51 protein-coding genes and 2 tRNA genes (1 of these 53 running past the window's edge) are annotated in these 57671 nt (G+C 47.0%); 20 read left to right on the top strand and 33 right to left on the bottom strand.

Annotated elements, in window-relative coordinates:
- From AAIH57_RS25670 to AAIH57_RS25660, 3 genes are all read right to left on the bottom strand, one after another.
- Positions 1 to 752, bottom strand: the beginning of a protein-coding gene (locus AAIH57_RS25670; RefSeq protein ID WP_430023517.1) for an extracellular solute-binding protein. 901 nt of this gene lie to the left of the window's left edge; the window shows 752 of its 1653 coding nt (coding positions 1-752); its start codon is at positions 750 to 752; its stop codon lies off the left edge, out of view.
- 138 nt (positions 753 to 890) lie between these two features.
- Positions 891 to 2483 carry a response regulator transcription factor gene (locus AAIH57_RS25665; protein ID WP_430023516.1) on the bottom strand — a complete coding sequence of 531 codons (1593 nt, stop codon included), beginning with the start codon at positions 2481 to 2483 and terminating at the stop codon, positions 891 to 893.
- On the bottom strand, positions 2458 to 4218 hold the full coding sequence (locus AAIH57_RS25660) for a sensor histidine kinase (RefSeq protein ID WP_175395249.1): 1761 nt from the start codon (positions 4216 to 4218) through the stop codon (positions 2458 to 2460). Before AAIH57_RS25660 ends, AAIH57_RS25665 begins: the two co-directional genes overlap by 26 nt.
- Positions 4219 to 4572: 354 nt before the next feature.
- Here AAIH57_RS25660 and AAIH57_RS25655 point away from each other — a divergent pair, with 354 nt between their 5' ends.
- Positions 4573 to 5430, top strand: coding sequence for an ABC transporter permease (locus AAIH57_RS25655; RefSeq protein WP_430023570.1), 858 nt, complete (start codon positions 4573 to 4575; stop codon positions 5428 to 5430).
- A gap of 34 nt (positions 5431 to 5464) precedes the next feature.
- Positions 5465 to 6343, top strand: coding sequence for a carbohydrate ABC transporter permease (locus tag AAIH57_RS25650; protein ID WP_095292286.1), 879 nt, complete (start codon positions 5465 to 5467; stop codon positions 6341 to 6343).
- Between the two features lie 22 nt (positions 6344 to 6365).
- Here AAIH57_RS25650 and AAIH57_RS25645 read toward each other — a convergent pair whose 3' ends face one another.
- The 6 genes from AAIH57_RS25645 to AAIH57_RS25620 all read right to left on the bottom strand — a co-directional run bounded on the left by AAIH57_RS25645 (position 6366) and on the right by AAIH57_RS25620 (position 10532).
- Positions 6366 to 6569 carry an aspartyl-phosphate phosphatase Spo0E family protein gene (locus AAIH57_RS25645; protein WP_175395247.1) on the bottom strand — a complete coding sequence of 68 codons (204 nt, stop codon included), beginning with the start codon at positions 6567 to 6569 and terminating at the stop codon, positions 6366 to 6368.
- A 237-nt stretch (positions 6570 to 6806) separates the two neighbouring features.
- The gene (locus tag AAIH57_RS25640; RefSeq protein ID WP_430023515.1) at positions 6807 to 7823 is read right to left on the bottom strand and encodes a hypothetical protein; all 1017 of its coding nucleotides are present in this window, start codon (positions 7821 to 7823) and stop codon (positions 6807 to 6809) included.
- A gap of 19 nt (positions 7824 to 7842) precedes the next feature.
- A complete protein-coding gene (locus AAIH57_RS25635; protein WP_430023514.1) occupies positions 7843 to 8841 on the bottom strand; it encodes a hypothetical protein in 999 nt (332 codons plus the stop codon).
- 28 nt (positions 8842 to 8869) lie between these two features.
- Positions 8870 to 9790 (bottom strand): helix-turn-helix transcriptional regulator, encoded by a 921-nt coding sequence (locus tag AAIH57_RS25630; protein ID WP_430023513.1) that lies wholly within the window; start codon positions 9788 to 9790, stop codon positions 8870 to 8872.
- Positions 9791 to 9879: 89 nt separating this feature from the next.
- Positions 9880 to 10068 (bottom strand): hypothetical protein, encoded by a 189-nt coding sequence (locus AAIH57_RS25625; protein ID WP_246310822.1) that lies wholly within the window; start codon positions 10066 to 10068, stop codon positions 9880 to 9882.
- A 140-nt stretch (positions 10069 to 10208) separates the two neighbouring features.
- Complete coding sequence (locus tag AAIH57_RS25620) at positions 10209 to 10532, bottom strand: ArsR/SmtB family transcription factor (RefSeq protein WP_175395244.1); 324 nt, start codon at positions 10530 to 10532, stop codon at positions 10209 to 10211.
- 210 nt (positions 10533 to 10742) lie between these two features.
- On the opposite strand from AAIH57_RS25620, the gene AAIH57_RS25615 reads away from it, so the two are divergent.
- Entirely contained in the window at positions 10743 to 12134 is a 1392-nt protein-coding gene (locus AAIH57_RS25615) for an MFS transporter (protein ID WP_413037329.1), read from the top strand.
- A gap of 102 nt (positions 12135 to 12236) precedes the next feature.
- Here AAIH57_RS25615 and AAIH57_RS25610 read toward each other — a convergent pair whose 3' ends face one another.
- From AAIH57_RS25610 to AAIH57_RS25600, 3 genes are all read right to left on the bottom strand, one after another.
- Positions 12237 to 12686: a nuclear transport factor 2 family protein gene (locus AAIH57_RS25610; protein WP_127539728.1), complete on the bottom strand. Its 450-nt coding sequence runs from the start codon at positions 12684 to 12686 to the stop codon at positions 12237 to 12239.
- Positions 12687 to 12978: 292 nt separating this feature from the next.
- Positions 12979 to 13386 carry an RrF2 family transcriptional regulator gene (locus AAIH57_RS25605; protein WP_175395242.1) on the bottom strand — a complete coding sequence of 136 codons (408 nt, stop codon included), beginning with the start codon at positions 13384 to 13386 and terminating at the stop codon, positions 12979 to 12981.
- A gap of 109 nt (positions 13387 to 13495) precedes the next feature.
- Positions 13496 to 14332, bottom strand: coding sequence for an AraC family transcriptional regulator (locus tag AAIH57_RS25600; protein ID WP_175395241.1), 837 nt, complete (start codon positions 14330 to 14332; stop codon positions 13496 to 13498).
- Positions 14333 to 14450: 118 nt separating this feature from the next.
- Here AAIH57_RS25600 and AAIH57_RS25595 point away from each other — a divergent pair, with 118 nt between their 5' ends.
- Positions 14451 to 15455, top strand: a complete 1005-nt coding sequence (locus tag AAIH57_RS25595) for a Gfo/Idh/MocA family protein (RefSeq protein WP_430023512.1) — start codon at positions 14451 to 14453, stop codon at positions 15453 to 15455.
- A gap of 18 nt (positions 15456 to 15473) precedes the next feature.
- Positions 15474 to 16424: an aldo/keto reductase gene (locus AAIH57_RS25590; protein ID WP_175395239.1), complete on the top strand. Its 951-nt coding sequence runs from the start codon at positions 15474 to 15476 to the stop codon at positions 16422 to 16424.
- A 253-nt stretch (positions 16425 to 16677) separates the two neighbouring features.
- Here AAIH57_RS25590 and AAIH57_RS25585 read toward each other — a convergent pair whose 3' ends face one another.
- A complete protein-coding gene (locus AAIH57_RS25585; RefSeq protein ID WP_175395238.1) occupies positions 16678 to 17697 on the bottom strand; it encodes a Gfo/Idh/MocA family protein in 1020 nt (339 codons plus the stop codon).
- A gap of 66 nt (positions 17698 to 17763) precedes the next feature.
- On the bottom strand, positions 17764 to 18540 hold the full coding sequence (locus AAIH57_RS25580) for a sugar phosphate isomerase/epimerase family protein (RefSeq protein WP_095292272.1): 777 nt from the start codon (positions 18538 to 18540) through the stop codon (positions 17764 to 17766).
- A 207-nt stretch (positions 18541 to 18747) separates the two neighbouring features.
- Here AAIH57_RS25580 and AAIH57_RS25575 point away from each other — a divergent pair, with 207 nt between their 5' ends.
- The 5 genes from AAIH57_RS25575 (at position 18748) to AAIH57_RS25555 (ending at position 25202) form a co-directional block, all read left to right on the top strand.
- Positions 18748 to 19566 carry a helix-turn-helix domain-containing protein gene (locus AAIH57_RS25575; protein ID WP_175395366.1) on the top strand — a complete coding sequence of 273 codons (819 nt, stop codon included), beginning with the start codon at positions 18748 to 18750 and terminating at the stop codon, positions 19564 to 19566.
- Positions 19567 to 19752: 186 nt separating this feature from the next.
- Positions 19753 to 20451: a response regulator transcription factor gene (locus AAIH57_RS25570; RefSeq protein ID WP_430023511.1), complete on the top strand. Its 699-nt coding sequence runs from the start codon at positions 19753 to 19755 to the stop codon at positions 20449 to 20451.
- A gap of 24 nt (positions 20452 to 20475) precedes the next feature.
- A complete protein-coding gene (locus tag AAIH57_RS25565; RefSeq protein ID WP_430023510.1) occupies positions 20476 to 21915 on the top strand; it encodes a sensor histidine kinase in 1440 nt (479 codons plus the stop codon).
- Between the two features lie 123 nt (positions 21916 to 22038).
- The gene (locus tag AAIH57_RS25560) at positions 22039 to 22797 is read left to right on the top strand and encodes an ABC transporter ATP-binding protein (protein ID WP_430023509.1); all 759 of its coding nucleotides are present in this window, start codon (positions 22039 to 22041) and stop codon (positions 22795 to 22797) included.
- A 2-nt stretch (positions 22798 to 22799) separates the two neighbouring features.
- Entirely contained in the window at positions 22800 to 25202 is a 2403-nt protein-coding gene (locus AAIH57_RS25555) for an ABC transporter permease (protein ID WP_430023508.1), read from the top strand.
- 75 nt (positions 25203 to 25277) lie between these two features.
- On the opposite strand, the gene AAIH57_RS25550 is transcribed toward AAIH57_RS25555, so the two are convergent.
- From AAIH57_RS25550 to AAIH57_RS25530, 5 genes are all read right to left on the bottom strand, one after another.
- On the bottom strand, positions 25278 to 26480 hold the full coding sequence (locus tag AAIH57_RS25550; RefSeq protein ID WP_430023507.1) for a Ger(x)C family spore germination protein: 1203 nt from the start codon (positions 26478 to 26480) through the stop codon (positions 25278 to 25280).
- Positions 26477 to 27577, bottom strand: a complete 1101-nt coding sequence (locus tag AAIH57_RS25545) for a spore germination protein (RefSeq protein WP_430023506.1) — start codon at positions 27575 to 27577, stop codon at positions 26477 to 26479. Before AAIH57_RS25545 ends, AAIH57_RS25550 begins: the two co-directional genes overlap by 4 nt.
- A gap of 39 nt (positions 27578 to 27616) precedes the next feature.
- The gene (locus AAIH57_RS25540; RefSeq protein WP_430023569.1) at positions 27617 to 29329 is read right to left on the bottom strand and encodes a spore germination protein; all 1713 of its coding nucleotides are present in this window, start codon (positions 29327 to 29329) and stop codon (positions 27617 to 27619) included.
- A gap of 175 nt (positions 29330 to 29504) precedes the next feature.
- Entirely contained in the window at positions 29505 to 30365 is an 861-nt protein-coding gene (locus tag AAIH57_RS25535; protein WP_430023568.1) for a methyl-accepting chemotaxis protein, read from the bottom strand.
- A gap of 523 nt (positions 30366 to 30888) precedes the next feature.
- Complete coding sequence (locus AAIH57_RS25530) at positions 30889 to 31722, bottom strand: MurR/RpiR family transcriptional regulator (protein ID WP_430023505.1); 834 nt, start codon at positions 31720 to 31722, stop codon at positions 30889 to 30891.
- Positions 31723 to 31923: 201 nt separating this feature from the next.
- Here AAIH57_RS25530 and AAIH57_RS25525 point away from each other — a divergent pair, with 201 nt between their 5' ends.
- The 5 genes from AAIH57_RS25525 (at position 31924) to AAIH57_RS25505 (ending at position 38529) form a co-directional block, all read left to right on the top strand.
- A complete protein-coding gene (locus tag AAIH57_RS25525; protein ID WP_430023504.1) occupies positions 31924 to 32811 on the top strand; it encodes a cell division protein FtsQ in 888 nt (295 codons plus the stop codon).
- Entirely contained in the window at positions 32804 to 34654 is a 1851-nt protein-coding gene (locus AAIH57_RS25520; RefSeq protein ID WP_430023503.1) for an ABC transporter ATP-binding protein, read from the top strand. The genes AAIH57_RS25525 and AAIH57_RS25520 overlap by 8 nt, the downstream gene beginning before the upstream one ends.
- A complete protein-coding gene (locus AAIH57_RS25515; protein ID WP_430023502.1) occupies positions 34629 to 35456 on the top strand; it encodes an energy-coupling factor transporter transmembrane component T family protein in 828 nt (275 codons plus the stop codon). The genes AAIH57_RS25520 and AAIH57_RS25515 overlap by 26 nt, the downstream gene beginning before the upstream one ends.
- Positions 35457 to 35498: 42 nt before the next feature.
- A complete protein-coding gene (locus AAIH57_RS25510; RefSeq protein WP_430023501.1) occupies positions 35499 to 36278 on the top strand; it encodes a PHP domain-containing protein in 780 nt (259 codons plus the stop codon).
- A 310-nt stretch (positions 36279 to 36588) separates the two neighbouring features.
- The gene (locus AAIH57_RS25505) at positions 36589 to 38529 is read left to right on the top strand and encodes an NAD(P)/FAD-dependent oxidoreductase (protein ID WP_430023500.1); all 1941 of its coding nucleotides are present in this window, start codon (positions 36589 to 36591) and stop codon (positions 38527 to 38529) included.
- Between the two features lie 130 nt (positions 38530 to 38659).
- Here AAIH57_RS25505 and AAIH57_RS25500 read toward each other — a convergent pair whose 3' ends face one another.
- Complete coding sequence (locus tag AAIH57_RS25500; RefSeq protein WP_175395225.1) at positions 38660 to 39253, bottom strand: TetR/AcrR family transcriptional regulator; 594 nt, start codon at positions 39251 to 39253, stop codon at positions 38660 to 38662.
- Positions 39254 to 39380: 127 nt separating this feature from the next.
- The gene (locus AAIH57_RS25495; protein WP_430023499.1) at positions 39381 to 40220 is read right to left on the bottom strand and encodes an AraC family transcriptional regulator; all 840 of its coding nucleotides are present in this window, start codon (positions 40218 to 40220) and stop codon (positions 39381 to 39383) included.
- 187 nt (positions 40221 to 40407) lie between these two features.
- On the opposite strand from AAIH57_RS25495, the gene AAIH57_RS25490 reads away from it, so the two are divergent.
- Together AAIH57_RS25490 and AAIH57_RS25485 are read left to right on the top strand one after the other, a co-directional pair.
- Entirely contained in the window at positions 40408 to 40842 is a 435-nt protein-coding gene (locus AAIH57_RS25490) for a DMT family transporter (protein WP_376768950.1), read from the top strand.
- 12 nt (positions 40843 to 40854) lie between these two features.
- Complete coding sequence (locus AAIH57_RS25485; RefSeq protein WP_217506369.1) at positions 40855 to 41331, top strand: DMT family transporter; 477 nt, start codon at positions 40855 to 40857, stop codon at positions 41329 to 41331.
- 199 nt (positions 41332 to 41530) lie between these two features.
- Here AAIH57_RS25485 and AAIH57_RS25480 read toward each other — a convergent pair whose 3' ends face one another.
- Positions 41531 to 41974 (bottom strand): VOC family protein, encoded by a 444-nt coding sequence (locus AAIH57_RS25480; RefSeq protein ID WP_175395223.1) that lies wholly within the window; start codon positions 41972 to 41974, stop codon positions 41531 to 41533.
- 88 nt (positions 41975 to 42062) lie between these two features.
- Here AAIH57_RS25480 and AAIH57_RS25475 point away from each other — a divergent pair, with 88 nt between their 5' ends.
- Positions 42063 to 43040: a helix-turn-helix transcriptional regulator gene (locus AAIH57_RS25475; protein WP_430023498.1), complete on the top strand. Its 978-nt coding sequence runs from the start codon at positions 42063 to 42065 to the stop codon at positions 43038 to 43040.
- 10 nt (positions 43041 to 43050) lie between these two features.
- On the opposite strand, the gene AAIH57_RS25470 is transcribed toward AAIH57_RS25475, so the two are convergent.
- Positions 43051 to 43416, bottom strand: a complete 366-nt coding sequence (locus AAIH57_RS25470; protein WP_175395221.1) for a MerR family transcriptional regulator — start codon at positions 43414 to 43416, stop codon at positions 43051 to 43053.
- Between the two features lie 120 nt (positions 43417 to 43536).
- On the opposite strand from AAIH57_RS25470, the gene AAIH57_RS25465 reads away from it, so the two are divergent.
- Complete coding sequence (locus AAIH57_RS25465; RefSeq protein WP_175395220.1) at positions 43537 to 44187, top strand: nitroreductase family protein; 651 nt, start codon at positions 43537 to 43539, stop codon at positions 44185 to 44187.
- 211 nt (positions 44188 to 44398) lie between these two features.
- Here AAIH57_RS25465 and AAIH57_RS25460 read toward each other — a convergent pair whose 3' ends face one another.
- The 8 genes from AAIH57_RS25460 to ppc all read right to left on the bottom strand — a co-directional run bounded on the left by AAIH57_RS25460 (position 44399) and on the right by ppc (position 56208).
- The gene (locus AAIH57_RS25460) at positions 44399 to 44914 is read right to left on the bottom strand and encodes a cysteine hydrolase family protein (RefSeq protein WP_430023567.1); all 516 of its coding nucleotides are present in this window, start codon (positions 44912 to 44914) and stop codon (positions 44399 to 44401) included.
- Positions 44915 to 45130: 216 nt separating this feature from the next.
- Positions 45131 to 46963 carry a glutamine--fructose-6-phosphate transaminase (isomerizing) gene (gene glmS / locus AAIH57_RS25455; protein WP_175396616.1) on the bottom strand — a complete coding sequence of 611 codons (1833 nt, stop codon included), beginning with the start codon at positions 46961 to 46963 and terminating at the stop codon, positions 45131 to 45133.
- 743 nt (positions 46964 to 47706) lie between these two features.
- The gene (glmM, locus tag AAIH57_RS25450; RefSeq protein ID WP_175396615.1) at positions 47707 to 49047 is read right to left on the bottom strand and encodes a phosphoglucosamine mutase; all 1341 of its coding nucleotides are present in this window, start codon (positions 49045 to 49047) and stop codon (positions 47707 to 47709) included.
- Positions 49048 to 49119: 72 nt separating this feature from the next.
- Entirely contained in the window at positions 49120 to 50616 is a 1497-nt protein-coding gene (locus AAIH57_RS25445) for a CdaR family protein (protein WP_430023497.1), read from the bottom strand.
- On the bottom strand, positions 50616 to 51449 hold the full coding sequence (gene cdaA / locus AAIH57_RS25440; RefSeq protein ID WP_175396613.1) for a diadenylate cyclase CdaA: 834 nt from the start codon (positions 51447 to 51449) through the stop codon (positions 50616 to 50618). Before cdaA ends, AAIH57_RS25445 begins: the two co-directional genes overlap by 1 nt.
- A 394-nt stretch (positions 51450 to 51843) precedes the next feature.
- Positions 51844 to 52458: a zf-HC2 domain-containing protein gene (locus AAIH57_RS25435; RefSeq protein WP_175396612.1), complete on the bottom strand. Its 615-nt coding sequence runs from the start codon at positions 52456 to 52458 to the stop codon at positions 51844 to 51846.
- A gap of 134 nt (positions 52459 to 52592) precedes the next feature.
- The gene (gene sigW, locus AAIH57_RS25430; protein WP_017692117.1) at positions 52593 to 53159 is read right to left on the bottom strand and encodes an RNA polymerase sigma factor SigW; all 567 of its coding nucleotides are present in this window, start codon (positions 53157 to 53159) and stop codon (positions 52593 to 52595) included.
- Positions 53160 to 53415: 256 nt separating this feature from the next.
- Positions 53416 to 56208 (bottom strand): phosphoenolpyruvate carboxylase, encoded by a 2793-nt coding sequence (ppc, locus tag AAIH57_RS25425; protein WP_430023496.1) that lies wholly within the window; start codon positions 56206 to 56208, stop codon positions 53416 to 53418.
- 793 nt (positions 56209 to 57001) lie between these two features.
- Between ppc and AAIH57_RS25420 the strand changes: the two genes are divergently transcribed.
- Entirely contained in the window at positions 57002 to 57283 is a 282-nt protein-coding gene (locus AAIH57_RS25420; protein WP_175396610.1) for a WGxxGxxG family protein, read from the top strand.
- Between the two features lie 231 nt (positions 57284 to 57514).
- Here AAIH57_RS25420 and AAIH57_RS25415 read toward each other — a convergent pair.
- Together AAIH57_RS25415 and AAIH57_RS25410 are read right to left on the bottom strand one after the other, a co-directional pair.
- A tRNA-Gly gene (locus AAIH57_RS25415) sits at positions 57515 to 57585 on the bottom strand.
- A 12-nt stretch (positions 57586 to 57597) separates the two neighbouring features.
- A tRNA-Pro gene (locus AAIH57_RS25410) sits at positions 57598 to 57671 on the bottom strand.

Genomic DNA, 57671 nt, shown 5'->3' with positions numbered 1-57671 from the left:
TTATACATGCCGAAGATCCAGCCGGACTCGGTCATCCACGTATTAAGGGCATTTTTCATGCCAACAGTCAGACCATACGTATCCTTCTTCCCATTACCGTCCGGATCCTGATTCGTAAATGCATCCATGACCGCAACAAGCTCCTCGATCGTTTTTGGTTCTTCCAGTCCCAGCTTCTTCAACCAATCTTCCCGGATAAACATCACCGGATCGCCGTTATAGGCATAATCGAAAATCGGAATGCCGTAACGCTTACCCTCATACATGTAGGGGTACCATTCTTCGGGTGCCGATTCGGACGCCTGTTTCCACGTGTCCGAAGCGTATTGATCAAACAGTTCACCTGCATCGGCAAATTTGCCGGATTCGATCAACTCACGCACCAGATTGTAGTCCCCACGGATGGAGACAATATCCGGCAGCTCTTCGTTGGCCGACAGGGACAGGCGCAGCTTCGTATAAAATGCATCATTGGTCACCGATACAGCCCACGGTGTGGTCAGGTCGATGCCAAGCCGTTCCTTGGCCCATTTGGTGTGCACATTGCTCTGTGCTGTTTCGCCGTTTTTGAACTTCGTATCATCGTTCCAGGCCCGCAAATAGCTCATCTGCACGGCTGGTTCGTACTTCCCGTCCTGCATCGCAAGTGGCGCAGCCGCTTCCTTGGCCGGCTCCTCCTTGGCCCCCGAACTGCATGCCGTTACAGCAACCATCGTCAATGCAAGCAACGCCGTCATCATCTTTCTATACATGAACAAACCCCTCCTCAGGTAACTTTGAATACCCTTCTGCATTTTGCATCATTCAATGCTTAATGCACCTTACATGAAAAGGATAGTGCAGCCGGGGAGGCAAACATATATCACAATTTCAATGTTCATATTGATTTGTTAACCGTTCCGAAAATCCTGTGGTGTCAGGCCATAATGTTTGCGGAACACCTGAATGAAGTAGGGGGTGTTGTTATATCCCACTTCCTGGCCGACTTCATAGATCTTCATCCCGGTATGCTTCAGCAAGTGCACGGCGCGTTCCATTCTGGAACGGATAATGTAATCGCTGATTCCTTCACCAGTGGACTGTTTGTACATTTTGGACAAATACACCGGATGCAGATGCACCTCTCCCGCAATCACCTGCAGGGACAGGTCTTCTCCCAGATGATGGTCAATCCAGTGCTGTACCTGCCGAATCAAGGTAGACCCACTCTCTTGACCCGAGTCTTGGGTACGCTCTGTCCACTGATGCATGACGTTTCGGGTCCATGCCTCCAGACTGCGCAGCGATACGCCATAACCGTCCTTCAGCAGCTGCTGATACTGTTCACCAAGCACATCCGTTAGCTGTTTGCCTTCCCGGTGAGCCATGTAGGAGAACGCAGCCGCCAGATAATGAAAGGCAACGTAGACATGCTCCGGAAACACACTGTCCGCTAACTCGGCAAATATCTGATCAATCTTGCGATGGGCATCGTCCATCCTCCCGGCTTCCAACAGCGTAGTCAGGCTTGGTGGTTCATACAGCGCCGCAAGTGATTTCAATGTAGCTCCATGTGAGCTGGCAGCGGCATTAAGATGCAATCCTTTTCCTGCTTCAGCCTGCTTCCGCAGGGCACTTACGGCCTGATGATACAGCTGCGGAATCTGGTGCGGAAAACGACCTGTCCGGCTGACCGACAGCGAGATGGTGGCATTCAAATACTGTTTCACACTGTGAATCAATCGTTCGCCAAGCCGGCTCAGCAGCAATTCGGGATCGGACTGTGCCTGTTTCGGACAGGCCATGAACACCAGATCATCATATGCATCATCGGTATGGCAGAGATGGTAGCTGCTGCTGAAGATTTCTTCCACCACATTGGAAATGGCATATTTCATTAATCGGAATGCCTTGTGGGTTGGCTGCGGGTCATCATAGCGGATGAGCAGCAGCTGCATTTTATCCTGGGGGCGGAAGCCGATCTCCAATTGTTCCAGCTTGCTCACGAGTTCGTCTTCGGCAAATTTGCGGCCGAGCAGCACATCCTTCATTAATTCCGCCCGTTTTTCCGGCAGATGTTCCCTTACCGAATACATTGCGCGCTGGTGCAGCTGCTGTTTCTCTCCTTCCAGTCGGATCTGGACAGAGGCCTGCTGCACGGCTTCGATCAGTTCCTCATCCCGTACCGGCTTAAGCAGGTAACTTACCGTTCCATGCTTCAGTGCCTGCTTCGCATAATCAAAAGAGGCATGACCCGATAAAATAATGCATTTGGTCCGCTCCCACTTTTGCCGAATATGACTCACCAGATCAAGCCCCGACAAACCCGGCATACGGATATCCGTAATGATAATATGGACCTGATGTGAAGCCATCTGCTGCAAAGCTTCCTTGACCGAATACGCCTTGTATACCTGACCAATTCCATATTCTCTCCAAGCAATGGAGGATGCGATAGACTCCACCGCCGAATGTTCATCATCCACGACCATCAGATTCATCATGAGACTGTTCCTCCTCAAACCATCGTATTTCCACACTAAGTCCCCCGTAAGGAATCGCTGCAAAATGAAGCCCCGATGAATGCCCATATCGCGTAACAAGACGCTGATGTACGTTCCAGGTGCCTGTGCCAATCTCCTCGCCCATAGGCTCATTGACCTCTCGTTCCAATTCTGCAATTTCTTCAGGTGTCAACGTAACACCATCGTTATCTACAAACAGACTGTATCGTATAAGCTGTTTGCCATTGATCCGCTCCTTTGCCGACATCCCCGTCACCACGACATGACCGCTGCCCTCACTCGGCTCAATACCGTGAATTACGGCGTTCTCCACAATTGGCTGAATGAGCAGTCTTGGGATCTGCTGCTGCATCATCTCCTGCGGGACGGCAATTTCATAGGATAAACGGTTGGTCCGCATCTGTTGAATGGACAAATAATTGTCGAGCAGCCGAATCTCCCCTTCCACTGACGTCATGTCATTCTCATCCCGGGTGATGTACCGGTAGTAGTCACCAAGACTCAGCGACATCGCAATTACGGCTTTCGAATGGCCGAGCTGGGTCATATTTTTAATATAAAAGAGGCAGTTGTACAGGAAGTGAGGATTAATCTGTGACTGCAAATGCTTAAGCGTTGCTTCCCGTGAACGAATTCGTTCCTCATATACCTTCTCGATCAGTTCCTGAATTTGTTCCGCCATATGGTTGAAGCTCTGGGTCAGATACGCGAATTCATCACGTGAATGATCCACCGGAATCCGGGTCGACAGCTGGCCCTTGCGAATCTGCTGCAGCCCCTGCATCAGGCGATAGATCGGAATCTGGACTTTACGGTAGAGCAGAAGTGCCGCCCCAATGCTTAGAACCAGCAGCAGCAGAATGGACGTAATAAACATGTTCCGGCTCTTGTCCATCGGGGTGAGCAGATCATCCAGCACAACGGGGTTCACATAGACGCCATGAAGCTGTTTGGAGCGAACATAGCTGACCAGATACTGCTTGCCACCCGCCTCCAGCTGATGGTTGCCCTCACTGCCCAGTCCGTCCAAAGGCATCTCCTCCATAATGGCTTTCACCAACTCGGGGTCCGCACTGCGGTTTAATAAGGGTTCATTGCCCGGCACAAACAGAAAAGGATCTCCTCCCTGCGCCTCCTTGAAGTCGTCCAGCATGGCTACAATATTCATCGGATCAAAATTAATCTCCATTACGGTTCGAACACCCGTTGTTACGGGTTTGGCACTCCACTCATAGTTATCCGTGAAGAAAAAGGTAAAACTCCCGTCTTCCAGCTGCCATTGTCCAGGCTGGGGAAACTTCAGCATATTTTCATTAAAGACGGTGCGGCTTGCCTTGGTGGATAACACAAGCTCTGCCTGCGGAAGCAGGATTGTAATATCGTTCTTCCAGCGGCTGGTGGACTGGTACAGCGATAACTTGTCGAGAATATCCAGATAAATGCTGTTCTTTTCATACTGGCTCGTCGTTTCCGTCATGTAACGGTAGTGTAATATGCTGGGGTCCCTGAGGAGGGTAAGCCCGTAGAGCGAGAGCTGCTCAATATTTTTATCTACCTGGGAACTGAAATAATTGAACTGATTCAAGCTCGACTGCTGTTTCTCCTCCACCACCATGTCCACATTTGCCTGGTTGGCGTATGTATAGAGCAGCAAGATTGGCACCAGCAGACAGATGAGCAGAATAACCGTTTTCGCAAATACTGTGAATTTCATCGTTTCACCCTGTCCCGAAATAGTATCGAACGTTACCGAAGTCCTATTTTATATTGAAAACCCTTTCATATCTATATTGATTTTGTAATCATCGTTTGCTTCAACAGGTTAATAAATCAACATTCGCCTTGAAATGTTGGTCTATAGGCCGCCCTTTTCCGTTGCTATAATTCAGTTGCTCCACTTTTTGCAGAGGCTGAGATGCCTCACGATGCAGAGGCTGGACGAGATAAAGGAGGGACCCTGATGGCTATGGAACAACCGTTAACAACCAACACGCCGGTGCGGCAGGCGATACATCATCCACGCAAACGCACCCGCTGGAACTTCAAACGTACATGGCCGCTGCATTTGATGCTGCTGCCTGCTGTACTGCTCACATTGCTGTTCGCCTATGTGCCTATGGGCGGCATTATTATTGCTTTTCAGGATTTTAAACCGTGGCTGGGATTCACTGGCTCCAAATGGGTGGGATGGGATAACTTCCGGTTCATGTTCGAGTATCCGGATAGTGTACAGGTGATCTGGAACACCGTACTCATCGCTTCGATGAAAATTGTGGCCGGCCTGGTGGCCCCGGTCGTGTTCGCCATTTTGCTGAATGAGGTACGGAACTCGACATTTAAACGTTTTTCGCAGACTCTGGTGTACCTGCCCCACTTCCTGTCCTGGGTTGTACTTGGCGGCATTCTGCTCGACATGCTCTCACCCGAGGGCGGACTGGTGAATCAGGTGCTGGCGGCTGCCGGGATTGAACCGATCTTCTTTCTCGGAGATGGCGACTGGTTCCGGGTAACGGTAGTCATCAGTGATGTATGGAAGGAATTTGGATTTGGCACGATCGTATTTCTGGCAGCACTGGCGGGGGTTAATCCGGCTCTGTATGAAGCTTCCGAAGTGGATGGGGCAACACGACTTAAACAGACGCTGCACATTACACTGCCTGCCCTGGTGCCGATGATTATCGTGGTGGGCACACTTTCCCTTGGTAATATTCTGAATGCAGGATTTGACCAGATCTTCAATCTGTACAATCCGCTCGTGTATGAGAAAGGCGATATTATCGATACGTTTGTGTACCGGATGGGTATTCTGAATGGCAAAATGAGCTTTGCAACGGCCGTTGGATTATTCAAGTCTTTTGTCGCGATGTTCCTGGTCATTACTGCCTACCGGATGGCTTACAAAATCGCCAATTACCGCATTTTCTAAGGGGTTTAGCATACTGCATTAAGGGGGAATCAAGGTGTATCACAAAACAACCGGATATCGGATATTTAACGGCTTTAACCTGTTCTTCATTGCAGCCGTTTCGCTGCTCTGTGTGCTGCCGCTTGTTCATATTCTGGCGGTCTCGTTCAGCGGCAAGGCAGCCGCCTCTGCCAATCTCGTCACACTGTGGCCGATTGATTTTACGGTAGATGCCTATACCAAAACGTTTGGTAACAGCAATTTCCTGAGTGCGCTCTGGATCTCGGTCCAGCGTACCGTTCTGGGCACACTGCTCAGCATGGTGCTGGTCATTCTGACTGCCTATCCTTTATCGAAGGAGAGTCTTCATTTTAAGGGACGTTCTATGTATGCCTGGTTTTTCATATTCACGATGCTGTTCAGCGGCGGGCTGATTCCGTCCTACATTTTGATTCAAAAGCTCGGGCTGATCAATACGCTGTGGGCACTGATTCTGCCGGGAGCAGTGGCGGTCTGGAACCTGATTCTTATGATGAACTTCTTCCGTAACGTTCCGAAAGAGCTGGAAGAGGCGGCTTTCATTGATGGTGCTAACCATATCACAACTCTGTTTCGAATCTATCTGCCTGTGTCCATGCCTGCGATTGCAACAATCTCGCTATTCACGATGGTAGGACAATGGAACTCCTGGTTTGACGGGCTGATCTACATGAATGATGCTTCCAAATATCCACTGGCTACGTTGATGCAGACCATTATCGTGCAGCAGGACTTCTCCAATATGAACGTGGATGCTACGCAGCTTCAGAACATGTCACAGCGTACGGTCAATGCCGCACAGATTTTCATCGGCGCTCTGCCGATTCTGCTCGTGTATCCGTTCCTGCAGCGTTTCTTCGTCAAGGGGATTGTGCTTGGGGCGGTAAAAGAATAGAACGAACGCGGAATATTCCGCATCATCTTATCCCGGGGCTTTCGTCTCGGGTTGTTTTGCCGTGTATGCGAATGGCCTTGTTATATTCATTAATTAACTCATCCAGAACCATCGATTGACGAATGACCTCCGGATGCCACAATTCTGCATGTGTATTTGCAATCTGGTAGAGCCTCTGCCGTGCCTTTTCGATACATTCCTGAATGGTTTCCGGATTGTGCACCATACTCCCGCCCCCTGTTGTCCTTCAATATCCATCACCCAAAAAAGACCATCTATTATAATATTCGGAACAAAGGGGGCTGCCGATTACCCCAAATTTAAAATTTGTATATTTTTTCTTGTTGAGGCTGAAATAAGTATGTGTAATTCTATAACAATACAAATAAAACCGGATAGGCTGCATTCAGCCTTCTCCGGTTTTTTTACTTCTGTATGAATTCCCCCTCCACAGTGTTCAGGCTTATCTCAGTCCGATATCCTCAAAGCGATTGCCAATCGTTTCTGGAAATGCATGCTTAATCGCATCAATGGCGCGTTGTTCCGTTTCTTTTGCTTGATGGATAAGCACTATTACCCGCTGTACACACCCAGGTTCCTTCGCATTCCACAAGACTGAATGATTCACCATTTCAATTATCTCTAAATAAAGATCTGACAGGGACACATACTCCCGCATGACATGAACCATCTGATCCGACAGGTGCCCAAGCCCTGTGACATAGGAAGCAATATCCTGTCTTGATTTGGCGTAATATCGAAGAACATTGGCAGCTTGACCGGTGTCATAAACTCCAGATTGCAGGACCGCAGCAATGGTCGAATATGCAGCAGCTCCACAGGTGTAATCCCGGGGCGGCAGCATATAATCATGGGTCTCCCATTTGTACACAGCCTGAATCAACGATTCCTTGCAGACCTCCCACATATCCACGGTTTGATGGGATTCGAGCACCTGATAGTACCAATAGGGCGTACTGTTTTGTCCAAAAGAATCATACGGCAAACGAGAGACTTCACGCCCTTCACTTTCACAGATGTACAGTACCTTCTCCAGATCATCATACCCAACACAAACAACAAATTGATCATGCCACAAGATGGCTCCCACACCACGGTCAATGGATGCCTTAATATCCAGCACAGCCTGCTTCTGATACAACGGAAAGGTCGGTTCGAACGAAAATCCAGCTGCCTGACTCGCCGTCACACCAATAAAATCAGCCGCTACAAAATTCTCTGCCATCCAGTTGTACGCCGAGATCGATTCTGTAGTTAGGTGCTGATCCACCACCAATCGAAATCCACTTGCTGTCATGCCCGCAATCATGTGACGTGGAAAATTCGTCCACTGTTTGTGCACTAAAATGCGATACATCACATCTGTATATGAACCCATACCATGCCAAGATGCGTGTTCACCCGCAGAGTACTGAGCATATGGGGATTGAATCAAATCCAGCAGTTCTCGGTTTGCCATCTTCCGTCCCTCCCTCTTCCTATCTTGCCGAGTGCGCCCCCCAGCGTGGCACAGTAGAACGTTTACGATCAGGAAACTTTAGGGATATTATGCGAAAATAATGGATCGCCTGCTCCTCCAGTTCTTTCGCCTTTAATAGATCCTGTATAAGTTCGTCTGCTGCATCTGGCCGCAGCATCCTTCTGTTATCCTGCTGAACCATGCATCCCTTCATCCGGTGAATTAACGTTCCAAGCTGGTCATAGCAAGCGCAGGCCTGATCTAGTTCGTTCCATATTCCTCGGAAATCCTGCATATACATGTGAATTTCAGTCCGGGACTGACAGTAGGATTCCAATAGATAAGCTGCACCGGACTCATCGTAATCCCCACTCTGAAGGGCATGCACCCACACATCATATGCCATTCTCCCGGAAGCAATATTTCGATCAGGGAGCAGACGATACGGAATATCCCAATCCTCAATCGCGAGTCGTAAGGATTCCAATAACATATCCTTTTCGGAGATACGGACCTGCTCACCAAAAACCTGACAATACCAGAACCCCGTGAAGTTTAGACCGAAGTTGTCATACAGCAAAATTTGCGGTTCCTTATTCCACCCGTCTTGTACATAAAAGATGCGATCAGCGTCATCATATCCATGGATGACACCGAATTCAGGAATCCAGTAGATCACCCCTTTGCCCTCATCAAGACTACGTTTAACCCAATTTACTGCCTCCCGCTGGTAATATTCAAATGTGGCATGGCGTGTACGTCCCCCATCCCAAATCGTGAATATTCCCAAGTTATCGATTCCGGGTCGATGTGCTTCGCCCCATTGTCCGTACGCTGTAACCGACATGGGAAGTAACCTGCGATGCACCGAAAGTTTGAAAGCCATGCCCGTATATCCGGCGAGTACATACTTGGTACCCTGAAACTGACCCGTGTGGGTCAATATAGCATACAGGCTATCCACATACGATTTGGACTCCCGCTTGACCATTAGATTATCCAACCATACTTCAGCCAAAGGAATCTCTCCTTTCTAAGGTGTTGGTCTACTCCACATTTGCTTTACTTGGCATGGCAAGTCTGTCCATCATTCTTTCTGCACTTTGCTGAAGCTTGCGTTTGAGCCACCCAGGAGATAACAGTTCCTCCCACTCGTTAACAAACAAATGCTGCAGGAAAGCATCCGTGTCATAAAACTCAACGGAATGAATCTGATCTTGCCTTGCTCGAATTCGATACCCTTGCCATAGCTCTGTTTGCTGCACTTCCTTTAGTCGGATCTCAGCTACAAACGGTTTACGAACAGGCAGTGGTTCTTCCCACCCACCCAACAATGAATCTGATCTGCACTCAAATGTCTCATTCGTAATCCGCACATGAATGATGCCCTCCAGACGGATGGCTGTTTGCTGAACAGGATCCGTTTCATAGCCAACGACGTAATCAGCGTTGTACTGGGATATCATCTTTAATGGGCACCACGAAAATTGCCGCTCCCCGGCGTGATCCCTATAATGCATATGTACTTTACGTGATTCTGTTATGGCGTGGGACAGCAATTCAAAGTGCTGAAGCTGCTTAGGAGGTGCTGCGAATACAGGAAGCGGACTCTTCCATGTTTCCTGATCTTCCAGCGTAAAACGTTCCAGCAGATGAGACACACGCTTCACCACTTCTGATTGTTCGTGATCATAATGGCGATAACGATGAGCCAGATATTTAAGCACTCGTTGTTCTTCTTCGGTCATATATAAATGGGGTAGTCGATAGGTCTGATCCTCGTAACAATACCCCCGATACTTTGCAATATATACTAAGGGGGCACGTAGGGAGATAGCCATATATTCAATATCACGCTGTGCCTGACGCCGGGATATTTCGAATTCACGGGCAAGCCAGCTGCTGTTCGGAAAATGTCCGTTTCGAATCTGCTCGTCAAACCAGTGAATGCGATGCATGTTGCTCATCTTCTGCGCCCCCTTTAATTCTATAATGAGCAAATCTTAAATCCATTATATCAAAAGACATGGCCCGTTCCGAAGAACAGGCCTGCATGTTATACGATCACCTTATCCACCCTGGATTGCACAGCTTTGGAACATTTCTTGCAAACTTTCAGACTTGTGCCATCCGTTTTCGTTTGCGAGTACAACAGTTTAATCCGGGTACTGCTACATACCGGGCATGTTCCCCGCCCTCTGGAAGGAAGACTCCACAGGACGCGTCCTCTTTTGGTTTTTGCCAATGTGTGTGAACCTCTTTTCGATATGGTTTGTGTGTTCACCGTTATTATAGAGAACATGGTACGACATAGAATGTCGCAGCAGTATGCTTATCTTTTAAAATAAAAAATGCCCCCTCTTCAGCCTGAAGAAAGGACAAATCTTAGGAATGATGGGTGGACGCCTGAGCAGCGGCCTGCAATAAAGGCTGCAGGAGGCCCGGGAATCGTGTTTCCAGATCTTCCGATCTTAGTGTAAGGAAGTGCTGGGTACCCTGCACACGCACCCGGATGACTCCGGCTTCCCGCAGCGTGCGAATATGGTGGGACATCGTGGATTTCACAACAGGTGCATTAAAATGACTGCAGGGCTGCTCTCCACTCCTGGCTGCTTCCGCAACAATGCCAAGACGGGTTGGATCGCTCAAAGCGTACAACACGGAAGAAAGTTCAATATCCTCCACTTGAGGATGATGCAAAATTTTCATGCTGTAGTCTCCTTTTTTCAGACTATCCATTGTATTTTAACACAGTTCCATGATATATTTCTAATGTTCGATACCAATCGAACTTTCCAATGATTTCGTCAATGTAACCCCTGCTGTCTGGCATGGGGCTCACTGTATACCACCTTTTGCAAATGTTACATATCGTTTCTGAAATGTTGCGCAATTACTTATTCTCTCAAGGAGGTTTTCATGAACAACACGGCAACCGCATCATCCGGGGAACGGACGACCGGGCTACAGGAAGGTTTAATTGTAAGTTTGCTTGGCTTCACGGTAGTCCTCGTCGTCATGAATACGATGATGTTCAATCTCGCCCTGCCCAAGATCGCAGCCGAGTTCCAGCTCTCATCCGTTGCTTCTTCCTGGATTGTAACAGGGTATTCCATCGTTTTTGCCATATCGTCGATCACATTCTCACGCCTATCGGACTTTGTCCCGATTCGGACCCTGTTTACAACCGGTCTTACCTTGCTGGGGGCTGCATCCGTTCTGGGATTCTTCAGTAATCATTTTATTATCCTGCTCTGTGCGCGCCTGATTCAGGCAGCGGGTGCCGCATCTGTACCGGGACTCGCGATCGTACTCATTACCCGTTATGTTCCGAGTGACCGCCGGGGCAAGTCCATGGCCGTCATCATGTCCGCCAGTTCCCTTGGACTTGGACTCGGTCCAGTCATCGGCGGTAGTATTACACAGTTCCTCGGATGGCATGATCTCTTTATCGTCACCGGGTTGACGTTATTCCTGATCCCTGTATTTTTCAAACTGCTTCCGAGTGAAATGCCGCAAAAGGGTTCGTTCGATTTGCTGGGTGCACTGCTTCTGGCGATCGGAACAACGGGCGTTCTTCTATTCCTCACCTCACGCGAATGGCTTACCCTCGTCGTTGGTGTCGCAGCGCTTCTTTTGTTCTGGCTCCGGATTCGCCGTGCAGCTGATCCATTTGTTCAGCCTGCCCTTTTCAAAAATAAAAAATATATGATGCTCAGCTCGCTCGGGATCGTATCCTACATCAACAACTTCTCAACCCTGTTCCTGCTGCCGCAGATTCTGGCTCACCTGTATGCCTTGACTCCAGCCCAATCCGGACTGGTCATCTTCCCTGGTGCAGTGGTATCCATGCTGCTATCCAACCGGATTGGCCGAATGATCGACCGCCATGGCAATACATTGCTGCTCAGATTCGCACCATGGCTGCTGCTGGCAGCCGCCGGATTGTTCGCACTGTTTGCAGACAACAGCATTTACGCCATTATGGTTGTCTATATCCTGCTGAGCGTAGGTTTCTCTGCTCTCACAACCAGCGTTTCCAACGAATTGTCGAATAACCTGACCATGGATCAGGTGGGCGCAGGCATGGGTCTGTTCCAGCTTAGCCAGTTCTTCAGCGGTGCCTTCAGTGTTGCCGTAACGGGCGTGGCTCTGACTGCGATGCAGCAATTGCCATTATCGTCAGCCTACACGAATATTTTCTGGGGCATGACCGTGGTTGCTCTGGCCTCCGTTATGTTCTCCTGGGTATATCTGAGCATGCAGTCCCGCAAAAAAGACTCTTCTGCTTCGTCTAATCTAAGCTCGTAAGAGCTGCAGGCAGGTTTCCTATACAAGAAAGCCCCAAGGACATATCCATCATGTTCTTGGGGCTTTTACTATTCTGATTTTATTTTTATAAATCTATTATGACTATTCAAACAGATCCAGACGAAGACGCTTCAAGCTTGTATGCTTGATGTACCATTGACCGTCAATTTGGACAAACGTCTCATGATAATGCCCAAATCCATGGAAGGATTTGTTTTCATTGCCTTCAGGGAACGTTACCCAATCCTCCATTGGAGAGATGACCTTGGCTTCGTTCTCGGATACAAATTCAACCTCGGCGCTGTGCACGTGATGTACGGTGACAGCAACATCTACCAGATCACGGAATACCTGCACGATAGTGTCGCGGCCCGTTAATACCGGGATGGGGTTACCTTCTGTACTGAAATCAGCCACTGCATCCGGAGCAAACACATCACCCAGTGCGTCCCATTGCTTCGTATCAATAAAACGGCAGTAGCGTGCTTTGGTGTTGCGGATGTTTTCCAGCGCAAGCAATTGTTCCAGTCCTGTGATGGTTGATTGGCTCATGTGTTGTCCCTCCAGAGATGTAATTCGTTTAAAATATGTACTATTAATCTTCCTTATTGTACCATTACGTTTGGATTAGGCACAACGGCTTATTATACGCCTGCATATTAACCCATTAACCCTGCCTTGAAATACGGCTATCACCCTATTTCCCGTACATCCTCAACTTCATAGTCCCATTCACTCATAAATTATGCCAACGAAAAAAGTCCGGAAGCCCGGCAATGTACCTTCATGCCCACTCTCAGACTTTTTTACAACCAAAGATTCAGTTATTCGTTAACTCTGCAGGCTACACCTTACGTGCTTCTTTCATCTGGGCAGCCAGCTCGGACATTTTCTTATTGTTCAGATAGTGCTCCATCTGTTCTTCGGCATGAACCATGACCTGCTGAATCAAACAGCCTTCATTATGGTTCTGCGAGCATTCAAACAGGGAAGCCTGTCCTTCAATGGCATGAATGATCTCCAGAAACGAAGGATCCGGATTTTTGCGACTCAGACGATAGCCACCATTGGCTCCGGAAGTCGATTCGATCATGCCGGCCTTGACCAGCTTGGTCAATATTTTGGACAGATAGGTTGGAGATACTTTCTGCAAATCAGCGAGTTGATGTACACTAACCAGCTGCTCCGGTTCAGTAATGACAAGGTGGAGCATGGTATGCAAGGCATAGTTCGTTGCTTTTGAATATTTCATGAGGTCACCTCATTGTATACGGATTTAATTTATCCATAATAGACTTGATCGGGCTCGCTGTCAAACCCCGGGATGAATCGATCTCGCGGTCACAACAGCCCCACCCATTCTAATTGTGGTAGAGTCCTCGGTACTCTGTGGGTGTCATACCTTCATGTGCCATAAACTGTCGGTTAAAATAACTGGCATTAGGGTATCCCGCCTCCTCCGCAATCTGTCCAATGTTGGCCGTTGGACGCTCGAGCAGCCACTGCTTCGCCATCTGCAGCCGGGAACGGGTTACGAATTCCATCGGCGTCATCTCGACTGCACTCTTGAACAATTTGCAGAAGTAGTACGAGCTAACCCCCGCCAGATCAGCCCAGTCCTGCAGCAGAAACGGCTGACATGCCTCCTGCTGCATCTGCGGAAGCAATCCCAGGATCCGATTCTCCGCTTGGCTGGTACGTGTATTTTTCAGGGGCACCGCATGCTGTACGAACTCAGCCAGGACCGCATACGTCAGAGTGGATAACTGGGCCGGGCGCAGCATCCGGTTCTGCTCGGCTTCATCGAGCAAGGCCAGATGTGCTTCTTCCCAAGGGGCCTGCTGCCGCAGCGTCCACAGGAGATTGCGATGCAGCCCCCGTTCAATCATATAGTCATGAAGACGCTCGCCATAAAAATGAACCCAGCGCACATCCCACGGATCATCCTCACTGCTGTAATAGTGCTGCCGCTGCTGGGGGAAATAAAGTACCGCTTGACCTGCACGAAGCTCGTGTATAATCCCGTCCACTTCCACATATCCCTTACCAGAAGCTACATAGTGAATATTAAAATTGTTAAGTGCACCAGCCTCCCGCAATACGGAGTGCTGCGGATGATTCATATAATGCCCGACCGACTCGGGATAACAAAAATATGGAATATCCTGAAGGGTAAGCAATACGGTCTGTCTATTCATGAATAATTCTCCTTGACCAGCAATATTGTGTTAAGAGATCTCAATATATTATCATTTTCATTCATTGATCTATTCCTTATAATCACAATATACATTCATCCACAGGAGGAAACAACTCATGAATTCAGATCAAAAATTGCGCTGGGGCATTCTTGGTAGCGCTAGCATTGCCAAAGGTTCTGTCATTCCTGGTTTGCAGCAATCGGAGTTGAATGAAGTGACGGCGATCGCGAGCCGGGACGAGGAAAAGGCGAAACAGACCGCCGATCAGCTTGGAATTGCCCAGGCTTATGGAAGCTATGAAGCCCTGCTGGCGGATGACACCATTGACGCTGTTTACATCCCCCTCCCCAATCATCTCCACCGGGAGTGGACGATTCGTGCGGCAGAGGCGGGCAAACATATTTTATGCGAGAAACCGCTCGCGTTAACCGAGCAGGAAGCCCGTGAAATGGCGCAAGCCTGTGATGATGCAGGAGTACTGCTTGCTGAGGCCTTTATGTATCGGCATCATCCCCGTTATGACCAGATCAGAGACGTGATCGCCAGCGGCGAAATTGGTGAAATCCGCGGCATTCATAGTACATTTTCTTTTAATAATTCCGGTTCATCGGGCAATGTCAGATTCAAACGTGAATGGGGCGGCGGCGCTCTCTATGATATCGGCTGTTATTCCATTAGTGCAGCGCGTTTGCTGCTCGGCCAGGAACCCTCTGCGGTCACGGTCATTGGCATGTTCTCCCCTGAACATGACCATGTGGACATGATGGCTTCCGGATTGCTCGAATTCAATGACCATGTTGGCGTAACCTTTGACAGCAGCATGTGGGCAGCCTTCCGCAATACGCTGGAGGTGCTTGGATCAGATGGCATTATCGAGGTACCGTCTGCGTTTATCAGCAACCCGGACCGCAGCTCGAACTTCTATGTAACGGCTGGCGGCGAGCGCAGGGAGATTGAAGTACCACAGGTCAATCATTATTCCCTTCAGGGAGATGATATGGCACGGGCAGTACTCCAAGGTAAAGATCTGCGTTTCGCATCTTCCGATGCTGTGGCTAATATGAAGGTACTCGAAGCTTGTCTTCGTTCCGCTGAGGAACGTACACGGATTACACTATAAGCGAGGATGGTGGATAACATGGAATTCATTACGATTGATGGTGCAGGCAAGCAAATCTCCCGATTGATTAAAGGTACCGATTATTTTGTACACGATGCTTACGAAAAAGCGGCTGCAAACATGGATGCCTTTCTGGCGATCGGCGGCAATACCGTGGATACGGCTCACATCTACTGCGGCGGGCAGAGTGAAGAGGTTCTCGGACGCTATATGCAAGAGCGCGGCAATCGTGATCAGGTTGTCATCCTGACCAAAGGTGCCCACCACGATATGAACGGGCCGCGTGTCAATGCCGATGCCATTCGCAGTGATCTTCTTGACAGCCTGGAGCGTCTTCAAACCGACCATGTGGAATTGTACGCACTGCACCGGGATGATCCCAATATCCCTGTTGGTGTAATTCTTGAAGCACTGAATGAGCATATTGAATCTGGCAAAATCGGTGCGATCGGTGCCTCCAACTGGACCTGGCAGCGATTAGAGGAAGCAAACACATATGCGGCTGCCCATGGTCTGAAAGGGTTCACATTCAGCAGCCCGAATCTCAGTCTCGCCAAGGCGAACGAACCGTTCTGGGCAGGCTGTGTGTCGGCAGATGCGGAGACACTTGCCTGGCATGAGCGGACCAAACTTCCATTGTTGTCCTGGTCCTCCCAGGCACGTGGCTTCTTCACTGGTCGGTTCACGCCTGAGGTGCGGGACAACGCCGATCTGGTTCGTGTCTTCTACAGTGACGGCAACTGGGAACGCCTGCATCGCGCCGAGCAGCTCGCCGAATTGAAGAAAACTTCTCCAATTCAGATTGCACTCGCCTATGTTTTAAATCAGCCGTTCCCAACCTGCGCACTGATTGGTGCCCAGAATCAGGCGGAACTGCTATCCTGTGATGAAGGTTCACGGATTACGCTGACTCGTGAGGAGCTGGATTGGCTGGACCTCGGCAGTGATGTGAAACCGGCAGTCGTGTAAAACTATAAGTAGGTGTTCACTAGTCAGCACATGAATAATCACATAAAACAGCTTTTTCAGGGACCACCTCTTCTACATGTAGGGTAAGGTGGTCCTTTTTTTCCCTTTTCACACCAGAAATTTCAATGCAACTACAATATGAACAATTAAAAAAGAGGCAACGACCCAGATGGGATTCTGGATCGTTAGCCCCTTTTTGACCACAAGTTACAAATTCAAAGAGTCTTGTTATCTGAACAGCCTTACCCTGTCATTACAATTTAATGATCTGACCTGTTTTCTCGGATTCGAACGCTGCCAGAATAACTTGCAGGGAACGAAGACCTTCTTCACCGGAAATGGTTGGAGGTGTTTGAGTCACAATGGATTCCACAAATGCATCAATGACACCACTTGGTACTTGTTTCTCGTTGGTAGCCATGGCGCCAACTTTGTACGTTTCAACCGTACCGTTAGTCAGCTCAACGATCACTTCGTCGCCTTCGACTGTTCCGATTTTCATGACGCCATTTTCGCACCATAGAACCGTACTGTTATCCCCAGCTCTGTATTGAGTCCAGCTGGCAACGAGTGTACCGATTGCACCACTCTTCATGCGCAGCAGGCAAGTTGCATTGTCATCGACCTGAGTACCTTCTTTGTGCAGTGTGCTGATGAATCCGGCCACTTCGGACACTTCATCGTTCAGCAAATAACGGATAAAGTCGGACTTGTGCACGCCCAGATCACCCATGGCGCCCATAATGGCTTCTTCCTTACGGAAGAACCAGCTCTCAGCCCCGTCTACGCTCCATGCTTCCGGACCTGGATGACCAAAGGAAGTACGGAAGTTCAGCACTTTACCCAGTTTACCGGAATCCAAAATTTCTTTTGCTTTTACGTGTGGAGGCATCAGACGCTGGTTGTGACCAACCATCAGATACACACCGTTTTTCTTCGCGGCTTCAATCATTTGCTCGCCTTCTTCGGTTGTAACAGCCATCGGCTTTTCAACGAGCACGTGCTTGCCTGCATTCGCAGCAGCAATGGCCATTGGGGCATGCAGATAGTTAGGCGTACACACGCTAACGGCATCCACCGTTTCGTTTGCAAGCAGTTCCTCATAGCTGGAATAAGCTTTACCGCCGTAAGTTTCGGCCATTTTCTCCGCACGCTCCACAATCGGATCGGCAAAAGCGACAAGTTCTACGTTTTCATTAGCAGCGTATTCTGGAATATGTCTGCGTTCAGCAATGGCTCCACAGCCGAAGACAGCAACTTTAATTTTACTCATGGTTTAAAGGTCTCCTTTGACAAATAAATTCAGCATTTTGCATGGATTCAATTCAAATCGCTTCAATTAAAACTGGTTCAGGTAATTCTGTTTCAGCCAGTTATAACTGTTGGCTACGCTTTCAAGTGGAGGATTCTGACATACGTCCTGTTCAACGATCAGCCATTCCACACCTGCACTCGTCGATGCTTCAATTACAGCCGGCAGGTCAACCGAACCTTGTCCCAGTTCCAGTGTTTTCATCTGTCCCTGTTCGTCTTTGCTGAAATCCTTCAGATGCAGAAGAGGCAGACGGCCCGCATATTGATTAATATACTCGATCGGATTTTGTCCCGCAAATTGTACCCAACATACGTCCATCTCAACTTGTACAGCCTCAGGTGTAGTCTCTGCGAACATCGCATCAAACGCGTTTTTGTCGCCCACTTGGCCATGGAATTCGAAGTCATGGTTGTGATAACCAAAGATCAGGCCTTGCTTGGCTGCTTCTGCACCGTATTGTTGCAGTTCAGCGAACAGCTTGGTCCAGCCTTCCGCATTGTCAGGACGATCTTCAGGCATGAGGTAAGGACAAATCATATATTGAGCCCCAATGGTTTTGAGGTAGTCAATTTGTTTTTGCAAATCTTCACGCATCGCGTGCAAGGAAACGTGGCTGCTAAAGCCTTTGAGGCCAAGCTCATCCAGCAATGCTTTCATTTCTTCGGCAGGAATGTCACCATAACCAGCGAATTCCACACCTTCATAACCAAGCTCTGCTACCTTGCGCAATGTTCCACGGAAATCTGCTGCAGTTTCATCACGGAGGGTGAACAATTGCAAACCAATATTAAGTTTTTTCATGAATGATACACCTCTGCTCTCAAATTTGCTTTCATTGCTCTATCTGGTATCATCCTACCTCAAAACAGGCTAGAATGAACATATACAATATCGTCAGAACATGAACTATCTGATCGAATTTTTATTCCAGTATTTTGCATCACTCAAATATCATCCATCAGGGTGCATGCAGGATACGTATATTGGAGGATTGCATCTTTGGAACCAATGGAGACTTCAGTACTGATCTGTGACTACTCTTATCACTACAAGGCATTTAACCACAACATGAAGGGCGAGCTGCAGACTTACCTGTTTCGTTTGCAAACCGAAGGCTCTTGCAAGGTATATGTGCAGGATGAGGAATTTAAGATGACCAGCGGAGATTTGCTTTTATTGAAACCAGGTGATGACTATCATCTCGTGGTCGAAGAACCGCACAAGGAAGGCCGATTATCCAGCGGGGATTATTATTTGTTCTGTGAAGGATCATGGATTGATCAGTGGTGGAAACGAATCCAGCGCCCTACCGTGAACCGCATTGGTCTGGATGATAAGCTGGTCAGCCTCTGGCGTAATCTTTTGCTGGAAAAGCGCCGGGGACCTCTTGAGGAGAACGCGGAGTTAAAAGATGTGCTGCTGCGCGGACTCTGTCTATACATCGACCGGGCTATCAATGAAAATCTTCAGACGGATCGAAGTGTCTCCTCAGCCCTGAAACTGAAGCGTTTCATTGAGGAACACGCAACTGTCACGTTCAAACTCGAAGAGGCCGCTCGTTATGCAGGATTAAGCCTGTCTCGCGCAGTGCGGCTATTCAAGGAGCACTACGGCAAAACCATGATCCAGTACGCCATTGAAATTCGTCTGAATGTGGCTCTGGAACGCATGAAGTACAGTGAGATGACACTGGAGCATATTGCCGAGACATGCGGCTTTGCCAGCTATTCCTATTTCCACCGGGTATTCCGGGCTCACTTCGGGATGTCTCCCTTGGAATATTTGAAGTCCCAGTCTCACCCTTCTTTTGATCTAGAGCGTGTATAATGATCTCAAATCACGAACCCATGACGACCTGTAGACAGGTAACGTTTATGGGTTCTTTACCATTTTTAATGCTCTAAATTTACTCATGACTCCTCTCACATAACCCTGTATAGTTAAAACCATAGCAACTTACAGATTCATACATCATTAGCGGAATTTCCATCAACCTTAATTGGAGCGATACATATGCATGTTCCACGGAAAATACTCATTATTGAAGACGAGCAGGACATTTCACGCATTATAAGAGACTATCTGAACAAAAATCAATACGACGCCGCAGTAGCAGCCACTGGGCAAGATGGATTATACATGATGGACATGCTTCAACCGGACTATATTATTCTGGACATTATGCTTCCGGATATGGACGGTATCGATGTATGTCGTGAAATAAGACGAAGAAATAACATTCCCATTCTCATCCTGAGTGCAAGAGGAAGCGATACGGACAAGGTGCTCGGTTTGGGTTTTGGGGCAGATGATTATATGACCAAACCCTTTTCCCTGAGTGAGCTGCTTGCGCGCATCAATGCCCATTTCAGACGGTATGACAGTCTTGCATCCGAACGTGATGAGGCACATCTCCTTCGTCTGTCCAACCTGGTGATCGACAAAAAAGCGTACAAGGTTACGCTGAGCGGAAATGAAGTTTCACTTTCTGCCAAGGAATTCGAGCTGCTGTACTACCTGGCCAGCCACAAAAATCATGTGTTTTCCAAGTCACAGTTACTGGATGCAGTCTGGGGATATGATGCTTACGGAGATGAAAATACCGTTACGGTATATATTCGAAGACTGAGAGAAAAAATTGAGGCTTCCCCCTCCCATCCAACCGTTTTGAAGACAGTCTGGGGTGTTGGCTACAAATTTAACCATGAATAAGAAAGATGGGAGACGACAACCTGCATGTCATTATTTAATGGGTCCAAACGCTGGCTGACCACTACACTGATTTTGCTTATGCTGCTGCTTGGAAGCAGCCTGACACTTGCGGTGGATCGATTAGTTAACGATACAGGCGAGTCTAATTTATCTATTAATCAGGTCCGACTCAGGGTCAATCCAGTTATGCTTGCTATAGAGCGTAATTATCATCAACTAAACACACCCGAAATTCAGGAAAGCGTTCGTTCCATGGCCAGAGAACAAGGCCTGCGGCTTTCCTTTGCCGGATTGGACGGGACAATCATGCTATCTTCCAACCCATCCTCTGAAGGGCAGCATATTCAACTGGCATCCGCTTTGCATTATGATCTGAACCATGCCGCATATGCCAAGGATGGAGAGGATCTGTTGGATATTGCTTTCCCTGTCATACCTGCTGCTGAGGGAAAGCAGATCGGTAATGCCATTTTTACTATTCCTAAAGCGATGGTTACGGTACAGCCTTCTTCAATGCTTCCCCTTTTGGCTGTAGGCATCTCACTCATTATTGCTCTTATCTTGGGGACTCTCCTGATCTCCATGCATCGCAATCTGCATAAGCGGTTACTGTCTCCTGTAAACATGCTTCAGCATCATGCCGAGTCCATTCTCAAAGGACAATACGATCAACATATTCAATATCAACATGCAGATGAAATAGGCGAACTATATGCCATGTTCGATCTGATGCGTACAGAAATCAAATTTTTGAGTGAACAGCGTATTCAGCAGGAACAGGCACAAAAGGAACTCATCACCAACATTTCTCATGATATCAAAACGCCCATTACAACGATTAAGGCATACATTGAAGCCATAATCGAAGGCATATGTACAGATGAGAAAACACTCATGGAATATATGAGAATCATGCAAACCCACACGGACAAAACAGCCCAGCTGGTTGAGGATCTGTTAATCCATGCGCTTCAAGAGCTAGGTCAGATATCCGTGGAGCCGCGCGAAGTTTATAGTGGTCCCGTCTTCGAAGCCATGCTTGAATCGTTTGGACATGCTGTCAAAATTAAAGGCCTAACGTATGAAACACCAGATTCCGTCCCAAATGTATTAGTCCGTATGGATACGACAAGGATCGAGCAAGTTCTGTCCAATCTCATATCCAATGCACTGAAAAACACCCGTCCCGGAGATGTCATTCGTGTCCTTACAGAGCTGGATGCGGATCAGTTCATTGTAAAGATCGCGGATACCGGCCAGGGAATACAGCTACAGGATATGCCTTTTGTATTCGAACGATATTTCCGGGGACAGGCGTCTCCTGTGTACAGTCGTGTGCAGGATGGCGCAGGCCTCGGCTTATCCATTTGCAAAAATATTGTGGAGGCACACGGTGGACGTATTTCCTTCTCAAGCAAAGAGGGGCAGGGAACCATCTTTCAATTCCGTCTGCCGATCTGCTAAGTTTTCCATAAACCGTTCAAGCTGACATCTGGCCCTGTAATACTTTATTCATAATTTGATAAGACTTCCTCAACATGACCCCGCTAGAATAAATCGTATACTGCACCTGAGGGAGTGATCTGCTTGACCAAAACAACCATTATTCGTGCTCATAACCTATGCAAAACATACAGCACTGGCCCAGAGCAATATCATGCCATACGCAATGTGGATCTCGATATCTATGAAGAAGACTTCACGGTCATTATGGGCAATTCCGGCTCGGGAAAATCAACCCTGCTCTATCTGCTGAGTGGTCTGGATCATGTGACTGCCGGTGAGGTTTATTTTTACGATCAACGGATTGATGCTTACAGCGAACGGGAAATGTCCGATTTCCGCACTCGCCGTATTGGTTATATCTATCAGAGCATCAATCTGGTACCGGATCTCTCCATCAAAGAGAACATTGAATTGCCGGGATACATTGCCGGAACCAAAAAGAAAGAAATTCAAATCCGGGCCGCCCAACTGATGAAAGCCCTGGATATTGACGGACTGAGCAGCCGTCTCCCCTCCCAAACTTCAGGAGGTCAGCAGCAAAGAGCCGCCATTGCACGTGCTTTGATCAATACACCGGATGTTCTCTTCGCCGATGAACCCACGGGCAGCCTGAACTATGAGCACGGTCAGGCTGTTCTCGACATCCTGACGGACATTAACCGAAAAGGGCAGTCCGTTGTCATGGTTACGCATGATATTCAGGCTGCCTGCCGTGCCGATCGCCTTATCTTGATCCGGGACGGCAAGGTTGGAGGCGTTCTCGAATTTGATAAATATAATGAACATCAGATGCATGACCGTGAAGCCATCATATTTGCGTTTGTATCGGGGAAGGAGTAGCGATGGCTGTCATGTTGAAACTTAGCCTCTCCTACCTGAGCAGAAGCAAAATACAAAATGGTTTTATCGCTCTGCTCATTCTTCTATCCACGCTCCTCGTGTCTACGGCGGTCATGATCCTGGCCAACACGGGTAACCAGTTTAGGGATATGCACAACCGCACCAATGGATCGCATCAAATTCTGACCTTTGAAAAAGGTCTGAATGATCCGCAGGCTGTGCACGACTGGTGGGCTTCCCAGGATGGCATTGAAGTGTCCTCATTGCTAACGTATCGCACGTTAGCAGGGATTGTTTTTAATGGCATGGATATCCCTAATATTTACCTCTACATGATAAGTACCCCTTCTCCTCCATGGGTTGTGGATGAACTTATTTTCTCCAAGGGAACACCTGAAGCTGCTCCGAAACAAGGTTCGGTCTGGATTCCAACATCCATGGCCAATGCCTACGATATATCGGTAGGAGACACAGTTGGTTTCAAAACCGGGGCCGCTGCCTTGAAAATGAAAGTGTCCGCCATTGTCGTCGATGTGCCTTATGGAGCACCATTTACCAATACAGCACGGGTCTGGATGAATCCCTTGGATTACCACCATGATGTCCAGTCACTTGCGGGAACCGATCATCACATGATGGGAATCCATTTCGACGATTACAGTTCGAATTCAAGGTATTGGGAACGTTACACACTTGAGGCAGGCGGACCATTTCTGGAAACCAAGATGGAGTTTGAGGGCATTTCCTCTTTTTATCTGATCATTAACCAGATCGTTGGATTCATCATGATTTTCCTAGGGGTTGTCATGCTCGCCATTGCTCTTATTACGATAGGATTCACGATTTCGGATGCCATTCTGGCCAACTACAAAACGATTGGCATACTCAAATCATTGGGATTAACCTCAGCCAAAACGATCGGCACCTATGTGATTCAATATTCATTGCTTTCCTTCACAGCCATTATTCCAGGGCTCGCATTCAGTATATGGGCATCCAAATTCATCATTAACATTTCTGTGTCTTCTCTTCGCGTGGGTAATAGTGACATGTCGGTCGAAGGAATAGGCTCGGCCATGCTGGTGGGCGTATTTCTGTTCGTATTGATCCTACTGTTCGTTGTGCTGTATGCCAGAAAAGCACGACAGATCCAGCCAGTGCAGGCCATCCGTTATGGCATGTCGGAGACGGACCATACCCGGTTGGCACGCAGAATGAATTCCCCGCTGACAAGCTTAATCGGGTTTACACGGCTGCCTGTAGCTGCAGTTCTCGGATTCCGCCATTTGTTGAAAAACACTAAAAGTTCCATTCTCATGCTTCTGCTGACGACCATTGCCTCATCCGTACTGGTTTTGGGATATGTTCTGTTAACCAGTATCACCGGAATTGTTCAGACATCTCCCAAATGGGGCTATGACAATGCCAACATTGCCGCTGTAGTTGTGAACAAGAGCACCTTTCCCAAAGACGAACTAAAGCAAAGGTTACAAGAAGATTCAAGAATTAAAAATGTGGGCTGGCAAGGAAACATCACGGGTGTACTTCATCCAGATTCTTCTGCTGATATGCAGGGGCAATCTACCAGCTTAGCTCTAAGTGTACTGGATGGAAGCTATCAGGAACTTGGATTTGAAACACTGCAGGGGAGAAATCCACAACAGGAAAATGAAATTGCCATCGGGGTAAGTGTAGCGAGAACATTAAACAAAGAGCCGGGTGACTTCTTGGAACTTTATATTGAGGGAGAAAAGCGCACATTCCTCATCACAGGCATCTATCAAGCCATCGCCAACATGTCTATCTCGGGGCGGATTACGACGGCGGCCATGAGCGCCATACATCCGAATTTTGGTGACTTTGATGCTGTATTCATTAATCTGAATGATCCCATGCAAGCCAATCAGGTCGCCGAGGAATTAAATGACCAATTTAAAGATTCCGCTTCGGTCGTAACTCAGAAGACACTGCTTGATTCGGTCTACGCAGAAGCGGCAGCCGTCCTGACCTACCCCATGAGCCTAATCGGGCTGCTATTCCTTCTGGTTACATTTATTATCATCTTCAGTACCTGCCGGATCAGTATCCGCAAAGAAAGCAGAACCTACGGAATTTACCAATCGATTGGTATGACATCCCGGCGTATTCGAGTGTCCGTTGCAATGGGAGTGGCAGCCCTTTCTGCCATTGGTGCTATACTTGGAATCCTGGTAGGAGTGTATTTGCTGCCTATTCTACTTGAAATGGTCCTTGCGGGTTACGGTATTGTTCAGCTTCCCCTTATTCTCCATTGGGGTGGAATTGGTCAATTCGCTTGCATAGGCATGATTGCAGCAGCCCTTGGCTCCTGGTTCTCTTCCCGTGTGATTCATGAAACATCGCCACGTATGCTGGTTATTGAATAACATTGACAATATGCAAAAAAAACAGCCTTTTGGGGTCCTTTAAGGATCCAAAGAGGCTGTCTTTTTGTCCTGATATTACTCTGTCGATGATCCTTGGTTCTTGATTTTGATTTTGATATCATAGGTAATCGGGATTTCACTGAATGTTTTATCCCAATCCGATTTAACCTTCTTCCATACTTTTGGATATTTAATGCGCAATTTCTCGCCAAACCCGCCAACATCCACCTTGTACTTATGCTGAATTTTATCTAGCGCCTGTTTTACCTGCTGTTCAGCGATTTTTTTAAAATCATTCTCCAATTTGTGAATGTATTCTTCGTCTCCCTCTACTTCGGGAACAGCCCAATCTTCCATAAACCAACCTTCCGATTCCACCTTGACATGAAAAGAGATCTCGTCCCCATGGACTGTAGGAATAATTTTGCCTTTGGTATGCTTAATTTCATATACAATCGTACTCCCGGTTCGTTCCTCATATGTTTTTAATACGCCTCCCTTAGGCCTTTCCTGAATCCACGACAATCCTTCGAGATCTACTTGGCTTAACGTTCCAATAAGGCGTTTACTCTTCGAGTCATATATCCCAGCCCCTGAAAATTTATGTTCTCCTTTATATGAGATCACGTTCTGAAGGAGAAAGCTTCGGCCCGACTGCATGGTTGCGTCCAGCTTGGCCAGTGACACGGCAGGCATGATTTTGTTGGACAAGTACGAATTGTCTACAAGACCTGTCAGGTAAAATGCCGGGATTTCACTGGGATCATTGGAGTGTAATGCATCAATGGCTTTTCCATCACTCACGACGACCAGGCAGCTTGGCCGGATATCGTTATCACGTAATACAAAATCAAGTAATTGTTCCAACCTGTATTTCCGCGAAACTTCCTGCGAAACGACGATAACTTTCAAGTGATGCCCGATAAGGGGGCGATCTCTTCGGAGTGCAAACTGACGAAAAATTTCTAATAGAGAATCCCCCGTCAATTGTTCATTGAAATAGGATTTCCCGGATGCCGGAGAACCTTGTTGGCTATTTGGCTTAGAGGAATCCTTAGGTACAATTTGCACAGTGGCGGTTATATTATCCTCTTTGGGATAATGACCCCCATGGGCGTTTACATCCTTTTCAAATTCGGTTTGCTCGGCGATATCAATCCCCAGCGCCACATAGACGCCCAGATCCTCGATCTCTTTGCTGCTCCAGCATCCGGTTTGCGTAAACAGCATACATAACGATAAAGAAAACAGCATTAATTTCTTCCAAGGTATACTCATTGCTTCCCGCCTCCCTTCTTGCGAACAAGACTTATCAGCAATAAAAGGGTTGGAAGGATTCCAAATAGATAAATGGATGCTTTCCCCACAAAATCTCCTAATGCGAAAGTCTCGTTTACATCGTTTGGAAGAAAGGCAACAAGATAAATAAAAGAAACTAATATAAACATGACTCCCAGTATTTCCTTTCGTTTGAACAATTGAGCGCATCCTATGGAAGCGGCGTACAGTGTAATGGTGAAAGTAGAGAAGATCTGCATAATCCAGATTACCAGCAGTAACGATTCGAACCGTTCAAATATCAATCCCTGGATCTCAAAACTTCGCATTAAATCGAGTGTAGGCCACGTTCTGGTCTTCATCCCATTAATGGACAAGCTGCCCACAACCATAACGACCGTAACCAGATATATCAACGTAGGAATAGCTGTTCCCCAAATAATCGCCTTATTTCCCTTTTCGGGACTCTTCATATACGCCATGATGACAAACATGATTTCATAGCCTGTAAACGCGAGAAGCGAAGGCTTCAATCCTTTTATAACCGGCATAAACCCATCGCCAAGCACAGGTCTCAGATTGTTAATTTCAAATACTTTGCTGCTAAGCAGGATAGCTATGACAAAGATAACAATTGTGATGGGCAGAATAATCTCAAACAACCGGACGATCGCATTCAGACCGCCCGATATGAGGTAGATCCCAATCCACATAAACCCCATCACAATCGCCCATGTCGGCGTACGCTCGAGCAGATATAAATTGGTCACCTCCGCCAAAACCCTTACTTCAAATGCAGAGATAATGAGAAAGAACAGGATGATCGCCATACTGAACAACAAGGCAATCCACTTGCCGGTAATTTCCGGGACAAACTGGAACACCGTTTTTCCCGGAAATCTCCGGCATAATAGGACCATCATAAAACCAATGAGCATGATAACCAAACCCGAGATCATAATGGAAATCCAGACATCAGGTGTATCCACTGCTTCCACGGTTGTCCGCGGCAAGGTCAGGATGCCTGCTCCCAGCATGTAGTTGATGATCAAGATCGCAGCCTGAGTTGTTGTTATGGGCGTGTAGGAAGACTTCATCGGTTTCACCTCTTCATCAGTTTCATAGCCTTGTCCTTATTACTTGCGATCCTGATCTTTGGGTTTCATCATTAAAGGTCGTTTCTTCATCATGTTCATTGGTGCCCTGATCAGAAAGTCCTTCCAGTCCGACAATCTGTAAGGAACACTCGGGCTGACATATGGTACGCCAAAGCTCTGTAACCGTGCAAGATGACTGCATAGTAGCAGGATAAACAAAACGACCCCGTACAAGCCAAGTACAGCCGCACTAAACATGCCGATGAAACGCAGAATCCGCAGCGTAATCCCTGCGCTGTACGTCGGAATGGAGAATGACGAAATTGCCGTAACTGCAACGACAATAACCAGAAACGGACTGACAATCCCTGCCTGTACAGCCGCATCCCCAATAATGAGACCACCGACGATCCCCATCGCAGGTCCAATCGGTTTCGGCAAACGTATGCCGGCTTCACGCAAAATCTCAATGGCCGTCTCCATAATGAGGGCTTCAATAATGGAGGGAAACGGTACTCCTTTTCGCGTCTCAATAATCGTCAAAGCCAGTTTGGTCGGAATGAGACCGGGATGAAAGGAGATAAACGAGATATACAGGGCAGGCGCAAGAAGTGCAATCATGGCCGCCAAAAAACGAAGCATGCGGAGAAAGGTACCCGGAATCCATCGCTCATAATAATCTTCAGGTGATTGCAGCAGCATGCTGAAGGTTGTCGGTACAATCAAGGCAAAGGGTGTACCATCAAGCAATATGGCAACGCGGCCTTCAAGTAATGCGCTAATAACGCGGTCCGGTCTCTCGGTATTTTGCACCTGTTGAAAAGGACTCAGTTGATCATCCTCAATAAGCTGCTCTACATACCCTGATTCCAACATGGCGTCCATATCCAACTTTTCGATTCGCTTTTGTACTTCAGCTACAATCTCGGGGTTAGCGATATCCTGTATGTAGGCAATTACCAGATCCTTTTTAATGCGTTTACCTACTTCATATTTCTTTATGAACAGGCTCTGGTTACTTCCATATCGCCGTAGTACCCCCGTATTATCACTGAGACTTTCCGTAAAACCAATTCGCGGACCACGGAGCAGGGCTTCAGACAACGGCTCTTCAACGCTGCGTTGTTTCCCTTTCGCTGACCCAATCAGGAGGGCTCCTGGCATCCCTTCCATAATCAGAGCATTTTTCCCGGAGAGCACAGCCAGAGCAAGTTCCTGCAATGATTCGGTTTCCTCTACCTGACTGACAGGCAGCAAATGATTTTTCAGATATCCCTTAAGCAGGTGAGCATTATCCGGATGCATGAATGCATCCTGTTTCTGTCCAGGTACCCCTCTAAGCATTAGCGGCTTAATCAAATGATTATCAAGCATCTCCTGATCTACCAGACCATCGACATACATGACAGCAGCAGGTGTATCCGTACCATAGATGTTGAACTCCCGGATGTGTACATCGGCATTCTGACCAAAGGTTTCTCTTGAACTAATCAGATCTGTAGCATAGTTTCCGGTAAGTTTAATATTTGCATATTCTCCGGTTTCGCTTCCCTGTGCTTGGTCGGCACCATTGGATGAGGAAGAAGCGGCCCCTTGCTTCTGCTGAGAATCGGGTTTGCTGAATGTTCCTCTTTTGATCGAGGATCGAATCCATCGGCTTGCTTTTAATATCGCAAGTGGGATACTGAACACTAAAAAAGCTTGCATCCACATGGACCATTCAGGCACGTACGATAAAATTTTGGACCACATCATCCTCACCCCAACATTTCTCTATGCTGTATACTTGCAGGTATTCCTGAGTATTCTTTCCCCGATTGTTCACAATAATTCCCGTTTTTTTGGCGTAATAAAAAGCAGGTCCCTGTTCAGGGAACCTGCTCTTCGTTAGATCGTTAGTGGTCGTTTATAGAGAGTGAATTATCTATTAAACAATCTTCGTTACTTGCTGAGCTTTGGCATCAAGCAGCTGTGCTGACGCAGCAATGGTTGTAAAATCATTCAATGCTCTCTCAATTTGCTGCTGGCTCTGTTCAACATATTCGTCAACTTTCTGTGTTCCCCCGGTAATGTTCTTCATCTCTTTCGTTATACCATTCACACTGTCCCGGATTTCATTTATGGAGTTCTCCACCATGCTCGACAGCTTTTTGACTTCCTTGGCTACCACATCGAACCCACGTCCATATTCGCCCGCATGTGCCGCTTCAATGGCAGCATTCAGCGCCAAAAGCTGTGTCTGTGACGCTATCTCCCGAATGGTATTGACGACACCCTGGATGGAACCTGCCTGCTCCTGCAGATGGGTCAGTGTAGCCCGGTTATGGGCAGATACTTCTGAAATTTGCGTAATGCTGGACATCAGCTCCTGACTGCGTTCTATACCGATATCAGCATGCTCATTCAGTTCATGTGACATCGTTTTCAATTCATGGACCACAGCCGAAATATTTCGCTGACGGCTTGTAATGTTTGTAGCAATTTTGGAGACTCCGAGCACCCTCTGGTTGAATTCATCATAGACAGGCATATACGTGGCTTCGAGCCAGACCGAATTGCCTTTTGCATCCTTGCGTTCGATCTTGTCCTGGAAGCTTACCCCGTTAAAAATGCTCTGCCAGAACAGCTCATAATCCGTGCTGTTCGCAAATTCAGCAAAGCACAATTGCCGATGATGCATCCCGTACATTTCGTCTACCTGGTACCCCATCGTACTCGCAAAAACTTCATTAACGTAGGTCACTCGCTTGTCCAGATCGAAACGAATGATCGCCAGATTTTTTTCCATGGCCTTAATAACCAACTCATCAGTGACAGCGTCTTTCTTCTCCAACTCTAATGTAAGCACCTGATTTCCCCCCACACTTCAATGCATAATAGATTATTACAAAATCAAATATCCAAAAAATAGACACCAGGCTCCCCAACCGTTATGTACATGTCTAAATAAAGTTCTGAAAGCTTCTACTATTGATACCCCAATTCGGGACATTTGGATCACTTCCATCTGGTTTTTTCAAAAAAAAGTTCGCCTAACAATCTTTTGACCTACACGAAAAAGAACCGTTCCATCAGGACGGTCCTTTCACTATTATAATTTTAAGATCCGAATTCATTATTCACGTCTATGTTAAAGCTATGTCCTGCTTACTGGAGGGGTCCAGCGCTTCGCCTCACTGTCGTTGGGATACTGGATGCCTGCAGGGTAAGAGATCAGCTCGATCAGCATGCCTCACGGTGATCGCCCATACACGAACTGATTGCCATCTCCGCTTTCAGGGTCAGGGTTAGATTCTCCTCTGTATCCAGAATCAGCCGCGAGGCAGCTTGTCCGCGTACCTGCTGCGCAGTTCAGCGAGCCGCTCGAGCTTGGATAAAGCCAGCTCCTTCTGCAGCAATCCCACAGCCAGCACCAGCTGCTCCATAAGCAGAAGCGGAGTAACCATCGAGTGGAATTCACCCAGCTCCCCCCGGCTTACATAGAAGGACAACTCTGTGGCCAGTCCATATAACAGATCCTCCCGGTCTGTCACGAGCACAGCCTTGCTGCTTACTTCCTTCGCATAATCCAGTATGACCTCCGCCTCAGGCAGCAGACGGGTGAAACTCATCAGTAAAACCATATCCTCCTGCTGCATGTGCATCAGAGATTCAAGCAGTTCATGTCCGCTCCCGGCAAGATGGATGACTGTTAATCCGAATCTGGATAACCGGAATGACAGCAGCTCCGCCAAACCAGCTGAAGGTCCCGGAGCATAAAGATATACTCTTCTTGCTTCAGCGAGGATGGAAGCTGCATGCTCCAGATCTCCCTGTTTCATATGTGATAAGGTCTCCTGCAGATGGGACACCGAGGCTTCCAGCAATTGCACAGGCAAGCTGCTCGTGTCCATGCGGGATATCGTTTTATTTAACTTGAGTGCAGGTGTGGTGTCTTCGGAAGTGCGCAGCCGTATTTTGAACGCTTTGGCATTGTCATACCCAACGGCGCGCCAAAAGCGGGAAACCGTTGCTATGCTGACGCCTAGCCTATCGGCAACCTCCTGCTCTGTCATGAACAATATCTCTTCAGGGTTGCGTTCTACAAAATCGGCAATTTTCAGATGACCAGGTGACAGCTGCTCTTTCTGGGCAAATAAATTCATTCCGGATACACTCCTTTTCTCGCTCTGCTATCAGTATAACAGCTGACTCGGGCTCTAGTGGTTTATGTATGTAATAAATTTTTCATTTTAATTTTATTTTGTAATAAATATTACATCTGATTTACAAATGTCTCCCTTTGCGTTAATACTCTGCCCCTAGACTGTGGCTATGCTCAACAACATTCAGGGAGGTATGTATCGATGAAGAAGATGACTGAGCGTTATACGCTGACGTCTTCACAGAAAATGATGGTGTTTGTGCTTTCCATGTCACTGTACGGCTTGTCCAACATGTTCACCGAGCTCATTCCCAAGCTTCAGCTTGGACCGATTGAATTGTCCGTTGAATATTTTGCTTTTATTCCACTGACACTCTGCATTTTGTTCCATCCCATGATTGCTGCCCTTGGGGCCGCACTTGGAGAAGTGATTTTCGGTGAGCTGATGCTGGGGCAATTCGGCGGGCTCGGTGAACTGGAGAAATTCATTACCTTTTCCTTCGCCATGTATGTCGCAGGCCGCATGGTCAGTGATCCGCGCAATCGCAGACAGGTCGGCGTGGCCGCCATGACTGGGGTTATCATCCATCAGTTTCTAAGTTCATTGGTCGATATCGGAAAAGTATGGATTGGTGTGGAAGAGCTCGAAGCCGTTCCTGGGCTTGCCGAGAGTGTTGTGCTGATCGAAGGGGTTGGTTTCCTGAATGACGTATTGTTCTCGGGTATCCTGTTCGCTCTGCTGCCTACCTTGTACCTCGTTCCACTTCTCTATGGCAAAATCGAACCGCTGCTGGGCATAAAGCCTCGTAATCCTGGCATGAAATATGAAGGGGCTGGTTTTTTCCGTCCGAAACTGATTCTGATCGGTCTGCTGCTGCTCGCACTGGCCTTTGGCGCAGAATCCCTGTCCGAGATGGACATCAACTTCGCGGTATGGGAAACGGATTATGCCGATCAATATGGTTCCACATCGATCTGGATCAGTATCGGAGCCGCTGCATTGATTGCAGCAGTCACCCTGTTGATCATGCGGGCCAAACGGAGCAAAAACAAAACGGCACCAGGTACGGAGAACCGCCCTTATGCCTAATATACATTCTTCTCAGTCAGCTTCTTCATCGGATTCCGCTATTGCTATTCATAACGTTACTTTTACCTATCCGGGTTCGGAAGAACCTGTTCTGAACGGAGCATCACTTGAGCTTGCCCGTGGAAGCTTCACAGCCATTATCGGAGGCAATGGATGCGGCAAGTCAACGATGTGCAAATTGTTCAACGGCCTCATTCCTCAGTTCTACACGGGAGACTTCACGGGTGAAGTCCATGTGCTCGGTGTCCCAGTGGCAGGACAAAGTGTTGCAGACTTATCCAGAAAAATCGGCTATGTCTATCAGGATTTTGATAATCAGCTGGTGCGTCCAACCGTACTGGATGAAGCATGCTTTGCCCCACTGAATTACGGGCTCGCCAACTATAAGGAGCTGGGTGAACGTGCGCTGGCGATGTGTGGTCTGGACTCCATCCATAATCGGTACATCTGGGAATTGAGCGGCGGCCAGAAGCACCTGCTCGCGCTGGCTGGCGCACTATCGCTGGACCCGGATATTCTCATCGTGGACGAACCTGTCTCACAACTGGATCCACAACATGCCAGACTGATCTATGAATGCCTGTCTCGCTTGCACGCAGAGCATGGCAAGACCATTATTGTCATCGAGCATCATACCGAATTTATCGCCGACTTCTGTGCGAATGTGGTCCTGATGGACAAAGGAAGTGTGCTGTGGAACCTGCCAGTCCAAGAAGGGTTGAATCGGATCGCAGATCTGGAGCGAATGGGTATCCAGCCTCCTGAGGTGACCCGTGCAGCCATTCAGGCTGCACAATCATTCACAAGATCCCCCTCCAAACCTCTGGAGGATAGTCAGCTCTTCCCCACCACGGTGGAGGAAGCAGCCGTTTATTTTAAGGAACAACACCCTGCTGCGATATCAGCACTACTGGTACAGGGTAGACCACCCAAAGTCGCGGAGAACATGGTCCAGTCACGTTCTGAACACGAGAATGCCAATTCTCTTCCGATTGTTCAATTCAAGGATACACGTCTGCGGTACAGGGGGCTTGGCAAAAAGGAGCATGAAGTCATTCGTGGGGTTAACTTTTCACTCCATGAAGGAGAACGAATCGCCCTGGTCGGCAACAACGGAGCGGGCAAGTCCTCACTCCTCAGACTCATGGCCGCCATCAGTCTGCCTCAGGAAGGCAGTGTCAGCGTGCTTGGAGAAGTTACGCATCGTTCATCATTGGAACAGCTGGCAGGCCGGGTCGCCTATATTTTTCAGCATTCGGCCGAGATGTTTATCGAAGACAGTGTCCGCAAAGAAGTTTCGTACTTCCTGAGAACCCGCCGCATCCAGGGAGCGGATGAGCAAATCACACATGTGCTGGATCGTTTCCGTCTTACGCCGCTGCAGGAACGGGACGCCCGACTCCTCAGCGGTGGACAACAGCGGCGAGTCACTCTTGCGATCGGTGCAGCCATGAAACCTGCCCTTATGCTGCTCGATGAGCCTACTGCCAATCTGGATCTGGCCACCCGGGAAGAATTGATCGGAGTATTGGATGAACTGGATCAGCATGTGCGAACAACCGTGATTGCAACCCATGATATGCAGCTGGTTACCCAATGGGCCAGTCGTGTCATCGTGCTTCACAATGGACGAGTTGAAGCCGATGGATCACCTGCCGAGGTGTTTGCCGATGAACCGCTTCTGCGTCGCTCCGGACTTGCGCTAACTCAGATGATGGAACTTTCGCATCGCTTGGGTCTGTCTGCACTATGTCCAACACCCGAGATTTTTGTTGAGAACCTTCGGAGTCTCTCGTTTACCAAGGAGGATGACATTCATGCAGCTTGTCCGCAACTGGTTTGACAAAATATCGATTGAACGCATTCAGCTGGAGCTGATGAATACCGTGTACGGCAGCGGTCATGCGAGCCTGTCACGAATTGACCCCCGTGTCATGCTGATCTGGTACCTCTTCTTTGCCATCGTGCCCTGGTTTATTCATAACGGTACGGTGCTGCTTGGCATGTTTCTGCTCATGGTCACCACGACTATTTTGTCCCGGGCTGCTCCCTTCATTATCATCATTCTATGTCTGGGGCTGATCGGTCAGGTGGGCTGGATGTTTATTATTTCGCTGTTCTTCGGAGGCAACCTGGAATCCGCCTTCCCCTTGCTGCTGCTGACCCTGAAGCTGTCGATCGTCTCGCTGGCAAGCATCACTGTCTTTTCCGGCATGGACCCGGAACGGATTGGGGATGGATTACTGGCACTCGGAATGCCTGCGGCATTCTCATTCAGCCTTTCGTATGCGTACCGCATTCTGCCTGTGCTGTTTGGTGAATTCCGCAACATTATGCTGTCCTACAGACTGCGGGGTCAGGTTCCTTCCAGACCTGGCTGGCTCTACTGGCGGCTCGTTGTCTATTATATGAAACTGTTTGTTGTGTCCTTCTTCCCGTTAATGCTGGCTACGGCCAAACGTTCCCGCACCACCGTTGAAGCACTGGAAACCCGTGGTTTCTCTTACGGGATGAAGCATCCTGAGTCCAAACGGCTGAAGCTGGCCCATCTGAAGATCACTTCGCGTGACATCGGTTTTCTTGCCGGGTCAGCCATCTATGCGGCTCTGCTGTTCTGGCTGGGCGGACATTATGAAATTTTGTAATTCATATACTTAACCATTCATGGAATAAAAGGAGTGTCTCATATGCGTATTGATCTTCATACCCACGGCAAATTATCCAAAAACTCTGATTTCTCCGTCGATTACTTCACCGAAATGGTCACCGAGGCCAAAGCCAGCGGACTGGACGCCCTCGCGCTTACCGAACATTTCAATACTCGGCACTTCTACGATGTCTATGAAACACTGGATCGCCTCTACCCTTACAACGGGGAATATTATGATGCGGACGGACTGCGCATTTTTTCCGGGATGGAAGTGGATATTCAGGAGACAGGACATATTTTGCTGATGGGTCAAAAAGAACATATCCTCGCCGTTCGTGCCCGCCTGGAAAATTATACATCCAAGGGGTCCTTCATCCCCTTTGCCGAGCTGCTTGATCTGGCAGAAGCCTGGCCCCTGCTCAAAATTGGTGCACACCCCTTCAGGGAATCCACTCCCCTGTATGAGCTGGACCGCGATCTGCTTGCACGTTTGGATGCTTTCGACTTGAACGCCAAGGATATGTACAAATCCGGCATCCAGACCTGCCGAACTCAGGTTGAATCGTTCGCCCAGTCTCTTGGCAAACCCGTAACAGCTGGAAGCGACACACACCAATGTCTGCAATACGGCAGTGTCTTCAATGTTCTGGATCGCCCGTGTGCATCGGTTGCCGAACTCAAAGAGCTAATCCTTGCCGGAAGCTACAATATTGAAATCTCCCCCGATCTTCCTCTCCGCGTGAAAGCTTCGGTGATGCTGAAAAAAGTGATGAAACGTCTTGCCAAGCTCGAGGCCGCCAGCTTACAGGAAGTGTAGTCAATTGCATGATACGATTAAATGAATTGGGCCTGCAGGAAGTGTCCTGCAGGTCCTTTTTTATGTTTCAAAATGTAAGTCCTCCGTGTATTGTAAGATCCTCCGCCGCTAATACCATCTACTTAATTCAGCTACCATCACAGGATTAATAAGTTCATCGCCGATCTTTTTCACTTTTATTCTGAACCGGAACGATTACGATGATTTTATCACTTATATTACTCGCGAGTAACATGAGCCTAAAATGATGAACATTCCTATTTATCGATGAAGTACATGAATGAACCCAAACAACAGGAGGTACACAAACATGAGTCATCCTTATACGAAGCTGTTTACCCCATTCCACATCGGAAACATGGAAGTGAAGAATCGAATTGTCATGTCCCCCATGGGTACAAACTCTGCCGGCCCCGACGGCCGGATCTCCCTTGAAGAGATTGATTACTATGAAGAACGTGCCAAAGGGGGTACAGGCATGATCATTCTAGGTGCACAATTTCTGACAGAAGATTTGGCTCAAGGCGTACTGGAAGGCATCGTCGAAAAGGATTATGTCGTTCCAATGCTCACGGACCTGGTAGATACGGTGCAGCGCTATGGCACCCGAATCATCGCTCAGTTAAGCTGCGGCACCGGACGTAATGCGCTGCCAGACCGTTCGGGCAAGCCTCCGGTATCAGCCTCAGCCATCCCTGCCATCTACAATCCGGAGGTTTTATGCCATCCTCTCACAGTGGAGGAAATTCAGACGATCATGGATCAATTTGCCGATTCGGCATCCAGATTGAAACGGGCGGGCTTCGATGGGATCGAGATTCACGCCCATGCCGGTTATCTGATTGACCAGTTCATGTCCCCGATCTGGAACAAACGTGAGGATGAGTACGGAGGCAGTACCGAGAAGCGGCGGTTCGCCGTTGAGATTGTACAGGCGATTCGCAAGGCAGTAGGTCCCAATATGCCTATTCTGTTCCGAATCGCACTGGATCATCGCTTCGAAGGCGGTCGTACTGTTGAAGACAGTCTGGAGATGCTTCAGATTCTTGAACGGGCTGGTGTGGACGCCATTGATATCGATGCAGGCTCCTACGAGAGAATCGATTATATTTTCCCGCCAGCCTATCTGGGTGATGCCTGTATGGATTACATGTGTGGACCTGCACGACAAGTGGTCAACATTCCGATCCTGAACTCGGGCAGTCATACTCCGGAGAGTGCAGTCCGGTTAATTGAATCCGGAGATGCCGACTTTGTCATGTTTGGTCGTGCGCTCATTGCCGATGCCGAGCTTCCGAACAAGCTGCGCGATGATATGCGGGAGGATATTCGTCCATGTATCCGGTGTAACGAGGAATGCATCGGTCGCATTATTGAACGCAATACCAAGATCAGCTGTGCGGTCAACATTCAGGCTGCGAACGAGAAACGCTTCACCATCGAGCCGGCAGAGACACCCAAGAACATCGTTGTTGTAGGTGGGGGTCCATCCGGACTGGAAGCAGCTCGTGTTGCCGCACTCAAAGGGCATAGCGTTACTCTGTATGAAAAAGAGGCAGCAATTGGCGGACAGGTGACCAGTGCGGCTACGCCGGAATTCAAAGGCCAGCTGCGTGCCTTGATTGGCTGGTATGAACGGCAGTTACAGCAGCTTCATGTGCAAGTACAGCTCAATCATGAGATCACACCGGATGATCCGGCACTCCAGGCGGCAGATCATATTTTCATTGGGGCAGGGGCAGTCCCTCTCATCCCGCCTATCCCAGGAATTGATAATGATAACGTCGTTGGGGCCATTGAGGCTCATTTGCAGAAGGAGCTTGTTCGCGGCGAACAGATCGTCATTACAGGCGGCGGCTTAACAGGTTGTGATCTGGGGCTTGAGCTGGCCATGGAAGGCAAAAAAGTCACCATCGTGGAGATGCGTCCGGAAGCGGGACAGGACGTGATGTACATTAACCGTGCAGCTCTGATGCCCATGCTGGATAGCTACGGGGTTACGATACTCGGGGGTCACAAGGTTCTTTCCTTTGAAGCAAATGGCTTATATGCAGAGAAGGGCGATGGTACCAAGGTATTCATTGAGGCTGAGACCATTATTAATGCGTTCGGGATGAAGAAAAATACAACGATAGCCGAACTGATCCGGGCCAAGTTTGAATCCAAAACAAGCCTTATAGGAGATTGCGTTAACATTGGCAAAGTAGGTACTGCCATTCGCTCTGGCTTTTATGCTGCGAGTGCGATCTAAAGGAAGCTCTAAAAGAGCCAGACTTCGATAATACGGAGTCTGGCTCTTTTTCTACCAATGATATAACGTAACGTAAAATACGACCGATCAACGTCATTGGGTAACGATATCTCGCTGCTTGCATAAAATATTAATCCCGATGCTGCGTATCCAATATACCGTAGAAAAAGAGATCTTGCGTGATCCGGGCCAGCTGTGATGGCGTCTCATTTCCAGGCAACAGCTTAATCAGTGTTAACCGCTCCACAATGGCCAGCAGACATTCAGCGAAGAAGACCGTGTCGAGATCATGCCGATAATATCCGGCTTGTTGTTCTGCAATCAGATTCTGTTCCATCAGTCCGGCAATCTCGGCCTTGATTCTCACAGACTCCGCGGACTGGTACAGTCCTATTCGGGTCAGCGCCGGATTTTCTCCAAGATACCGGTAGATCTGTCCCAATGATTCCACAACAGCTTCCTTGAGATCATCCCTGTTCTTTCCTGGCTGGATATGACTATTACGAACCACCTGACTTAATCCAGTCCGAAAACCATCGACCAGCTCTGCAAAAGCAGCCTCTTTGCTCTCAAAATACAGATAGAATGCAGGCTGTGTCACCCCCGCACGGGCAACGATGGAACTTATTTTCGTCTGATAAAATCCATTTAGCGCGAATTCCTCTGCGGCAGCCTCCAGCAGTCGAAGTCTGCTCTCTTTACCGATAACCCCTTGTTTTCGCAATCCAGTCCTCTGCCCCCTCTCTACTCAGGGCTTGCCTCTGACGTTAGGCCCTTCTCTAATTATACATAACCTATGTGCATTAATTAAGCAGACCGTGTTATCAACCATCAAAGGGACATGGCCAGGCTCAGGTTTTCTGAAGATCCACACGTTCTGCACGTTCATTTTTCTTATATTGAGTAGGTGATTCGCCCATCGTGTTGGTGAAAAGATTGGTGAAATAATTCGCGTTCTGATAGCCCAGAACATGTGCAATCTCACTCACCTTCATGTCCGTTGTGCTCAGCAGCCGCTTCGCTTCCCCCATTCTTCTATAGACAATATAACGGATCGGGGAATCATCGTACTTATGTTTGAACACATGAGATAAGTAGTATGGGTTCATGTGAAAGTGTGCAGCAATATCCTGGAGCTTCAGGTGTTGAAGGTAGTTCTCATCCAGATACTCCTTGATCCGTACGGCAAGATGATCCGAATCTTGTTTTTTTGAGGCATTGGGTTGAACCAACCGCTGAACTAAGACAAGCAGTACATCAAGTAACCCCTCACAGATCTTCTCGTAACCCGTCTTTTGATTGGAGGATTCCTCATAAATGAACTCGAACAGCTCACCGATTCTGCCAGCATACGCTTTGGTTTGGATATACGGAGATGCATTTTCGGGAATTAAATGTTTGGTATGCGTTCCATCCGAATAGATATTGGCTATTCCACAATAATAAAGACTGAGTGGACAGACGGGAGAGGTACATTGTTCATGAATGACACCTTGATTGTAGACTAAGAGATCGCCTTTTTTGACCGTATAGGGATGTTCATTAATTTTAATAATGCCTTCTCCATCAGACACATACACCATTTCACTGATATCCTCATGCATGTGACTTGGAAAATTCCAATTCGGATTGCCGTTCACTTTGCCTATATACAGCAATCGGGAGGATGTTTCTTTTCTTGTCTTACTCATTCTTGTATCTTCCCTTCATCCGTGCATGATTCTCCTCTAGCTGTACTAATATACCCCTTTTGCCACAGCAAGATCTATAATTTTTCAGAAAAACAAAGCAAGATCTTTCATTGTCTTCCCCTCCCCAATTTTTTATGATGAGTCATGCACCTGTAAATCCATCACATTTCAAGGAGTCGAGGATCGATTGAAAAAGCTGATTTTTTATATGATCGCCATTGCAACAGGAGCTCTTCTAAGCTTTGAAGGTGCACTGTACGGCAAGCTTGGAGAACAAGTCGGCACGCTGGAAGCTGATTTTTATAATTTCTTCATGGGTGCGATTATTTCACTGATTCTGTTAATTTTCTTTGGAAAAGGAAACCTCTCTGCCATCACCAAATTTCCGAAGTGGAACCTGCTTGGTGGTTTGCTCGGAGTTACCTACCTGCTTACATTGGTTATTGGTGTTCCCATTGTGGGTGTAGGCATCTCCATGATTGCCATTGTCGTCGGGCAGATGGTGACCAGTATTCTGATCGATCACTACGGATGGCTGGGCAGCAGCCGCAAACCGGTAGGAAGCAAACGAATCGCCGCCTTGGTACTGATGCTGGGCGCGCTGGCTCTTACTTTATTCTAGAGGAGGATTACGATGGGCATAGGTTTATTGATTGTTGTCGTCACTTTGATTGGTGGAGCTGTGCTTAGTGCACAGTCCTCCATTAATGGTACCATTAGCCGGAATATCGGCTTGCTGGAGACGGTTTTTTTCACATTTGCGTCAGGCACACTAATTCTGGCGGTACTGATCAACTTTTTTGGCAGTGGGCATCTGCTCGACTTGCTTCATGCACCAAAATTGCAGCTCTCTGCGGTTTTCATGGGCTTCGGATATCTGTTCCTGTCCACCTTGGCCGTAAATAAACTGGGTGTGACTCCCGCCAACCTCACCGCGATTGTAGGTCAGATTGTTGCCGGTTTTATTATCGACGCAACAGGCCTTTTCGGTGGTGAGTTCATCGAATTCTCCTGGCAGCGGGCTGTATCCCTCGTACTGATGTTGGCTGCACTGGCTTTAATTTTCAGTGAAAAACATGATGAAGCTCAATCGGCGACGCTTAGCAAATAAATGAGTGGTACACTTCGGTATCCGATTCGACTAAGTGATCTTCAGATTGCTTGAATGTTCTTAATAGAACGACACTAATAAAGAAACCCAAAAAAAGAAGAGCACATTGGGAACAATGTCTCTTCTTTTTGTTGCATTTTAATTATGGTCTACATACATCTACATACCGAGTGAGTGGAGCTCATCCCTTATGTTTTTTTTAGAAATCATGTACGGTCACACAGAGTTGAATCGCAATCCCGAACGGATCCCGTACAATGCCGTAGCCCGGGCTAAATTCATTTTGTTCGTAAGGCACAAGCACCTTCACACCCTCATGCTGCACAAGTGAAGCATATAGTTGATCTATTGTACTTTTATCTTTGGATTGAATACATAGAGACGTACTGTTTCCGAGCTGCCACGGTCTCTCCGTGTCCATTGCATCCTCGGCAATCATGATTTTGTTGACCCCAATTTCCAATACTGAATGCGTAATATATTCTTCTTGGCCCGCAGGGTATTCGAAACCCGGATTCATTTCCTTCATCTCTTTATAATTTTTCTTGAAGAGTACCTTGGCACCCAGATATTCCTCATAGAATGCAATGGCAGCTGCCGCGTCCCCGTTCATCGACAAAAATGGAATTACTTCAAAATTCATTGGTTTGCCTCCTTGGTTCGATTGGTTTACACTTATCACTATAACCATGAAAGGTGCCAATCCATGGCACCATTGAGAGGCTTCCATAATGAAAAAATCAGAACGCATGAACCAGATGCTGCGCTTTATCAATCAAAAACAGCAATTTACTCTGCAAGATTTAATGCAGGAGTTTCAGATCTCCAAGCGAACCGCGCTAAGAGATATCGCCTCATTGGAAGAGCTTGGTGCCCCCATCTATGTGGAGTATGGTCGGTATGGCGGTTATCGTCTGCTTCAGCACATGCAGCTGCCTCCCATCTCGTTTAACACGGGCGAGCTGCATGCCCTTTATTTTGCCATGCAGGCCCTCCGCAGCTTCTCCAGCTTGCCCTTTCAGGCTACGTTCCGTACGATTCACGAGAAATTTATGAGCGCGTTATCCGACAAACAAAGGCAGGCTATTGAAAACATAAAGCACCGGGTGTCGTTCAAACATACCGAACAAATTAAGGATAGTAAAAACCTGGAGTTTCTATTGATGGCTGCAGTCCAGAATGTAGTGATACAGATTGAATATCAGAATGGCCGTACCACTGAAAAGGATAAAAGTTCACGTTCAAGCATATCCACACCCCGTGTTCGCACCATCCAACCGATTGCCCTATATGCCATGAAAGGCTACTGGTATTGCCAGGCTTATGATCTGAGCAAAGATGCATACCGCGTTTTCCGATGTGATCGAATTATATCGCCAGAAGTGACGGACATTGAACCCTTAGCCCATATCAAGGAACTCAACCTACAGGATACCCACTCCCTCTGGGAGCCATCCAGGCATGCCATTCCATTTCAATGTCAGATTGATGAAGTGGGGATGGAGCTTTTTCAACAGGAACACTTTCCATCGATGAAGCTCGAAGAGAGTAAAGAACAGACGTATCTTGTTGGTTCGTATGAGCCCCATGAGCTTGATTTTATCGTTCGATATCTTGCGGGCTATGGCAAATCAATTCAGATTGTGAAGCCAGCCCGTCTGAAGGACGCACTAAGACAGTATTATCTGGATTTGCTGAATCATATTTAATTCACGTGATTTAATACTTTCCAAACCCATCCTCACACGTAATATCCGATTCAAGAATGTTATACAGATTTTGTTTGGACATTTCCAATTTCTTTTGAGCCTCTTCAATTTCTGATATTTTCTCTTGGATAATGGAGGTTTGTTCCATTTTGGAGAATCCGTTTTTTGAGATCATGGATTGTAAATCTTGAATCGTAAAACCAACAGCCAAGCATTGTTTGACCACTTCCAGATATTGAATAATATCTGGTGCATATTTCCGATAGTTGTTCTGGTCTCTTAGCACATACTCATCCGTGATAATTCCTATACTTTCATAATATCGAATAGTTGATATCGGAAGTTCTGCTATTTTGGCTACTTCACTAATTTTCATATGGATCACCCCCGATTCTTTCTCTTGCTATAAAGTATACTTCATAGTTTACACTCCTCATAGTGAGACGGATTGAAGCTTTAATCAACTCACAAATATAATTTGAGGGGAGATATCTACATGAATACAATTACTGGCCAATTTAATAAAACAAATGATTTTGATACAATCGTCTTGGAGCGTCATTCCGTGAAAGTCTATGACCCCGAAGTGAAAATCAGCCGCGAGGAAATGACTGAAATATTGGCGAAAGCCTCCAGGGCTCCTTCTGCCATCAACATGCAACCATGGCGTTTCCTTATCATCGATAGTACTGAAGGTAAAGAGAAGCTTGCACCACTGGCCTCTTTTAATCAAACGCAGGCCCTTACCTCTTCAGCTGTTATTGCCGTATTTTATGATGCTAACAACATTGAATATATGGACGAGATTTTCAGCAAATCAGTGGAACTTGGATATATGCCACAAGACATCAAGGAAATGCAGATGCAGCAGGCGAAACCCTATTATGCGAGCATGAGCCCATCTGATCTGCGTGATATGAATCTCATCGACTCAAGCCTCATTGCCATGCAGCTAATGCTCGTTGCCCGTGCCCACGGGTATGATACCAATCCAATGGCCGGTTATGATAAGGACCAGATCGCCGAAGTCTTCGGCTTGGACAAAGAACGGTTCCAACCCGTGATGTTAATCTCCATAGGCAAAGCAGCCAAAGAAGGCTATCCTTCCTATCGCCTTCCGGTTGAAACGATCGCGACTTGGGTATAATCCACAGCTATTCTCAAGAATGACATCAGTATGGATGAAATACTTATAATTTCTTGACTCGTCATTTTTTCATAACAAAAAGGGTCCTAATGACAATATTTTGTCCTCAGGACCCTGAACTACATTATTTAGATGTTATTGAATAAAAGGATGAAGACGTTTAATGTTAGCCTGGTAGAGAATTCTAATTATCGATTTTAAATAATTGTTCTTACCAGGATTCATCTTCTATCCATTTTAAAAATCTATGGTTCCATATATTTTCATAAAAATCTATCGTCTCTTCAGCAGACATAAATGAATTATTCAACGTAGAGGTTGCTTTCGGTACCATAACGCTCTCGTATCCCAATCCATGAGCAAATTTAATTGTAGCATCCATACAGTATTCTGTTTGGGCACCGCAAAACTCAATACGATGTACAGCGAATTGGTCTAAAAGATTTTTTAAGTTTGTTTTGTAAAACGAATTCGCATGTACTTTCCTCACAAAAAAATCCTGCTCTTGAACATCCAGATCCGCATGAATAGCCCATGGTTCTTCTTCAGGTACTAATTCTTCATCACAGTGTTGAACAAAAATGATTGGTCTATGTAATTCTCTATATAAAGTAATTCTGCTATTTACTCTACTGAGTAAATTATCCAAGTCAAATAAATGCTCTCCACTGAAACATACACCATTTTGTAAATCGATAACGATTAACACATCTGCACTAGTCCCCATCATTTTTAACCTCTTTCATTTTGAAATAAGTATATTCATTCTAATTTGAGACTGTACGATTTACTATCAATTCAATAATCAAAAACCTTACGTTCAGTATACAACTAAAAAAGATGATATGACTAAGTCATATCATCTTTTTTAGTTAAAAGGCTTTATTAATCTTACTACTTTATTATTCGAACACAGTTGGGTGGTTGAGTGCTAACTAACTAATTACTCAACTGTTACGCTTTTCGCCAGGTTACGTGGTTTATCCACATCGTGACCCAGTGCCAAGGAAGCGTAGTAAGCAAGCAATTGCAGTGCAACCACAGACAGAGCCGGGCTCAAGAGTGGCAGCGTCTTAGGAATCGCAAACGCTTGGTCTACGGATTTCAACAGGCTTGCTACGTGCTCTTCGTACGTAATGGCCAGTACATCCGCGCCACGTGCTTTTACTTCCTTGATGTTGCTTACCGTTTTCTCAAGTACATTCTCCTGTGTTGCCAGGGCAATAACAGGAATACCGTCTTCGATCAATGCGAGTGTACCGTGTTTCAACTCACCTGCAGCATATGCTTCAGAGTGGATATAAGAGATCTCTTTCAGTTTCAACGATCCCTCTTGAGCTACCGCATAGTCCAGTCCACGCCCGATAAAGAAGAGATGTTGATGTTTGGAGATTTGCTCTGCATATCCCTTAATTGCATCAGCTTGCTCCAGCATGGATTCCACTTGCTCAGGCAATGCTTGCATTGCTGCCAGTGTGTGTGCAATCTCTTCTGCAGATTGTGTACCGCGCACTTGTGCAAGATACAGACCAAGCAGATTGAATGCGATCAATTGCGAAGTGTATGCTTTCGTGGAAGCTACCGCAATTTCCGGTCCTGCCAGTGTTGCAATCACATCGTCTGCATCACGTGCAATGGAGCTGCCCACAACGTTGGTGATTGCCAGTACATGTGCACCATTGGATTGTGCCTCGCGCAGTGCAGCAAGGGTATCCGCAGTTTCACCGGATTGGCTCACAACGATAACAAGTGTATCTTTACCCACGATTGGGGAGCGATAGCGGTACTCGGAAGCCACATCCGTTTCAACCGGAATACGTACCAATTGCTCAATTACTGTACGTCCAACCAGACCTGCATGGTACGCCGTACCACATGCAATGATTTGAACGTTACGAATATTTTTAATTTGTTCTTCCGTCATTTTCAACTCAGGAAGTTGAACTTTTTTACCTTCATTATCGATGCGACCCAGCATTGTATCACGATATGCTTTTGGTTGCTCATGAATTTCTTTCAACATGAAGTGCTCGAATCCGCCTTTTTCTGCGGTTACAGCATCCCAATCGACATGAATCATTTCCCGAGAAATAAAATTGCCTTCAATCGTCATCAATTCGACAGCATCATGTGTCAAAACAGCCATTTCACCGTCATTCAGAATGTACACATTACGTGTATGTTCCAGAATCGCCGGGATATCGGAACCAATAAAGTTCTCGCCTTCACCAATACCGATAATCAGTGGGCTCGCTTGACGCACAGCTACGAGTTTCTCCGGCTCATACTCTGTCAGTACTCCCAGAGCGAATGCACCACGCATAAGCGTGATTACTTTTTGCACAGCTTTAACGATATCTCCGTCGTATTCACGTGCAATCAGGTGAGAGATGACTTCAGTATCTGTCTCGGAAGTAAACGTGTGCCCTTGAGCGATCAGTTCATCCTTCAGCTCCAGATAGTTCTCGATAATGCCGTTGTGAACAACAGAGAACTTTTGGCTCTCATCTGTATGTGGATGGGAGTTTTCATCCGAAGGTTTACCATGTGTCGCCCAACGTGTGTGACCAATTCCGGCATTACCTACCAGTGGCGCACCATCCAGCTTAGCTTCAAGGTTCGCAAGGCGGCCCAGAGCTTTCGTAATTTGCAGACCTTCTGGTGTAAATACGGCAATACCTGCAGAGTCATAACCACGATACTCGAGCTTTTTCAATCCTTCGATCAATACCGATTGAGTGTTCTTATTACCAATATATCCAACAATACCGCACATAGTTTAGTTCCTCCGTTTGTATATGAATACTGTGTCACGAAGAGAAACCGGCAGTCGCGGCATATCGAAAAAATGAATGATTGCCTAAACGTATCATGAATACCTGTTACCTATTCAATTATCAATGATCCGACCGGCCTCTTGCCGCCCTTTAGTCATCATAAGATGTTATGAATGCAATCATGAATGTACATCATTTTCCCGTCCGCGCACCAATTACGCTCTTCGCGCACATTCATTTGAATTTTAATTAACTCTTGCACCTACCGGCGCGTTGTGTGGACAGTCACCCATCCATTTTCCGCAAAATCCGGTTTACGGCTCTGGTGCATCACCGGGAGGTCCCCGCCGAACAATCCGAACACCTCCACCTCGTCAGCTTGATTGCCGTCGATTCTGATTAGCGAATCTTGAACTCCAAGATCCTACCTTGCAGAATCCTTCCCGCGCAACTTCAAGCTCTGGCGCTTGTGTAACTAGTACCTTACTATCCTCACTTTCTGTGTCTGAATGACGACTCCACTCATTATATGCAGGTCAGGTTCATTTTGCAATGGAGCAAAGTACCTGTGACCATTTCAGCATATATACCCACAATCCCGACCGGACAACCAGACCTATGGTCTTACCAATCGGGACGCGGGAATCCTGATTCCTTTGATACGGCATATACCCTTTATTATAACATTCTATGGCAGCATATCCCCAGTGGGAATGTGTACACAAAATGTATATCTCAGGTCTTAAACCAGTTCTTTTTGCACGACATCAGCGATTTGGGATACAAACTGCTCAAGTTCACCTTTATCTGGTCCTTCCGCCATAACACGGATTAGAGATTCTGTACCAGACGCACGAACGAGTACACGTCCATTATCACCAAGCTGTTGTTCTACTGCAGTAATGGCCTGCTCAATTGCAGCATTACCTTCATATTTGCTCTTGTCTTCAACACGTACGTTGACCAGCACTTGTGGGTATTGAGTCATGAGTGATTTTAGATCACTCAGCTTCTTACCCGATGCCTTCAGGGTATCCACGAGTTGAATGGCTGTCAGCATGCCGTCCCCCGTCGTATTGTAGTCTAAGAAAATAACATGACCGGATTGCTCTCCGCCAAGGTTGTACCCTCCGCGACGCATCTCTTCCATCACATAGCGGTCGCCTACAGCCGTTTTTGCTGTTTTCAGCGCAAGCTTTTCCGTTGCTTTGTAGAATCCAATATTACTCATTACGGTCGATACCACCGTACTGTCTTTCAGCTTGCCGGCACGGTTCATCGCATCTCCACAGATGCAAAGAATGAAGTCACCATCGACCTCTGCACCAGTCTCATCAATGGCAATCAGGCGATCTGCATCTCCGTCAAAAGCAAGACCCAGATCCGCTTTATGTTTAAGAACCTCTTGTTTCAGATGCTCCGGATGAGTGGAACCGCATTGCTCGTTGATATTCAGGCCGTTAGGCTCAGCACCAATTGCAATGACTTCCGCCCCAAGCTCAGTAAACAATTTAGGTGCCAGCTCATAAGCTGCTCCGTTTGCACAGTCCAATACAATTTTAAGTCCTGAGAACGATTCTGCTACCGTTGTTTTCAGGTAGTCGAGATAGCTGTACCGGGATTCTTCATCCACAGTTACGGTTCCCAACCCGCCACCAACAGGGCGCGGCAGCTGGTCCGTTTCGGCATCCATCAGCTCTTCAATACGGTTTTCTGTCTCATCAGACAATTTGAAACCGTCCCCGCCAAAGAACTTGATTCCGTTATCTTCAACCGGGTTGTGAGAAGCTGAGATCATGACCCCCGCATCAGCCTTAAGCAAACGTGTAATATAAGCCACTCCCGGAGTGGACACGACGCCCAGACGAATTACATCGGCACCGATGGACAATAAACCCGCTACCAGCGCTGATTCCAGCATCAGTCCCGAGATTCGGGTATCCATGCCGATAACCACTTTGGGTCTTTCCACGCCACCAGCAAGCACATAACCGCCACATCGTCCGATGCTGTAAGCCAGCTCCGCCGTTAACTCTTTATTGGCAACACCTCTTACACCGTCTGTACCAAAATATTTCCCCATGATCTAACTCCTTTTATTCGCATCATATAAGAGCATCAAATATTTTATTTTTTTAATTTCAGATCTGAATCATCACGGATTCGAGCCATTAGTGCCGCCGCTGCTACCGCTGTTATTACTCGAGTTCCCTTTTGTTGCATTACCTTGCTGGGTTTGCTGCTCCTGACTTTCCGTATTCGATTCTGTCGTTTCCCCATCATCAGGCGCAGGATCGGTTTCCCCGTTCTCCACTTCTACAGGTGACGGCTCTGGTCCAGCGTTGCCTTCATTCTCAGGCTCTTCGCTAGGAGGAACCGTCGTATCCTCAGCCTTCTCGCTAATTTTAACTGTGGCGCTCAGATTGTTAGAGGTGCCATCCAGCTCAGCAAACCGGGGCAATTCAGCATCCAACTCTACATCATGCGTCCCGACGGCTAGGCCTTGAAGATCTGCGGTCAGCTTGATATCCTCGCTACTCAGCCCTTCAAGCATACTTGGAGAACCCTTCAGTGTAAGGTTTATACCACCGCTTTTCGGCGTGACAAGTGCAGCATCCAAACTATCTCCCACACCCGTAAGCGTTATGGGAACATTGGGAAAGACTTTCGTGGTCTCCTCTGTCTCATCGTAAGGTGACACAGTGACCTTGAGCTGAATCGAACTAGGCTCGATTTTCTCAAAACCCGGAGGCGGCGTCAAGTCCACGTTAACTGTGGATGTACCAGCCTGTTCAAATTGTGTGAGATCCAGGGTTACTTGGTCGTAGGCCTGTATACCCCCAATTGCCTCTTCTGTACCGTAAACCGAGACTTCTTTCACGCTTGGTTCCACACTGGACAGTACCAATCCCTCCGGCAGCTGTCCTGAATATTTGATTCTTAAGGGTACAGATTTATAGGGCTGATTAACCGGAAAACGGACTTCAACGGTTTGTGGCGTAATGACTGCATTCTCAAGCACTTTGCCTTCTGCATCATATGCCTGAAGTTTTACCCTTTTCTGAGTTACATCATCCTTCGCATCCTTCACGCTCACACTGCCCTGAACCTTCGCTACAGCGTCCAACTGTCCTTCAGGCAGAGTAACCTTAACTGGACCTGTTGGCTCAACGACAGGCGTCCCAAGGCTGTATCCAGCAGATGGCTCTCCTTCGGGTACAATATTCACATTGAAGGATTTGGTGCCCAATTTTTCCACGTTCACTGTAACCATGGAAGGTTCCATACTAACCACTTCGACCCCAGAAGGTAGATCGGGAACAAGCGGCAGCGTATTGGAGCCATCTTTGACCTGACTCAGGTCAACGAGTACCTTATAATCATCATTTGTAAAAATTGAAGTTAACATGGACCGCTGCCCTTTAATTTCCAGACGGACCTCATCCGTACTTAGAGAAGTCAGCACATAGGAATTGCTGTCAAGCCCATAAGGCTGAACAGGAACAGTACGCTCTACCACCTTGTTGGTCGTTCCGGTTGCGATCGTTGGAGTTGTAGGCACTTCATCCAGATGGATCATGAACCAAAGCAGCAGGCTGACTGCTAGAGCAAGGATCTTGGCAAAATTGTTATTGTTGAACCATTTATCCATTATTTCGTTCCCCCCTTCCGTTTCCAGAAGGTAGTCCAGCCATTCTTTTTGTTCAAATTGGATGTTGGACGCAGCTCTTCATAAAGCTTGGCAATCAGTGATTCTTCATTAATGTCACGAACCACCTGTCCATTCATCGCCAGCGATACTTGTCCGGTCTCCTCCGAGACAACCAGACAGATCGCATCTGCAACCTCCGTAATACCGATAGCGGCACGGTGCCGCGTTCCCAATTCCTTGCTGATAAAAGGATTCTCGGATAATGGCAAATAACAGGCTGCCGCAGAAATCTGTTTGCCCTGTATAATGACGGCCCCATCATGGAGCGGTGTATTCGGAATAAAGATATTGATCATCAGTTCCGAGCTAACCAGGGATTGCATCTGAATCCCGGATTCCGTGTAATCGTTCAAACCTGTTTCACGTTCAAATACAACGAGTGCCCCAATTTTACGACGCGACAAATAGTTCACAGACTTAATGATCTCACCAATTAACACCGTTAATTCTTCATCACTGGCTGCCGTGGAGCGTCCGAACAGCTTACCACGTCCCAGTTGCTCCAGACCGCGGCGCAGTTCCGGTTGGAATATAATAAAGACGGCAACGACACCAAACGTAAACATTTGGTTCATCAGCCATTTTAGCGTATACAGGTTTAGCCACGTGCTTAGCGCCCAGATCACCACTAGGAACAGAATGCCCTTAAGCAGCTGAACAGCACGTGTACCCCGTACAAGCAAAATCAGTTTGTACATAATATAGGTAACAATCAATATATCGATAACGTCCTTAATGGACTCTTTCCACGTTAAGTCAGCAAAATAGTTCATAAGCCAGCCCCCGCTATCCCCATTGATGAGTAAACCCTGATCTCATATTAACCCATTAGGATTTTAAATAATCCTTTGTCTTAGCTTTTGCATAATTCGGTTTGGGTCGCTCCCGGGTACAAGATTTAGACGAATAGAACTATTTCGATCTATATCTTGCTGACGGAAAGACGCTCTTTGGATTGATGCAAAATGCTTATCTATATGTAGTAGTATGTTCTCTTTAGTATCTAGGTTATAACGATAACGTTCAGGTTGCAAGTTACGGGAGTCACAAACTGCGCAGAAACAACACAATTTCCATAAATTACAATGTTCACATATAAAAAAGAGTACCCCATGCAATCTGGAGGTACCCTGCTTGGTATATACCACTTGAAGAACTTACCCTGTGCTAGCGGTATGCCACTTCATTTACCATATTGGTTATTTTGTACCAGAACCAGTCCAGCGCCTGATCAATGCTTTTTACCTGACCGGAAATATGCGCCGTCGAAGCTTGATACAGTTGTCCGTCGATCACCGTCAGATTGCCATCTACATCACCATATACCTGGGCGGTACCATTCTCTATCGTAAGATCGCCCGCAATTGACTTGCCTTGAGGAACAATAACCGTGTTTCCTTCAATGACGATCTGGTCCAGATTGTTACCCTTAACGACCATTTCGTTATTCTGATCCCAGAAGTTCCAAGCGCTAAAGAGCATCACGACCAAAAAGAAGGCTGCCGCCGTCAGCGCGGGATGTCCTTTGACCCATTTGAGCCATACCTGTTGTCTCTTGGGCTGGGGCAGAGCATTCATAATTCGATTGGTCAGCTCATCCGAGGCAGACGGTGAATAATGTTTCATGGCAAAGAGCAGCATTTCCGTCTGTTCCAACTCTTTAAAGCGCATGCGACACTCCGGACAGGTAACAAGGTGACTTTTCAGTTCTACCTTCTGGGCCGGGGACAACGACTCATCCAAACATTCATGCATTAAAGAGACGGCCGAGTTGCAATCCATATGAGAGCCAATCCTTTCTTAGATCACTTAGTCCATGCATCATCAAATACCACGCATAAGACTTGCATACATTACATACGCATCCGTTTCGGATATGTTTCAAATAATTTCGCCTAAAAATACACTTTAATGATTTACAGCTTATATTCCAGTTTTTTACGCAAAAAGTCACGGCCACGATGCACACGTGTTTTAATCGTTGTTACGGGCATACCTGTGACATCACTAATTTCCTGCAGCGACAAGTCCTGTAAATATCTCAAAATCATCACGGACTTATACTTGGCCGGCAGACTGTCAATAGCCTCACGAATGAGAGTCTGGGTTTCTGACAAAAGCGCTTCGCTCTCTGGTGTACGATCATCGCTCGGAAGCATGGCGTAACCGTCTGATCCTTCCTGATCGTTCAGTTCCGCATCCAAAGAATAGGATGGTTTCTTCCTCCGTAAACGGTCGATACACAAGTTGGTTGCAATCCGGTATATCCAGGTTGAAAACTTCTGGTTCGGATCATATTTCTCCATATTACGAAACACACGCAAAAACGTCTCCTGTACAACGTCCTCCGCTTCATGACGATTGTTCAGCATCCGATATGCCAAATGAAATAGCTTGTCTTTGTATAACTCAACGATTTCTGCAAAGGCTCGCTGATCACCCTTAAGCACCAGCTTAACCAGCCTGTTCTCCAAATTGTCCACCTTTATTCCCCCAGACATGCTGATGGGTCTTCCGCCTTCTGATACCCGTCCACACTTGTAATTCACCAATCAAATCGTAAATCAACTTTGGTCAAAAATCAAGACTGTGCCCGAAAATATCCGCCAAAAACAGTAAAAACGGGAACTCCTACCGGAGTCCCGTTTCATCTCCCACTCAGGGCTGAGGAGAGAATGGTGCATTTTACTATTAATCCATTTAAACATTCATTTCATTAATTATACATTGGCTAGTGTATCAGCCTGTATTCCGAAGTCCTGCGGCGATACCGTTAATGGTGAGCAGCACTTCACGAAGCAGCTCGGTATCATCTTCTCCGCGTTCACGCATGTCTCTCAGCTCGCTCAACAGCTGTACTTGCATGTAAGACAATGGATCGACGTAAGGATTACGCAAACGAATCGATTCCTGAATTACCGGTACATCATCCAGAATCTCTGCTTCTCCGGTGATTTTCAAAATCAATTCTTTCGTCAGCTTGAATTCCGACTCAATCTGACCATAGATACGATCACGTGCTTCCTTGTTGGAGGCCATCGCGGAATATTCTTTGGCAATCACAAGATCGGCCTTGGCAACAGCCATCTGCACCGTATCAATGAGTGTACGGAAGAATGGGAAGTTGGCATACATGTCCTTGAGGACAGCCAAATTCTCCTCTTTATTCTGATAGTAGCTTTGCAATCCTGTTCCTGCTGCATACCATGCAGGGAGCAGATACCGGCTTTGAGTCCAAGCAAATACCCATGGGATTGCTCTCAAGTCTTCAAATTTGTCGCTGTTTTTCCGTTTGGATGGACGTGAACCGATGTTGAGTTCACCAACCTCCGGCAGCGGAGTTGATTCCTTGAAGAAGTTGAAGAAATCCGGATCACGGAAAATCAAGTCCTGATACTTCGTGAGAGATACTTCGGAAATATCCTTGATGATGCTGTCCCAATGCTGCTCGGATACCGACTCTTGCGGCTCCATGCCATTTAGGGCAGCTGTGATCAATGCCGATGTCGCCTGCTCCAGACTGCGATATGCAATACCTTGCAAGGAATAACGGGATGAGATGACTTCACCTTGCTCCGTAATCTTGATTCCTCCACCAATCGTATGCGGCGGTTGTGCAAGAATACTGCGGTTAAGCGGCATTCCTCCACGTCCCAGTGCACCTCCACGTCCATGGAAAAACTTCAGTTTTACGCCATGCTTGTTACCAACAGCCGTAATGGCATTCATCGCTACCCGAAGCTCCCAGTTGGCCGTAACCACTCCGCCATCCTTGTTGCTGTCCGAGTAACCTAGCATAATTTCATGCAGTTCGTTCCGGGAAGCAACGCTTGCGCGATATACCGGGAGATTGAAGAGTTTTTGCATAATTTCAGAGGCAGCATGAAGGTCATCAATGGTTTCGAACAGCGGCACAGCCTGAAGGGTCGAAATAATCTCTCCACCCTGTCCCTTACGGAACAATCCCACTTCCTTGGCGAATACCATGACTTCCAGCAGATCACTTGCTCCCTGCGTCATACTGATCAGGTAACTTGTAATGCACCCAGTACCAAACTCGCTCTGTGCACGCTTGATCGTACGGAATACATCAAGACATTCTTTGGTTCCCTCACTGTACTGATGATACGGAGATGTGAGTGGACGCGGATCTTCTAGCAAACGAGCCAGCAAATCAATTTTGCCGTCCTCCGTCAGACGAGCGTAATCTTCAACTACATTCATTTTGGCCAAAATTTCGGACATTGCATTCTCATGTTCCTGACTGTGCTGACGTACATCCAGCGCAGCTGTATGGAATCCAAAAAGCTCCACTTGGCGGATCATCTTGCGAACGGTCGTATCCGCTACATAGTCTGCAAAATGATGACGCAGGCTGCGGTCAATAATCATCAGATCATCAATCAGGCCCTGAGCGCTGTCATAACGGTCCGGCTGCCCGGCTTTATTTTCATCAAGTACATTATTCATTTTGGCAATCATGTAAGCCAGTTTAATGCGGTAAGGTTCCTTCTCGTTGCGCCAGATATCCACTTTCTTCAACGTGACGCAACTGCGGTCCTGCTCAATCGACTGAGCCAGTTCATCCGACACACGGATGATGTTGGTACTGAAGCTTAGATGTTCCATCAACTCAATCATAATCCGCTGATATTCACGCAAAGCGAGCTTGCGCTGCATCAACAGGGTCCGCCACGTTACATCTGAAGTTACCGAAGGATTTCCGTCCCGGTCTCCACCGATCCAGGAACCGAAGCGCAAATACGTCGGCACATGCCAGTCGTGGTCAGGATAAAATTTATTCAGGCAGCGTTCAAGCTCCTGATATACATCCGGAAGTACATGGAACAACGTTTCATGAAAGTAATACATACCGTTCCGTACTTCATCAAGTACAGTCGGTTTACGGTCGCGAAGTTCATCTGTCTGCCAGAGTGTAATCACTTCGTTCAGCAGCTTCTCCCGCAATTGTTCACGTTCACGCAACGTCAGCGTAGGATTATCAAGCAGCATGACATCTTCGGATATCCGTTTGTGGATGTCCAGGATAACCCGGCGCATGGCCTCGGTTGGGTGAGCTGTCATGACCAGTTCCAGCGACAATTCGTCCAGAATCTGCTCTACCTCGGTATGAGACAGTCCGCGGTCCTTCAGGTCCTGTACGGCCTTCTCAATCGAACCTGGCTGTACTGAATCCCCTGCAGAGCGTTCATAATCCCGTTTACGCCGGATCCGATGGTTTTGTTCAGCAATATTAACTAATTGAAAATAGATCGCAAAAGCTCGAATGACCTGGTGACGATTTTCAGAATCTAATTCCTGGATCATCGTTTTGAACTCTGTATACAGTTCAGGCAAAAATTCTGCACGTAACGATTTGCTCGTTTCCCGAATTTTCTCAACGATATCGAGAAGCTCTGTGCCACCTTGATGAACAAGAACCTCTCCGAGTATATTGCCCAGGAACCGCACGTCTCGCCGAAGCAGGTTGTTGGATTGGCTTTTGCTGGCGGTTACCATAGTTTCAGTCATGCTTATCCTCCCATCTGATCGTTCACATTCGTACACGTAAATTTGACACCTTCATAACATCATACAATAAAATGGTACGAAAATCTTTATTTTTCTATTAGTAAAAAAGGGGATTATCCCCGATTTCCCGCATAAAAACCCGCTTTATTATTCATTTTCTCGATTTGCTTCAATTAATGGGCAAAAGCTTGTCGCATGATACCTTTTTCACATGCTATATATAAATAAAACATTTAATACATATTCGTTTTTATTCATAAATATACAGTGACGTTGAGTATAACCTTGTTACAGAAAAACCCATGTATCATTTCCATTGTTTAAACACGTTATATGCAAACAAAAACATGACCGGCAAAGCAAGCTTTTGTATACTTTACCACAGTGATGTAATAAATTAAAGAGTCAATTTTAAAAAATATCATTCTCCAGTTAATACACGTATATGATCGATTAGACTCAAGAAGCTATTAGTAAAAATATTCCGTAATTTCCTCATTCTCTTTTAAGCTGCCCCTTAGGTGATTAAGCTAGCAGTCTAATGTAGTTTTTACTTTTTAAGTTATTGGTGCATAAATGCACTGTCTGAACTTAGCTTTTGAGTCAGTATTTCTTTAAATTCAGCTTATTCAAACATCTTTGCGCGACTTTCCATAAGTATATAAGCTCTACAATTTTCTTGATTAGAGCGTACATTCTCCAAAGGGATATTTTAACGTGAAATTCACTACATAATTTGATTTAAAGCATGGCAGATTAAGCTTTAGTTCAAACAAAAAGGAGGCGACACTTAATGAAGAAGAGTGTTTCTACACTTATCGCATCTACGCTTCTGGTGGCAGCATTAGCTGGCCCGGCAGCTGCTCATGGTCAGGCAACAAACGGTATGGATCAGAACCAAGGAACACAAATGAATAACACCAATTACACTAATGGTGATTACCGTACTAACAATGTCCGGGCTAATGCTGCAACTGACCGCGACAATGACATGGATTGGGGCTGGATTGGTTTGCTTGGGCTTCTTGGATTAGCAGGTATGCGTAAAAAGGTTTCTGACCGTCACGAGCGTTAATTCGAAGCAAGATGGACCTAAACGAACTAATTCCGTTTAGGAAGCCTTCATGGCGATTATAGAGCTGCCATAACAGCACGCTTACCAAGGCAGTCCACAGATCATAAAGAAGCCAGGACCCATTATCAATAGTGGAAGGTCCTGGCTTCTTTAAGTACATAATTTCTTCTATAGACTTCAACAAAAAAGAGCAGTCTCTACTTGTGTAGAGACTGTTCTTTAACTCAATTAAGCGGGTGATGGGAATCGAACCCACGCTATTAGCTTGGAAGGCTAAAGTTCTACCATTGAACTACACCCGCATAAAAAAGAAATCGGGATGACACGATTTGAACATGCGACCCCCTGGTCCCAAACCAGGTGCTCTACCAAGCTGAGCTACATCCCG

It is taken from the genome of Paenibacillus sp. MABNR03 (genome assembly GCF_050455445.1).
In the GTDB taxonomy this organism is placed as follows: domain Bacteria; phylum Bacillota; class Bacilli; order Paenibacillales; family Paenibacillaceae; genus Paenibacillus; species Paenibacillus xylanilyticus.
This window is presented reverse-complemented; position numbering and strand designations above follow the sequence as displayed.

Excerpts from the sequence above, each read along its gene's own strand:
- AAIH57_RS25665 (WP_430023516.1), bottom strand. The coding sequence starts at position 2,483 with ATGATGAATCTGATGGTCGTGGATGATGAACATTCGGCGGTGGAGTCT.
- AAIH57_RS25660 (WP_175395249.1), bottom strand. The coding sequence starts at position 4,218 with ATGAAATTCACAGTATTTGCGAAAACGGTTATTCTGCTCATCTGTCTG.
- AAIH57_RS25655 (WP_430023570.1), top strand. The coding sequence starts at position 4,573 with ATGCTGCTGCCTGCTGTACTGCTCACATTGCTGTTCGCCTATGTGCCT.
- AAIH57_RS25645 (WP_175395247.1), bottom strand. The coding sequence starts at position 6,569 with ATGGTGCACAATCCGGAAACCATTCAGGAATGTATCGAAAAGGCACGG.
- AAIH57_RS25640 (WP_430023515.1), bottom strand. The coding sequence starts at position 7,823 with ATGGCAAACCGAGAACTGCTGGATTTGATTCAATCCCCATATGCTCAG.
- AAIH57_RS25630 (WP_430023513.1), bottom strand. The coding sequence starts at position 9,790 with ATGAGCAACATGCATCGCATTCACTGGTTTGACGAGCAGATTCGAAAC.
- AAIH57_RS25620 (WP_175395244.1), bottom strand. The coding sequence starts at position 10,532 with ATGAAAATTTTGCATCATCCTCAAGTGGAGGATATTGAACTTTCTTCC.
- AAIH57_RS25615 (WP_413037329.1), top strand. The coding sequence starts at position 10,743 with ATGAACAACACGGCAACCGCATCATCCGGGGAACGGACGACCGGGCTA.
- AAIH57_RS25610 (WP_127539728.1), bottom strand. The coding sequence starts at position 12,686 with ATGAGCCAATCAACCATCACAGGACTGGAACAATTGCTTGCGCTGGAA.
- AAIH57_RS25605 (WP_175395242.1), bottom strand. The coding sequence starts at position 13,386 with ATGAAATATTCAAAAGCAACGAACTATGCCTTGCATACCATGCTCCAC.
- AAIH57_RS25600 (WP_175395241.1), bottom strand. The coding sequence starts at position 14,332 with ATGAATAGACAGACCGTATTGCTTACCCTTCAGGATATTCCATATTTT.
- AAIH57_RS25595 (WP_430023512.1), top strand. The coding sequence starts at position 14,451 with ATGAATTCAGATCAAAAATTGCGCTGGGGCATTCTTGGTAGCGCTAGC.
- AAIH57_RS25590 (WP_175395239.1), top strand. The coding sequence starts at position 15,474 with ATGGAATTCATTACGATTGATGGTGCAGGCAAGCAAATCTCCCGATTG.
- AAIH57_RS25585 (WP_175395238.1), bottom strand. The coding sequence starts at position 17,697 with ATGAGTAAAATTAAAGTTGCTGTCTTCGGCTGTGGAGCCATTGCTGAA.
- AAIH57_RS25580 (WP_095292272.1), bottom strand. The coding sequence starts at position 18,540 with ATGAAAAAACTTAATATTGGTTTGCAATTGTTCACCCTCCGTGATGAA.
- AAIH57_RS25575 (WP_175395366.1), top strand. The coding sequence starts at position 18,748 with ATGGAGACTTCAGTACTGATCTGTGACTACTCTTATCACTACAAGGCA.
- AAIH57_RS25570 (WP_430023511.1), top strand. The coding sequence starts at position 19,753 with ATGCATGTTCCACGGAAAATACTCATTATTGAAGACGAGCAGGACATT.
- AAIH57_RS25565 (WP_430023510.1), top strand. The coding sequence starts at position 20,476 with ATGTCATTATTTAATGGGTCCAAACGCTGGCTGACCACTACACTGATT.
- AAIH57_RS25555 (WP_430023508.1), top strand. The coding sequence starts at position 22,800 with ATGGCTGTCATGTTGAAACTTAGCCTCTCCTACCTGAGCAGAAGCAAA.
- AAIH57_RS25550 (WP_430023507.1), bottom strand. The coding sequence starts at position 26,480 with ATGAGTATACCTTGGAAGAAATTAATGCTGTTTTCTTTATCGTTATGT.
- AAIH57_RS25545 (WP_430023506.1), bottom strand. The coding sequence starts at position 27,577 with ATGAAGTCTTCCTACACGCCCATAACAACAACTCAGGCTGCGATCTTG.
- AAIH57_RS25540 (WP_430023569.1), bottom strand. The coding sequence starts at position 29,329 with ATGTGGTCCAAAATTTTATCGTACGTGCCTGAATGGTCCATGTGGATG.
- AAIH57_RS25535 (WP_430023568.1), bottom strand. The coding sequence starts at position 30,365 with ATGGAAAAAAATCTGGCGATCATTCGTTTCGATCTGGACAAGCGAGTG.
- AAIH57_RS25530 (WP_430023505.1), bottom strand. The coding sequence starts at position 31,722 with ATGAATTTATTTGCCCAGAAAGAGCAGCTGTCACCTGGTCATCTGAAA.
- AAIH57_RS25525 (WP_430023504.1), top strand. The coding sequence starts at position 31,924 with ATGAAGAAGATGACTGAGCGTTATACGCTGACGTCTTCACAGAAAATG.
- AAIH57_RS25520 (WP_430023503.1), top strand. The coding sequence starts at position 32,804 with ATGCCTAATATACATTCTTCTCAGTCAGCTTCTTCATCGGATTCCGCT.
- AAIH57_RS25515 (WP_430023502.1), top strand. The coding sequence starts at position 34,629 with ATGCAGCTTGTCCGCAACTGGTTTGACAAAATATCGATTGAACGCATT.
- AAIH57_RS25510 (WP_430023501.1), top strand. The coding sequence starts at position 35,499 with ATGCGTATTGATCTTCATACCCACGGCAAATTATCCAAAAACTCTGAT.
- AAIH57_RS25505 (WP_430023500.1), top strand. The coding sequence starts at position 36,589 with ATGAGTCATCCTTATACGAAGCTGTTTACCCCATTCCACATCGGAAAC.
- AAIH57_RS25495 (WP_430023499.1), bottom strand. The coding sequence starts at position 40,220 with ATGAGTAAGACAAGAAAAGAAACATCCTCCCGATTGCTGTATATAGGC.
- AAIH57_RS25485 (WP_217506369.1), top strand. The coding sequence starts at position 40,855 with ATGGGCATAGGTTTATTGATTGTTGTCGTCACTTTGATTGGTGGAGCT.
- AAIH57_RS25480 (WP_175395223.1), bottom strand. The coding sequence starts at position 41,974 with ATGAATTTTGAAGTAATTCCATTTTTGTCGATGAACGGGGACGCGGCA.
- AAIH57_RS25475 (WP_430023498.1), top strand. The coding sequence starts at position 42,063 with ATGAAAAAATCAGAACGCATGAACCAGATGCTGCGCTTTATCAATCAA.
- AAIH57_RS25470 (WP_175395221.1), bottom strand. The coding sequence starts at position 43,416 with ATGAAAATTAGTGAAGTAGCCAAAATAGCAGAACTTCCGATATCAACT.
- AAIH57_RS25465 (WP_175395220.1), top strand. The coding sequence starts at position 43,537 with ATGAATACAATTACTGGCCAATTTAATAAAACAAATGATTTTGATACA.
- AAIH57_RS25460 (WP_430023567.1), bottom strand. The coding sequence starts at position 44,914 with ATGGGGACTAGTGCAGATGTGTTAATCGTTATCGATTTACAAAATGGT.
- glmS (WP_175396616.1), bottom strand. The coding sequence starts at position 46,963 with ATGTGCGGTATTGTTGGATATATTGGTAATAAGAACACTCAATCGGTA.
- glmM (WP_175396615.1), bottom strand. The coding sequence starts at position 49,047 with ATGGGGAAATATTTTGGTACAGACGGTGTAAGAGGTGTTGCCAATAAA.
- AAIH57_RS25445 (WP_430023497.1), bottom strand. The coding sequence starts at position 50,616 with ATGGATAAATGGTTCAACAATAACAATTTTGCCAAGATCCTTGCTCTA.
- cdaA (WP_175396613.1), bottom strand. The coding sequence starts at position 51,449 with ATGAACTATTTTGCTGACTTAACGTGGAAAGAGTCCATTAAGGACGTT.
- AAIH57_RS25435 (WP_175396612.1), bottom strand. The coding sequence starts at position 52,458 with ATGGATTGCAACTCGGCCGTCTCTTTAATGCATGAATGTTTGGATGAG.
- ppc (WP_430023496.1), bottom strand. The coding sequence starts at position 56,208 with ATGACTGAAACTATGGTAACCGCCAGCAAAAGCCAATCCAACAACCTG.
- AAIH57_RS25420 (WP_175396610.1), top strand. The coding sequence starts at position 57,002 with ATGAAGAAGAGTGTTTCTACACTTATCGCATCTACGCTTCTGGTGGCA.